A 57671-nucleotide genomic window follows, 5' to 3' on the forward strand; every position below is an offset into this window, starting at 1 on the left:
TGTGGAGATTACATGTTTATATACAAGCTGTTGCTTTCCTTCAACTTCTATTAAAACAGAATAAGTATCTAATCCTCTTATTATTCCTTTTATATGCAATCCTTTTAACAAAATTAACGTGATATCCTTCCTCTTTTGAAACGCCTCTTGTAACAATTTCTCCTGCAAAGATAGCATGTTCTTACTTCTATCCTTTTGAAATGCTTGTAATTCCGTCTCCAACGAGTACGCCCCCTATTCTTCTCATACCGTTACTTTGTATTGTTCTAATTCAGCTAACAGTTGTTTTACACCCTCTGGACTCAAAGTCAACTTTCCACCTGCCAATTTTACATTTCTTGCAGATATTTCTCCCGTGATAGGACACGTACCATGGGATATATATTTTTGTAGAATTATCGCATCCCCTTCTACAAATATTTCTAGTGGGTCTTTTTCGTGAATGTTGAGTGTACGCCTCGTTTCCTTCGGTATCACAACTCGACCAAGCTCATCAATTTTTCGTACAATACCTGTTGATTTCATAGAAATGTCCTCCTTTTGTACACATAAAATATCTCACCTCTTATGTGACCGCTTTCATTTTAAAAAAACTGCATATACTATAAAAAAGTTGATTTCAATCTGTAGAAATAGAGAGGTTTTCCATATCTACATCTGATATTCTCCACTTACAAAAACAAATTGAGGAAAAAAAGAAACAACTGCGACAGTTGGTAAAGGCATACGAATATACAGATCCCATTGTTCTTGCATGTAGCGAGGAATTAGATCAATTCGTGTATCTGTTTATGCGTGATTACTCTCCTCGAACTGTTCAATTAAAAAAATGATTCCAATTCATCAATAGAATTGGAATCTCACTATACATATGTCCTCTATATTTTACCATAACTGGACTTTATATGGACTAAACAAACCAAATTTTGCATAAAACCATGTCATTTTGTATATATTAGGACTAGAAATTCTACCCTACAACATTGATTTTCACTCTAGAATGAAGTCTCCTAACATGATTACATGTGAAATTGCTAGCTAGTTCCTTAACAACAGAAAAATACTACCTAACTTACAATTTTCTCTTTTGATTTGTGTGACACCTTTTGTTTCTTTTTCATTTTCACAATATAGATTCCAACTAAAGAAATTAACATCCCCATTATCTCCACTATTGTAAGCTTCTGAGTAAAGATAAACCATGCATATATTGCCGCTACGATTGGTTGTAATAAAACTAATATTGAAGATAATGCAACATTAACTTTACCCAAACAAAAACTTAGTAGCCCTTGTCCTAAAATTTGCGAAAAAATAGCTAAACCTATTAAGGGCAGCCATTCTGAAGAACTACTTGGGATATAAACTCCTTCTGTAAAAAACATTGCAATAAAAATCGTTACTGCACTTCCAAAAGCGCTCACAAACATAATAATACTAGCACTTACTCTTTCTCGTACTTTATAAACTGTCAATAAAAAGAATGCATAGAAAAAAGCAGTTAAAAAGGCCAACATATCTCCAAATAAATTATCTGTTGTTATTACTGCTTTCCCACTAACTAAAACAATTACCCCAGATATTGTAATAATAGATCCTATAAAAAATGTACGTGTTATTTTTTCTTTAAAAATGAAGAATGAAAACGGAATAATTACTAGTGGCACCAAATTAGCTAATAAATTAGCATTTGCAACACTCGTATAATAAAATGATACGTTCCATAAAATTAAATCACCTGCTAAAAATACACCCGCTAAAAGTATTAATAAAATATCTTTCTTTGAAACTTTATTAAGTTCTTTCCATACAAACGGTAATAAAAGAGGGATAGAAAGTAATACACGATAAAAGCCTGTATTAATTGGTGGTAAGTCACTTAATTTTACAAAAATACCACCTGTAGCTAAAAAACAGATAGCTAAAAATACTAACAGTATATATTTCGTTTCATTATTTCTTATCATTTTTTTCTCCTACTGTAACCCCTACATAAAATTGAACACTTCTTTACCAGGAGACGCCTCAATAAAAAACAGTAAACTAAGTATGTTCCTTAAAACAACTGTTTTAGAACATATCTGATTTATTTGGTACTGTTGGGTCATCTTCTTAAAGTTATTACTATATTTTTTAAAATCAATTAATAATGGTGATGTAAACCATTAGAAAAGATTTTGAAAGAGGAACAAACATAATATTCGCCTTTTGCCAAACCAGGCTACTCAATATAAATAATACCTCTCTTAAAGTTCTCAATATACTAACATAGTACTTGAACTTATCCATAATAAACTTTTCATTATGTATAAAGAATATGTTTTCAAAGTTAGGAAGGAATTACGTTTTTCTATTAATTTTTACAACTTTTCACTTATAACGCCTTACGTATTCGAGATAACCCTTCTTCTAAAGTAATCCTAGGACAGGCAATATTCATTCTAAGAAACCCTTTACCATTTTCGCCAAACATAGAACCTTCATTTAAAGCTAATTTAGCTTTTTGATACATCCATTTTTCTATATTCTCTTTGTTCATCCTTAATCCTCGGAAATCCAACCAAACTAAATATGTTCCTTCAGGTTTAATTACCTTCACTTCATTTATGTGTTGCTTAAAATAATCCAGTAAAAAATTTAAATTCCCCTCTAAATAGATTAATAATTGATTGAGCCATTCTTCACCATGGGTATATGCAGCCTCTACTGCCGTTATACCAAAGAAACTTTCCGAATGTAACGAAAGCATCTTTAACCTTTTTTCATACAATTCCTTTATATGAGGATTTTGAATGATTAGGTTACATGTTTTTAACCCCGCAAGATTAAAGGTCTTACTAGTAGAAATACATGTTATACTAGTACTTTTCAATTTTTCAGAAATAGATGAAAACGGTACGTGTTTATTGCCTTTATATATTAAATCACAGTGAATTTCATCTGAAATCACAATTATATTATGTTTAGCACACAGTGCCCCTAGTCTCTCCAATTCTTGTTCATCCCATACTCTCCCAACAGGATTATGAGGATTACATAACAACATTAATTTTACACTTGAATCTATTTTATCTTCTAAATCTTTTAGATCCATAGTATATCGGCCATCTTCTAGAATAAGATTATTCGTTACTAATTTTCTGTTTTGTTGAATAACTACATCATAGAATGGATGATAGACAGGAGATTGAATCATCACTTTATCTCCTGGCCTAGTTAAGCAAGAGACCAAAATACTTAATGCTGTTACTACCCCTGGAGAATGTGTGATCCACTCTTTTTTTATTGTCGAGCCATGCCTTCTCTTCAGCCAATCAATTATCGAACTATAATAGGAATCAGGTATGATTGTATATCCATATACTCCATGAGTAGCTCTATTTATAAGTGCATCTACTACTGCTGGGGATGACATAAAATCCATATCAGCCACCCACATTGGTAAAATATCTTCTGTTCCAAAAAGACTTTTGGACTGATCCCATTTATAAGATGCTGAATAAAGTCTATCGATTTGTTGATCAAAATCTAATTTCATAAACGTCCCCTTATTTTTTAATTTTCATACATTTAAAATGTGGGCATCTTATTATCTTGTAAACTAGCGTAAGACCAGGAAGTCACCGTCGTTCCATAAGAAACTTTTTTAGGTTGTTCAGGTAGGTAAAGATTAGTCATCCCCTTTTCTTTACGATATTCCTCATTATAAACTGTTTTATAATAGCGATCCCCTCTATCCGGAAAGATTGTTAGAATATTCGTTTCTTCTGAACATCTACTACTTAAAAATCGTGAAACTGCATATGATGCCGCTGAGCTATTACCTGCAAATAACTTTTCACACTTAGCTAATTCTAAATTAGCTGCATAACATTCTTCATCGTTTAACCAATGAACTTCATCAATTATTGAGAAATCTACATTTTTTGGAATTACACTATTTCCATGTCCTCCTTGCAATCGCCCTGGAATATCTGGTTGATTAAAAATAACACTTCCTACCGCATCAACTGCAACAACACGTAAGTCTGGATTCGCTTTTCTTAAAGCTCGTGCCGTGCCACAAAGTGATCCCCCACTACCTACAGAAGCTACTAAAATATCGATATGTCCTAACTCTTCAAGAGCCTCATTCGCTAATGCCCCATAGGCGTTGGGGTTATCAAAATTTTCATACTGACGAGGACAAAATGCTTCTTTATTCTCCTTAAGAATTTCATCTAGTCTATCAAGACGAGCGCTTTGCCATCCTAATTGCGTCATTTCTGTAACGATTTCTAATTTACAACCGAGGGATTTTAATTTTGCAAGAGTCATTTGATCCGTACGTTTGTCCGTTACAATATGAACCGGATGCCCTAAATAAGTTCCAACCATTGCAAGTCCCAATGCCATGGTCCCCGAAGAACTTTCAATAATTGGAGCACCATCTTTTAAAACTCCATTCTTTTTGGCCTCTAAAATGACTTGCTTTGCGGCACGATCCTTCATCCCAAAGGGATTTAGCATTTCTAATTTCGCATATACTTTCCCTCTAGCTGACGAATCTAATTGAAGTTGTACTAACGGCGTGTTTCCAATCGCATCTACTATGTTTTCTCTTAGCATCATTACTACCTCTTTCTATTTTATAATTTCTATCTAAACTACGTGTTAATAATAAGATCCCTAATACGAATTCAATAATCTTCTTTCTTTTCTAGGATTACTTCTAAAATTCCTGATAATAAGATGCACCCTCCATCTACAATGGGAATACAGTATAAGGATTGGCCAACAGCTACAAGCATTTCTCACCGCTAAACAAGGAATGTTGATAAACTCTTTCCTTTTCGCATCTCTCAAAGTACCCCCTTAATGTTTTGCAGTAATTACTGCTGCTGCGTAAAGGGAAACGGATAGTAATCCTTCGGAATTATTTAAATGAATCTCCCCCTCCAATTTCTAAATATATACGCTCCAAACTTTTCCCTCTCGAGTTTCTTCTTACAGAAATTTCTCCAATATCTCCAGTCTGTCTAACATGTGTACCACCGCAGGGAATATGCATATCGCCACAAACCCAATTGATTGCTTCTGGTTCCTCATTTAATGGGATATTTTTAATGGGGATATTTTCTTTAACAATTAAATTTGCGAACTCTTCTACTTTATCTAACCCTTCACGATCCAGACGTTTATCAGGACTATAAAAATCAAATCGAGCTCTATCTTCTGCAATATGACAACCTTTCACATACATCTCCCCAAAAACTTGAAATGTATAATAATAAACTAAATGCGCAGCAGCATGCATTCTCATCAACATGTGGCGTCTTTCCCAATTGATTTTTGCCTTAACTTCCATTCCTTCACGTAGTCCCTTTACCGGCTCTTTTAAAATATGTGCTACTTCTGAACCAACCTTAACGATTGGAAAATTAGAGTGATAAAACAGATTTCCCCCCGTCTTTTGTGTATCAATTACTTCATTTCCTTCAATCCATCCTTGATCTCCAAGCTGGCCTCCACCTTCTGGATAAAAAACAGTTTGATCCAAAAAGATTTTATTATCTTCTATTTTTGTTATAATGGCGGTACATTCTTGAAGATATGGATCTTGGAGATATAATTTTCGAACCATTTTACACACCCCATTTATATTTATGTATGCTGCTTACCTTACTTTCTTTAGATAGTAATTTCTCTAATTGTTGCTTCTGGAAACATCATTGATATACGATTTTTTGCATTCTCAATTTTCATATCATCATTCACATCAAACAATAAAGAAAGAATGGAACCACTATGGGCTACCGATATTCCATGTGCCCCTAATTCAGGAAAGATACTCATAATATCATTGAATTCTTTTTTTAAATGTCTACGTTGATTAACTTTGGCACTTATTGTAGTAGCACGCCCCAATAATTCAATATTTCGACTTTTAATCGCACAAGTCGCTAAACGGTAAGCTTCCAAGACTTGTTTCATCTCCTTCGTTGTATACGGTACCCGTTTAAAACTAACTGTATCTACCGCTTCTCCATTGTCAACGATAACTAATCGCATTGGCATTAAAGGTCCAATATCCTCAAGTAACCTACCCTTAAAAAAGTCATATACTACAGATGATTGGTACATTACACCATCAGATGGTTCAATAGATGTACAAATGTTTGATATTTCCCAAGGTCCGATAGGATAGTTACATAGATTTGAAATAGCCCGACAAACCGCTATAATGTCCGCTGTACTACTAGCCATCCCTTTTCCTTCTATTAATTCCGACTCAATTTTAATTGTAATTCCTAGTTCTGTATCGACTATACCCAATTTTCTTAATGAGCCTACTAATATTTCAGCAGCTTTTGCAGCTTTATTTTTATAGCCAGGGATTATACTTATTTTCCCTCCCCCTACAAATTTCGCTTCAGCACTCGCATATAGAGGTATAGGAAATGTGATCATAAAATTTTGATCATTAATGCAACCTTGAACGAGCTCGCCACACGTACCACAAGAGATTCCAACACCTGTTGCAGACGTAACTCTTTTCATTATCAAATCATTTTCTCTACTTACAATCATGTATATCTCCTCCTTCCATATTTAGTATAGTAAAATTGGTTGGATACAAAAACATCCAATTGGTTGTTTTTATATCCAGCCAATTCGTTATAATTAAAATAGTTAAAAAATAGGGAGGCATTTTTATGGAATGGAAGTTAGATAATGATTGCAAAATCCCGATTTATCAGCAAGTTATTGACTTTATTGAAAGACGTATTACATACGGAGAGCTCCCTCCAGGTAGCTTCCTCCCTTCAGAACGAAAATTAGCTGCGCATTTACATGTAAACCGAAGTACTGTAACGATTGCTTATAACGAACTTCGCGCTATGGGGATTGTAGAAAGTACAACCGGTAAAGGTACACGTGTTAGTACACATATGTGGGGCGTTTCTCCTACATTAACGCCGAACTGGAAAAGTTTCGTGGAAGGGGGGACTTTTTCGCCAAATTTACCGTTACTTCGCCATATTCGGGCACAAGTACAGCAAAATGAAAATATTATTGATTTCGCAAGCGGAGAGCTCGGCTGTAATCTCTTTCCTCATGAACAGCTACAAGCCATTCTACGTGAACAGCCGTTAACACAATCATTAAGTTATGATCACCCGCAAGGCTATCTTCCGCTAAGGCAAACGGCAGTAAAATATATGAAGGACTATCTAAAAATTAAAGCGACCGAACAATCCATTATGATTACTTCAGGTGCACAACAAGCACTTCACCTTATCGTGCAATGTTTATTAAATCCAGGTGATGCTGTCGCTTTCGAAAGCCCTTCCCATTGTTATTCATTACCATTATTCCAATCAGCAGGTATTCGTATTTTCCCATTGCCTGTCGATGAGCACGGTATTAACCCGAATGACGTGCAAGAATTATATAGAAAGCACCGTATTAAAATGATCTTTTTAAATCCAAATTTTCAAAATCCTACTGGAACAATGTTACATCCAAACCGTAGAAAAAAACTGTTATCACTTTGTGCAGACTTACGAATTGCGATCGTTGAAGATGATCCATCCAGTTTGCTTACTTTAGAAAAGAAACAACCTTGCCCTACTTTAAAATCCATTGATGAAAACGGAACAGTAATTTATATACATTCCCTATCAAAAATGATTGCGCCAGGCCTACGTATTGGCTGGCTTGTCGCTCCACAGTCTGTAGTAGAACGATTAGCAGATGCACGAAATCAAATGGAGTTAGGAATGAGCATATTCCCTCAGTGGCTTATACAAAATTTTTTTGAAACAATACCATTTCAGTCTCATATAGAACCTCTACGAAAACAACTAAAAGAAAAAAGAGACATTATCGTACGCGCACTGAACGAACAACTACAAGATAAAATCTCTTTCTCAAACCCTAACGGCGGTATGTACATATGGGGGAAATTAAACAAACCTATTAATGAAAAACAACTTATTATGCAAAGCTTAAAAAACGAAATTGCCTTTATGCCAGGAAGTATCTTCGGTGCAAAAGATGGTTTCATTCGTTTATCTTATGGGAAAGTGAATAATTATCAAATTAAGGAAGGAATTTCTCGTTTGCGTGAGGCGATTACTATTTGCGAGGAGTAATTTGGAAAATTCCACTCACTTCGTACAATATTTAAAGCATCGCTATAATCCTCTTAAAAATGAGCATATAAAATAAACTCTAACGGGTTTCATTTTTTTACTTTTGCAGCTTTCTTTTGGTTTCTATATTCACTATACTCATAGATAACACACATAATATCAAAGATAGTTTTCTTCCCATATCAATGAGATTTCCGGCCATTTTATCTTTAAATAGGGATAGATGATCTTGAATTATCCCAATTGCGGTTCTATTGCAAAGTTCAAAAAAGTATACGTCTGCTTATAAAATATGATTATAGTTTAAATAGCTATGTATAATTGCTGTAATTCCTTGTACGTCGAAAAAGAGAAGTTTGGAGTGAAACTTCTCTTTTTCTTGTAAAGCTTGAATAACACATTTCAGAGGCTTTGTATCACTAAACATTAGCGGAAAATAAGAAACAAATGTTAAAAAATCCCTTAAGATTTTTTAACATTTATTTTTGGGTATTTCGGTATCTTTACTTATCCTCATAAAAAAAGAATAAGCTTAATTCATAAAAAATTTAAATACAATGCTCAAAAGTGTATTTTGTTGTACATCTAAAAATAACGAGTTGTAGATGTAATTACTATTCAAGTGTATTTTTTTAATCAAACGTTTGTTTAAATCCCTTTGGTCATAGGCAGAGTCTGTATCTAGTAATAGTATTCCAGATTTAGATAAATTATCTTATAGCCATTAATTCTCCTATTTATACATATAATATTCTTTATATCGTTCGAACTTCGAATTTTTTGTTTGTGGTGGTATTCTGGGTAACTTTACTGATTTAGGTGGTGTTACTTGCTTTGGCATTTGTAATACACCACGTTGCTTGAGCTCTCTATACAAGTTACTCACATTACACCCAACTATTTTTGCAATAGTTGGGTATTCTGTTCCTTGATTAAATAATTGTACTGCTTGTTGGCATTTTTCATCCCATTTTTCTTCTGGCGTTTGTACTTTTTGGTTTCGTTTTTTAGCTGTATTTTTTTCTAGTTTGATACACTCTCTTTCTATTTTACACTGATCGGCACAATACTGTTCTGCGTCTACTTGAAGCTCACAATGTTTCTCCTGTAAACGTACCATTTGTACTTTTTTCGCAATTACTCTCATGTTGCATTCACCTCATTTCGTTTGATACATTCCACAAGTGTTCGCGTCCTACTCTAGTATCTGCAATGCCCGCTAGTTTCTTAGATAATTCTTAAAAGAAGGCCCACTCCCATTACTTATCCCTTCTATGAAAGCTTTTATCCTACTATTTACAAGCCTCGTTGATTTAGCTGTTTACGCAAACTACTTACATGACAACCTAATTGGTGTGCAATTTTTTTATATGTGTATCCTTTGCTTCTTAACTCGAGCGCTTGCTGGCAAATATCATCCCACTTCCGTTTTACTTTTCTTTTCGGTTCCTTTTCATCAAAAATTAATCCAGTTCCTAATTGATGTATTTCTTTTCCGATCCTACAATCATCAATACAATATGTGCGCACACTATTATGATACTGACACCCCATACAATGCTGATCTTGCATATCTAAAATGCGAATTCTCGTTTCTCTTTTATTCATAATTCCAATCTCCTCGGTATATATAGTTGTCTTTATTATACCGTTAATGATAGCGTTTTCTAAAATTGGTAGATTTGAATTAGTCTATCTTTTTTTGAACCTACACCCAAATAACCCTGCAGTTCCCCTCATCAAAATGAGTCGATTAGTCCGAATTTTAGGAATTAATAATTATACAAATACTCTTAATTAGGTAAAATTATAAATGAAAAAGAGTATGGCTTCCTTCTTAATGATGACTGCAACAAAACCTCTTTAAATCTTTATTAGGGGGAAGTTTTAATGAAAAACTCATATTGGCTATAGTTTTACATAATTGTAAACCATAGTAAATTGATATTTTCAGTTCTGAATATTCTTAATATTAATCCCGTCTATATTCATCAACAAACAAAACATTGATTTCACCTGCAAAAATAGAGTAATAGCAAGCTCATTAACTTCGCCATACCCTGTAATAAAACGGATATGGCTAATTCTTCAATGTCTGTTCCATTCTAAAAATCATCGAATATCTAAATTTTTCCATTTAAAACACCAAAAGAGGCATCCGAAATCGTCAGCCTTTCTCAATCCCTGAAAAGAGAGCTCCCTCCTGTTTGACCAAGACAATTTTTATTCATTTTTCAAGGTAATACAAAGCTTGAATCCACAAAAATACAAAGTGAATACAATTCTGTTTCCTACGATTACTTACTCAATTACTGTTTCAATAGTAGGCATTACAGCAATTGGCGGAATGGAAAAAGTCCAACCTACTGAATATATATTTAGTTTTTCACCTGGTAGGTAATGATTCCTAAAAGAAATAAGGACTCTTAAAATTTTATTTTGAGAAGCCCATTCCCACCAATCATTTTGATATGAGAGAGATTCTTCTTTTATGGTTGTATTCGCAACAACTAGATAATTATCATCCACTGAAATAACATACCCAGCAAAGGGTATTTATTCTTGTTTTTGGACAGTAGAATATGTTGTGTGACTTGCAAGAACCTCATTAAAATCTGTGAAAGCTGGTGTAATACCGAAAGTTAATCCACATCCTAATGCTACTATAGTTGCTACGGTCACTAGTTTTTTGGTAAACGTACTAAATTATTCCCTTTATAATATATTTGTTCATTCGAACATTTACATATTTCTATTGTAGTAGTGCAGAAACCTTTTTATATTCAAATATTTAACATTTTTGTCACAAATAAAGGAAATATATATTATTAAATCTCTATAAGGAATATGAAGTATGCTACAACCTTCTTTTTTGGTTTCTATAATCGCTACTTTCGAAAGTTTATATTGAAATAGCTATTTAACAATAGGTATCGTTATAAAAGCTAAAAGGGTCCTGTGCGCGATTCCTTTTTTGGGAGGCTATCTAAAAATTTTCCGGGCCAAAATTGAGGATATTGTAAAAAAGACACGTTTTAGGTGCCTTCATCCGACTTGAACCATGCTCATTTCATATAAATTTACCCGTATTATCCCCTTGTTATATATGTAAAAGCACCCTATAAAACAGAATCATCTATATACAACAGATTGTTAGGACAAAAAATACAAGAAAATTGAGATTTGTATTAGAGTGACGCCATATCCTCTAAAATAATTGATGAAAGAGCGTAGGAGAATTGAACAACATTTTAGTAAACTCAAAAATAAAGGGATAGAACAGCTACGTTGATATGAACAAAATCACTACAGAAGTCGTGGATTTTGCAAGATATTCTTTAATAATCGGATAAAAGAAGGAAACAAAAATAAAGAGAAGTCTATGTTTTTATAGATTTCTCTTTTTTGTATGTAATTTATCATAAAAAAACGAAGGGAATTATCTCCTGAAATTACACTTTTGACATATTTTAATGCCTTCTAACATAAAGTGAAAACCAGTAATACATTTATTATTTTTTATCGCTTACTTATATATGCCTTTCCTTGAAACTAAAATTGTTGCTTTCCATAATCATATTCTTCATGAAGGCGTCTTCTGGTAAAGAAAGACAACCAATTATTAATAAAAAAGGAGATGTTTTTTTGGCACATACACCTTTAGCAAGTATATTACAAAAAGCTTATGCAGCTGCACATAACATTATGGGGAAACAAACATGTAATGAACAAACTATGATGACAAACAATAATATTTCGAATAAAGATCTTGTTTATCAAAAAAACGAAAAAAAGCCTACACAAAAAATTGTCATCGTGGGAGCAGGTTTGGCTGGGCTAACCTGTGCTTATCGCCTAAAACAGCAAGGAATATCTTCTACTATTTATGAGGCAACGAATCGGATTGGAGGACGTTGTTGGACTAGACGAAATTATTTCGAAGAAGGACAAATTGTTGAGCGCGGTGGAGAATTAATAGATACTGGCCATATAGAAATCCAAAAACTTGCTAAAGAATTGGGTTTAGAATTAGATGATTTAATAGCAGCAGAGTCAATAGGTACAAAACCATTTTATTTTTTTGACGGCCTCCCTTATACAGTAAAGGACGCAACAAAGGATTTTCTAACAATCTATCATAAATTACAAAAAGATCTTAAAGAGGTAGGGGAATCAACACTTTATAATAATTTTACAAAACGTGGTTTTGAACTGGATCATATGTCCATTGTTGATTATATTAACGTAACTGTTCCAGGCGGCATTCATTCAAAATTGGGGCAGCTATTATGTGTAGCCTATACAATTGAATATGGGGCAGATGTCCATAAGCAAAGTTCATTGAATCTACTTTATTTATTAGGAACTGCTTCAAATGGTCCGATACAAATCTTTGGGAAATCAGATGAGAGATTTCGTATAAAGGGAGGGAATGATCAACTCCCAATGCTACTAGCTAAAAAATTAAACGGGCAAATAAAATTTAAGTCTGAGTTAATAAAGATTGAACAAACTAGACAAAACAATATAAAACTCACTTTTCAGAATGATGAAAAGGAGTGGGAGGTTTTAGCGGATAAAGTTGTTCTTACTGTTCCTTTTAGCATAATGAGAACAATAGACTATACAAAAGCAAAATTTTGTTCATTAAAAAAAATTGCTATTGAAGAACTTGGAATGGGCATAAACACAAAACTTCATGCGCAATTCCTTAATCGGTTCTGGCGAAAAATTGGAAATAACGGCGAAACTTTTGCTGATACTGGATATCAGAATACATTTGAAGTTTCGCGTGCTCAAAAAGGTAAATTAGGTATTCTTGTTAACTTTACTGGTGGAAAAACAGCCGCTGAACAGTGTGCCTCAACAGACGCGGAGCTAGAGAAAATCACCAAAGAATTTTTAAAAAAATTAGAACCTGTATTGCCTGATAGTAAAAAAAATTGGAATGGTTTATCTACAATCGATAATTGGCTTAGTAATCCTTGGACGAAAGGTTCTTATTCATTTTGGAAAGTTGGTCAGTATACAAAGTTTGCTGGAATAGAAAGGGAACGGGAAGGGAATATCTTTTTTGCTGGTGAACATACTTCAATAGATTATCAGGGCTATTTAAATGGAGCCGTTGAAACTGGAGAAAGGGCCTCTCAAGAGTTAATTGAAGATCTAAGTGAGAAAAAGTAATAGAAGTTTACTATATATCCCCTGTCCATTAGCTTAAGAGACTATAATACCTCCAGGTTTTGATGCATAGATATTGAAATATAAAAATAGAACGACAGATTCCTAGAAACATTCTAATAATTAAAAATGCAGTCAATTAGAAGTGTTCTCTATTTATAGGGTTCTGGTGCAAAAATAGTGGGATATGAAAGAAGAGTAAAAGATTCCTAGCGAAAATGAACGTTATGCTGTTAAACCAAAAAGTTCATTGATAAAATATATCTGCTTTTGGACAAACTTCTCCCCTTGGAGAGTTTGTCCTTTTTTGACTATATAAATCGCTTCTATTCCAAAAGTTATTTGTTCGTTTCAAATGTTTTCGAATACGCTCATTCAATTCAGGTCCATACTGATAAACCCATCACATAATCGTTGTATGTACCAAGGATAATTCTCCTTCTTCCATCGTTTCCATTTGAATATATTTACTTTTTTCATACTAATCACATACTTTTTTAAGTAGTAGTAACAGTATGGCTAAGTTTGAAAGAACATTTTCAAATCGTTTAGCTTTGTTGCACCAGTACCAAATAAGTTAAGAAAATAAATTTTATCAATATGAGTTTTTTCTTTTACATATTAAAATGAACGTAACCTTTCAATGTATATTGCCTCCTTCAGAAATCGTGAAGGGATTTTTTGTTAAATAACTGAATTTTACAAAACATAAAATTAAACATTATGTATATTTTTGTTAAATAATATTAATTAAACAATACTCCACTTTTATTACAAGTTATTAAACTATTCTTGGAGAGGAATTTACTATGCTAAAAAAATCATCAAATAATGAACAATCTAATGTTATTACTGCTAGTAAAACTTATGATGTATTTTTATTTCCAAATATTATTGATAATCGATTCCATTTAATTACAGAAAACTTTTACAATATGAGTTGTAATTATCTAGATTTATATGTTGATACAGAAAATAATTTATTACACATTTATGATGATATTGGTTTGAGTACAAGAGAAATAAATGCAATCAATAGAATTAATAAATACTTAATAGACCAAATATACACCTCTCTACACCTATCTAATTCCGAAGATACCAAAGTCCTTATCTATTTCCCCGAAAGCAACACGAAAGGTATAGGCATTGTCACATACGGTTATCATGCAGAAGTAGGTGAATACGGTTTCGGACATCCTTTTGATGAAACGAGTACATATGAACCATTTATGAGCATGACTAAACAACGAAGATACTAAAAATAATCCTCAAGAGATAAGACGCTAAATTTGGAGCTAAACGACCATATAAGTATTAACCAAAAGGGGAGGAACTCAAATGAAATATATATGTTATAAATACGCAGATGGAAACACTGGTTATTATATTAATGAACCAGGTGTAGGTTGGAAATATGCACATGGAAATGCTGGTGGTCATCACCTTCCAGGTAGGGGCGGTCATTAACAAGTAACACCTACAGATATATCTGTAGGTGTTACTTGTTAATTTATTTATGATTGTAAAATTGCCTGTATTTCTTCTATATCTAAACTTGTAAACTTTGCAATATCTTCTATTGGCATTCCATTTTTGTGCATACCACGAATAAGCTGTATTTTCCCTTTTTCAATTCCTTTTTCAATTCCTTTTTGTTCTGCATAAGCAAACTTTGCGGCTTCATCCATCAAAGCTTTCTCCCTTGCTTCATATGCTTGTCGGAAAGAAGAATCTTGACTCATACGTTCCCATTTATTCATGGCTTTTTGTAAAATTGGGTCTTGGTTCATCGCAATATCCTCCAGTGTTTGGGTTAATTGTTCATCTTCATTCGCTGGAAGTAGTAATAACCAGCGAACAAACGAATCTTCCCAGGGATTTACTTGTTCATTCCGCCACTGTTGCATGAGCTTTGGAATCTCCACAATATGAACTTCAATATCATCACTTAACTTCTTTTGTTGTTGCTGATTCCATAAGATTCCTGTTGTATGAAATGCTTCATATTCTGGAAACATCACAAAGTTTAATAAATTAATCGTAATGGTTTTGTGAAGTGAACTATATGGCATTCCCTTTTGTAGTTGGGATGTATATAGTCTTCCCCAGTAATACAAACTTCTCTTAATCATGTCATGATTGTTATTCAGCTGTATTTCTACATTTACCTTTGTTCCTGTATCTAATGTAGCGGAAATATCTAAAATCGATAATTTATCCTCTTCGTGTTCGCGGTGCAAGTGTGGGTCTTCTAATTGCAATGAAACAATGGGTGATTCTAAAGAATCCTGTAACATCGCATTTAAAAAAGCAATCAGAATATCTTCATTTCCACTTGTACCAAATAATTGTTTAAAAGCAAAATCAATGCGTAAATTCACTAATTGTTGGTTGGACATGGGTTTTCCTCTCCCCATCTCATATGATGTTTTTCTTTCATTGTACATAAAAGAGTGATACACATGCAAATAAGCCCTTATATAAACATACATCAGAGAATAATAAGATTGCTGTCCATTTCATTCAAAATTCTATCCAATGAACCTATTAATGCACCATTTTTCTTCATTTCTTATCCAAACAAATAGATTTGTGCTCCATTTTTAAAAATTATTGTCCAGCATCAAACAATAGTCCCATAAAATAATAAAAAGCCTTGTTATATAAACAAGACTTTCCCTTTTTATTTTTGTTCAATTGTATATCGACTATCCTCGGAAACACATAAACTTGCCGCATTCACTTTTATACTACATTTTCCTAATCGCCGCTTTACTTCCGATTGTAATTTCTCATTTGCTTCCTCTAAAGAACTTGCTGGAATAATTGTAGATTGTGAGCCTGTTACCTTGCCACTATACATCACTGAAAATTTCAATTCATATTGATGTATCAAGATTTCTTCACTCCTTTTTTCATAGATTTCCTCACAGATCATTCTTATTTGTCGCTTGCTCCTGTAGTTTTTGAAGATAGGTACGCATTTGCGGTACATACCAGCTTTTTCTTAATCGGATGATCGCAATTCCCACAATTAAAATCAAAAAAGCTTGTAGGAAATTATCTTGTGTTTCCCATAACGTGCACAAATACAGAAGACTTCCCGAACAAAAATAATACATGGCCAATAATAGGTTTATATTTGCGATTATCATTTGTTTCTTTACAATGGCGGCTATTCCTGCAAAAACAAGCGTACAAACTCCTATACTTAGCAAAATATATGCAATAACCTTAAAAAAATCATCCCAACACATCCAATTGAAAACCCTGTAAAAAAAGTTGCACCTATGATTTTTAATCCCCATTGCCATGTGTTTTCCTGTAAAAAATGGTGCGAAACATAGAGACATACCCCTGTACAAATAATGATCCAGATTCCATATTCATCATATTTTCTCTGTTCTAACTTTTGTTCCTGGAACGGATATACCTGGATAAATAAAAAGGCTATCAGCAAAACTGACAGCCCAATTCCCAATACGATCATTTTTTATCGCCCCATTTCCACTCGATTACACCTCTTTATAGCGCTTCTGTAACAATTGCTGTACACGTGCCGCATACATTTTAAAATAGGGAATGTTTTGCGCGGCAACCTTTCCAAAGTCCATTTGCATTAATGTTTCTTCTAACAGTTTGAACTCAAATTCTAGGAATTTATCATGTTGTTTCTGAATTGAATGCGGAATATTATGCAAGGCATCCGCAATTTCTCGCACATATGTCACACTGGATTTATCTTGGTTTGAATAGGAAAATACATTTCGAATCAATACAAACGTTTCTTGCAATATTTCATACCCGATATGATGCAACACATTTTGATTCACCAATTCCCCTCATTCCTTTCCCTATGGTCCTTCAATTCCTGTATTGATTTGGAACTCATAATTTTCTACAAACCATTTCTCACCTTCTAATAGTAAATTTAATTTCATGGTGTGTTTTTCTTGTTGTTCTGTTCCATCAACCGTTACAAGATAATTATATTTAACTGTTACATCCGCTTTATTATCAGCGGTTTTGATGTAGTACATATCTGTTATCTTTGCCTTCGTTTGAATGTGCATAGAACCATCATCTTCTATATGGTTATGTGCATCCTCTGGCGCATTTAATAATTTGTTTCTTGCTTCTCCTGTTATCATTTCTTTGATCTTTTCAAATCCTGGCTTTTCTTTTTGCTTGTTATCATTCTGTATTAACAACTCTACGAACTGTTTTGCTACTTCTTGCCCTTTATCTTGGGTATTTTCTGTTAAAACTGTTACACGCTTTTCCAATGCTCGATTCTCTGTTTTTAGCTCTTTTACTTGTTCCGTCCATTTCTTTTGTGTCTGCTCAACTTTATGCTGTAAGTTGCGATTTTGATTCCATAACCATACACTAATACCTACTAGTACAACTATGATTAAACCAACGATTCCCTGTTTCATCCCTAATCCTCCCTTTCTTTCCGCTTATTTCGGCAAATACGGCGCTGGGTCGACTTGACCAAACGTCAAAGATGTTTTGATCTCAAAGTGAAGATGTGGCCCTGTTACCTGCCCTGTTCTACCGCAAACTCCTACCTGTTGACCGACTCCAATGTTTTGCCCTTCCTGTACAGTAATAGACGACATATGACCGTATAAACTCCAATATCCATTCCCATGATTAATTACAACTACGTTTCCGTTTGGATAGGGAGCGGTCGCCTTGGCTAATTGCTTAGCTAGGTTTACCGTCACCCCTCCTCCAGAACCGTACTTACAAGTCTCCCTGTATACGGCTCACTATCATTCTTTTAATGAAGAGTTCCCTTGTGTAATCTTTTGTGACAGTCATTTCCTTGACCTGGTCCACAAAGTGCTATCGTCCGTCTGTTTCTTGATATCATTCTCTCTTCCCATTTCTCGAGCTGTTTCTTGCGTTTGATATCTTTTAATTTTCGGATGTGGTGAATCTCGAGTTTTACACCAGTAGCACCACAATATTCACATTTCTCTGCTTGTAATCTTTCAATCAAACTAGTTCTTCCTGAATATTTCAGCGTATTAGGGATTGTATCTATTTGTTTTGAATCGGATAATTTTGTAACTTTTTTGAACGATTTAATCAAACGTTTTTCTTTCATACCTGATTTCGTTTGGTATTCAACAGTGAATTCGCCGCTTTTGCTGTACTTTGCGATGATTTTCTTCATGGATTTTCTATATTTACTTGCAAATGTTTTGTACATACTGTATTCCACAAAATAAGCCATTTTGTTTAATACACTCACGTTATTTGCTATTTTGTAGTATTCATAGAAGCCTCTCAGTTCACTGTCATATACGCTAATAATCTCCAAATCATCTATTGAAATAAGCTCTGTTCTACATTGCGATATCCATTGCTTACCATCCATCTTTACCATTTTCTTTTCTACAAGTTTTTGCACCCATTTTTCGTATGGAACGTACAACAGGATATTCCCTTGGAATCTTTGGTAAAACCCCCGACTAGTTTTTCTTTTGTAGGTGGTTTGCGTTGTGATGTCATATCCAAGGAATCTGGCTTTTTTCTTATTGGCGTTAGTAATGTATGTCTTTGATTCTGATAACTCTATCCGCAGATTTATGTCGAGAAATTCTTTGATTTCCCTTTTAATCTCTTCAGCATCGTTTTTACTTCCTATAACTCCGATGATAAAGTCATCTGCGTAACGAACATATTTCATTCTCTTGAAGGTGTTATCCATAGGATTTAGAGCTGGAACACTTTCTCGCTCTTTATATATTTTAGCTTTTTCTCGTAGGTGGGCTTCTCTTTCTTCATCAGTCATTTCTATCCATTCATTCTCTGATTTTTTCAACTGACTTAGTCTCTTTTCGAAACTTCTGTATTCTTTTAACCGCTGTCTAGTCTTTCCTTGATTAAACGTTTCTATAAATTGCTCCATGAATACATCAAGTTCGTGTAAATAGATATTAGAAAGAATAGGACTGATAATCCCACCTTGCGGTGTTCCACTATATGTGCGATGATACTGCCAGTTTTCTAGGTAACCCGCTTTAAGAAATTTCCATATAAGCTGAATAAATTTTTCGTCTTCGATTCGCTTGCGAAGTAGTTTTATTAGAATGTGATGGTCAATGTTATCAAAGAATCCTTTGATGTCACCCTCTATGAACCATTTAGCACCAGTGAAATTCTTTTTTAGTTGAATTAGCGCAGTGTGACAGCTTTTGTTTGGTCTAAAGCCATGAGATGTCTCTTTAAAAACAGGCTCATAAATCGCTTCTAACATTCTTCTTACAACCTCTTGTACTAACTTGTCATCGACAGATGGTAAACCTAATGGTCTTTTTTTATCGCTATTTTTCTTCTCAATGTAGATTCTTTTAGATGGATTTGGTTTATAGCTTTGATTTTTCAATTGTTCAATTAATTGTTCTATCCGTTGTAAACTCATTCCGTCTATTGTTTTCTGATCCGATCCTTTTGTCATGTTTCCCGGATTTTTACTTAGCTTCCCATACGCTTCTAGGAAAAATTGTTGATTATATAGATTCCTATATAGCCTTTGAAATATATATTGTTGATTACTTTGAGATTTCTTCATTAAATTGTCTATTACGACCTCTGGAATTTGCATGAAGCATTCCGCTCCTTTCCGATTTATAATAAGACTGAATGACTTGGTCCCTTCGCCATGTACAAGGCTTTCCCTTGCTCAGACTACTACGGACTCTCCGTTGCCTTATCAGATATTCGAACATCTACATGCTATAGCTCTTTAAGCATTCTGACTTAGGCAATCCCCATTTAGACATATAAGAACATAGGCTTGAATTGATGTCGGATGCGACTTTCACCATTTCATGTTAATTACAAGTGGATAGTCATTAAGGTTAAAGTGGTCTATTGGTTATGGTGATAGACCACATATGACTACTAGACGTTTTATAGTTACCTTCCGTCCACCGCTTCGCTAGGCGTCCTCTGGTTATCGTTCACGCAATCCAGCATTCATCCTCATTCAATTCTTTTCATCTAGCGTTTCAGTTGTGCTTGGGTAACTTAGCAACTTAACGCGTTGCAAACATGCTGTACTCCCCCTTGAGTTTCCTCTTAGGATAAGTTTGCTGATGATAAGGAGTTACATTAACCTCTATTTCCTTACGGGCTTCCTATTTCCCGCATTCTTATATGCCCTTATGGGCGCACATATCCGCCAAACCCCGAACCGGAAGCGCCAAATTTCGCCCACTCTACAACGCCACCTTTCGACGCGGCAATTGGGGTGACACCGTCTTGGCAAGAATAATCAATGCCTTTGTGAATAGTGCCCCACCGTGGCCCAAATGGGCTTGTAATTGTTGTTTGGGCGATAGGACGAATAAACCCTTGTGAGCTTGCTGATCCCGTATCTACAACGCCGCCTGGCTTTCCCGCTTCACAATTGAAAGTAAGTCCGCCCATTTGCGCCACAAATTTTGTTACTAATACAGGCCATAAACCATTTGTGCCATGCGGATCATTTGCGGCTCCTGGCGGTGCATATTTCGCTCCTATTGCTTCTATTGTTGTAATCCCCATACCGATATAGTTTTTATATAAGTTTCGTGCCATAGCGTTAATTCCTTCATCCAAAGTGGCGAACTTCATGAATCCTTTCATTTGTGAACTACCAGGGTCCATGAGACCCCCAGGGTTGTTATAGTTCTTCACTGCATTAGAAGTACCGTTACCCGTTTCCAATCTTGCAATGGCCGCTAGTAAAACGGGATCGATTTGGTTTTGTGTTCCTGCATTTAAAAAGGCTTGTGCTTTCCCCGTAAAAACGCCGCCCAGGTGGGGTTGTAGTTCTTCTGGTGCCACTGTTTTTCCACCTGGACGACAAACCGTCATGCCATTACTTGGGATGGTTGCTGGCGCTTCCTCTTCTTTTTTGCCAATGCCTTGCCCCAAAACGATAAATAAAAGAAATCCAATACAGACGAACAATCCTATTGTGAAAGTAGAACTCCCAAAAAGAAATGTCAGTAACCAGGATTTCTTTTTCTTCTTCTTTTTTTGTTCTTGTGCAATCTCTTCTTGTATCGTTTTGTCTACGACTTCTTTTATTTCTGGTCTCATATCATCCCTCCCCCCTTACAACATGTATCAAGATTGATTAGAATATTTTCGAACAATTAGCCCATATGTAAGGGCCAAAAGAATAGGTATAATCGCAAAAACATGGAATAGTAACGTTAAAACAGTAGATTGCTGGTTTTGTATAAAGTCTAATAATCCAAAATGACCGATTCCTACAAACCAAATGAAGAAGGCTAGTTTGACCCTGTCATCAATAGGGCAACGTAACTCATTATGGATAATTTGAAGAGTTAGAAGAATGAGCGTATACCAGATAAGTAATCCTAAACCAATCCATCCCAATAAATCTGTCGGCCATTCTCTCTGTATGAAAAGAATGATTATGTTCATCCATCCTAAACACCCAATACAAAGAAAAATACTGATACTCACCATTTTCATACATGTTAATCCCCAGTGTTTCATATCTATATCGCTCCTTTTTTCGTAAAAAAATAGTAAAGTCCTAAAAGTCTAGGACTCTACTCATCTTTTTTCGATGGGTCCAAATCATCTAAGTCGTCTAAGTTTTGTGGATCACTAGGCGGAATCCAGTTTTCACTTCCAGCGGCTACAGCTTCATACTGTATATCAATTGTTTCCGCTTCTTCTTGAATCGGTTCATTTTTGCTTACTTCTTTCTCATTTACTGGTGTCAAATCAGAAGAAATAGGTTCCGTTGGGATAAATGAGTCAGAAGAATTTGTATCTTGTACAGTTGACTCGACATCTATATCAGAATTTTTTGCAACAATTTCTCCCGCTTCAGTCACTTCTGCAGGAATAGCATCTGGAATATCTGCGCTTGTTGTTTCTGGTGTATGAGGTACAATAACACCTTCTTCATTTAAATCTGCACGAATTGTATCTGGTATTAAAGGTTCATTTGCATTCGTTTCAATTGGCGTTGAGATTTCTTGTTGAGGAATATTTGTTGATGTTTCCTGTTCTGATTGTATTTCTTCTCTTAAAATATCCATCGGAATTTCTTCTGTTGGAATGTCTTGTTGTGGGATATCGGATGGGATTTCTTCATATGCTTCATGATCTGGTGACACTTCCTCTAATGGAAGTTCTTGTGTTGGTACTTCTGTTTGGATTTCTTCATATGTCTCCATATCGCTTGAAACTTTTTCTAGTGGTATTTCTTGTTCTGGTACCTCTGTTTGGATTTCTTCATATGCTTCTATATCAGTTGGAACCTCTTCTAATGGCACCTCTTGTTCTGGTACTTCTGGTTGAATTTCTTCATATCCCTCTATATCAGCTGGCATTTCTTCTCCTGTTGGAATTTCCTCATCCTCTAAAGATACAAGTTCTGGTTGAACGTCCATTTCTGATTCTTCTACCTCTGTTCCTTCTTGTTGTTCCTCCACTTCTTGTTCTAATGCTTCTTTATCTAAGCTGATAAGGTCCTGTTGCATTGGTGCCTCTTCTTCACCTGGTATTGTTTGTTCTTTCCCTTCCTCTTCCTGCTGTGGTAAATCCCCCTCTTTATCACGATCCTGTAAAGAAATAAGCTTTCCTTTCTTTTTATTCTCTTCTTTTTCTTGTTCCGTTTGATTATTGGGCAACTCATTCGGTATATTTGCTTGTATTAATGGATTGGCTTTTGTCTTTTCGTCGTCTGTCCCTGCATTTTCTAACTGGCCGCCTGCCGCCAATTCAGCCGCACTGTTAAAATGCGCCCCCATTTTGTCTCCAATATAAGAAATTGTATTTCCAGCATATTCTTTCCCTTTATCTACGACATTTTCAGTCATAAGAGTTATGTCTGTGACCGTTTTATATACACCTTTCACTCGTTTAAAGGCCGCCGCAATATTATCTCTAAACAGATAGCACAGAACGAAAACAAGAATTTGAAAAATCATTGTAGACACATATCCTGCAACGCCCGCTTCTGGTAACACATATAGTAATTCTGCCACCGTAAAGATGATAACAAGCATAACAGACATAAAGATTTTTAATGCCAATGGTCGAATCCATTGTGAAGCCCAGCTTTCAATTACTCTGCGGTGTCCTGGCAATAAAGCCACCGCCATAACGATTGGTGAGATAATACTCATGACAAGGAACCATAATTGAAATGCTACAATTAATAAGCAAAATGCAATGACTGGAACACCTGCAAATGTATTTACTACATAATACATGACTGTAAATACAAGACGTTCTCCTACAGACGTAACAATCATCATTTGATTTCCTCTTTTTATTTCCTCTTGTACCTTGCTCTCCCTGTCTTTTCCTGGTGCTGTCGCTAATAATTCATCTACGCGTTTAGTACCTAATTTTTCTTTTGAATCTTCCCCATACTGTAAAAATAAATATGGTCGTTCAACTAGCAAATCCCAAATCTGCTTTTTCACCGAAAAGATTGCGTCCGCTTTAGAACGTCCTGGATCACCCGCAACTGTTCCCGTTGCTTTCGCTAACACCGTTACACTAATTTCAGAACTAATCGTATTCGCACTCTTCAAAATTGTACTTGCGTTCCCAATGTACGTAACAATAAAAGCAATGACAAATACCGTTTTTACTAACTCACTTAAACCTTTTGAAGGTTGGCGCTTAATAAAGAAGATATACCCCGCATAACAAGCCGATAACACACAAGCAATACCGATAATCGCTGGGAATAGTCCAGAAGATAAAAAGCCGCCTTTTCCAATACCAGCAATATTTTGCATCGCCGCTCCTAATTTATCCGCTACGGTATCCACAATGTCCAAGTTCAACGCTTGATCGACTAAAAAGATTGTTAATTGACCCAAAATTACATTTAACTGAAAGGCCATATTCGCAAACCATTGACAAGTTGTATACAACATCCTTTGTAAGTCTTTCCCTACACTATCATCACCAAATAAGTATCCACCAACTTTTTGAAACACGTTCTTATCTTCTTCCTTTGGTTGATATGTGTCGATTTCGTAATACTTATCTTTGTAAATACCATCTGTGTACCCACTAAATAGATTTTCGGAAATTCTTGCTCCCTTTTGTTCCTGTTTTTCTTCTTTTTTTGTATCTTCCGCTAGGGCCATATGAGGCCCTAACGGTAGTAAAAAGAATACAAGAATCATACAAATAGAGAAAAGTTTTTTCATTCCTTTTGCCCCCATTTATGAACATGAACTGGTTCCATACTTCCTACAGTTGAATTTAAATTGTTCCAGTTCCATTCGTAATTTTTCCATTTTCCGTCCTTTTCGTCTTTTACCATTCTAAGATATAATCCCATTTGGGCTTGTTCTACAGGATCATAATATTTAACTCTGTAATAATACTCATTTTTGTCTTCTTTCAAATCATATCTAAACAAGTCATATCTTTCTTTCATTTCTTGGCTAATATTTGGATTCCTTACTCCTTCTTCCATAAATTTATATTTTTTATATTGAAGATTGTTTAATTTTTTTGTATCCATCTCAATATAAGCCTTTACATATTGCATCGCGGCTTTATCCGCTTCTTTCATATCTCGTTCTTTTTGACTCTCTTGTTGATTTGCATTGCTTTTCGTTTCATTTGAGCAACCCGTAACCCCCGTTACCATCAACATTCCTGCTACACATAATCCCGATAACATACGTAATTTTTTCATCGTTCCACCCTCCATATACAGATAATTTAGAATACTCTTATCTGTATTGTAATACGAATTACGCCAATTGTTGTGCGCGTTCTTCGTCTGTTTTCGTAGAGGAATCAAATGCAGTCTTTAATTCTTGGAAAACAGGATCAATTTCTACAACCGCGGTTCGCCCAAAAATGTAGGGTAAGTACCCAGCGCCTTGCCATGTTTCCATGGTAGGTTTCCATGAACTCCCCTCCGAACCGTACGTACCCCTCTCAGGGTATACGGCTCTCCACTTGTTAATCTAGTTTACCAGCATGTAAATCGTGATGACATTTCTTACACAACACCATTGTTTTTCTCTTCCTAGCGATCATTTTTACTTCCCATTTACTCTTTCCTTTTAAATCTTTTAACTTTCGCACATGATGTACTTCGACAGAGTTACCTTCCTCTTTGCACCACTCACATTGATTGGCAAGAAGTCTTTGGGTTAATTCTGTCCGACATGTGTACATTGTTTTATTGGGAAGTGTATCAATTTGCTGTTGCTTCATCGGTCTCAATTCTCTAGAAAATCCTTCATTATAGAGCGCCCTATATTTCGTACCTTCTTTTGTCTCGTAAGAGACCATAAATATTTTGTTGCGGCTATATTTTTTGATTATTTTTCGCATCGTTTTTTTATATTTAGCTGCAAACGTTTTGTAAAGACTATATTTCATAAAATACATAAACTTATATAATACGCTCACATTATTTGCTAGTTTGTAATAATTATAGAGACCTCTTATTTCCGCATTATAGATACTTATTATTTCTATATCGCTGAGTTGTAGAAGGTATGGTCTGTGTACCGGTTTCCAAACTCCATTTTTATCAATTTTCAAAACACCGAGTTCCTTTATTTTCCCTACCCAAACTTCTTTTGGTACATACAGTTTACATTTATGACTGTGATGCCTTTTCTTAATTCCTAAATTATTTTTCGTAATGGACTCATCTTTACACATCGTAAGTTTATATCCTAAAAATGTCGCAAATTTACTAGTATGAGTAATGAGTGTTTTTTCATTCGATAGCTCAAGCTTGAGTTCTTTTTGAAGAAAACTTGATAATTCCAACTTGATTTCTTCTGCATCTGCTTTCGAACCACTCACACCTAAGATAAAATCATCCGCATACCGACAGTATGTGAGACGTTTAAAACCTTCATCAAGAGGATCTGCACAAGGTATTTGCCTCATTTGTCTTTGAAGTTCTTTGATTGCATGTAAGAGCTCCATTCGTTCTGGGGATTTTACGGGATACAGTTCCATCCTTTTTCGAAGTCTATATATCCTACTGTCTAGGATTTTGTACTCCCGATTTGTCTTTCGTCGTGTTCCCTTGTTAAAATTTCGGATATATTGTTCTACGTATCGGTCTAGTTCATGTAGATATATGTTGGATAAAATCGGACTTATAATGCCTCCCTGGGGAGTACCACTATACGTCTTATAAAAGTGCCATTCTTCCATGTAACCTGCACGTAGGAACTTCCAAATAAGACGGATAAATTTTTCATCTTGTATCCTTTTTCTCAGAAGTGTGACAAGGGTATGATGATGAATATTGTCAAAGAAAGAACAGATATCCCCTTCGATGAACCATCTTGTGCCACCAAATGTACTCTTAATTTGCTGAAGAGCCGTATGGCAGCTTCTCTTAGGTCTGAAACCATGCGATAGGTTTGAAAAAATCCCTTCGTAAATTGCTTCTAATATCATCCTTACGATTTCTTGTATGAGTTTATCTTCAAAAGATGGTATCCCTAAGGGTCTCATCTTTCCATTTGCTTTAGGAATATAAACTCTTCTTACTGGTTTGGGTTGGTATTTTTCTGATTTTAAGAGTTCAATCAGTTTTTCTATTTTTTCCATACTCATGCCATCTATAGTGGAATCATCGATTCCTTTCGTCATATTCCCTTCTTTTGAAGCTAAACGTGCATAAGCAAGTAGGAAAAATTCTTTGTTATAAAGGTTTCGATATAATCTTTCGTACTTAAAATTGATAGTATTGGACTTTTGGACTAGACTGTTTAATACAAACTCTGGATTTCTCATAGAGCCTCTCGCTCCTTCCTGGATTCTATTAAACGAAACAAGCTAATCCCCTTCGCCGTGTACTAGGCTTTCCCTAGCTCTGACTACTACGGGATTTCCGTTACCATATTGGATATTTAGACACGAAACTGTCATAGCCTATTACGGCACTCCAACTTAGGCAATCCCCATTTAGTGCTTATAGAGACAGACTTGTTATGATGTCGGATGTGACGTTCGCCTGTTTTCTTCCTTATTGGAAGTGCTCAGTTCGGAGGTACTTCAAATTAAGACCAAGACATTATCTTAATTCCCTAACATTTGTATCTCTGTACAGATGTTGAACTGCATAACGTATATAGTTACCTTTTCGTTATGGGTCTCTTTATCCCAGCCAGGCTGTCATTCAAGCAGTATAGCCTTCATCCTTATTCATAACCTTTCATCTTGCCATTCAGTAGTGACACGGTAACTAGTCAACTTACGGCTTTTCCAGCATGCTATGCTCCCCTTTAGGTTTCCCTTCCGGATAAGCTGGCTGATGATGGGTATGTTTCCTTTGTACCTTTTACCCACTGTTTGGTCATTACAGATTCTCTACAAGCCCGTATGGGCGCACGTCCTGGAATAAGGCTTCGCCGCGTCGTAACTGGCGTAACATTAAGATATTTTCTTCTGTAACCGGTAAGTTATAGTAACGCAACATTTCTTCCGCTTCCTTATCGTATTTCAGCGCAAAACAGAACTTCATACCCACATTGGCAACCTCTTTGTTTTCAGATTGATAATCGGATGCGTTTTGTGTTCCTAGATACAAGCCAATATTGTGATAACGTCCCTCTCGAATGATTTTGTCAGAGGAAGCCGCACCCTCTTTATTTTTCAGAATACTTGACGCTTCATCCTGTAGGTATACTTTGAAAATACTACGGTCGGAATGCATTAAGGATTTACCAAATGCCGCTAATGCAATTAAGATACTACGAGATAATTTATCTGTAACACTTTCATTCTTTTCATCTGATTTCGGAATGCGTAAATGTTGAATTTGTAATACCTGTAATGGGCGTTCTAGGCTTAATACACGGTAATCTTGACCTGGTCTACCAAACAATAAATCTCCTAGCTGGATGCCTTCTAAGGTTGCTAAACGATTTGTAAGAGCGTTTAATCGTTCTAATTCGGTTGGTAATAAGTTAGGCTCTTTCTTCATTTCTTCTAGCTCTTTACGAACCAAAGTTAAACATGCATCTTCTTTTTCCGCCACTCGTTCAATCGCTTTATATAAATAGTCATATCTGATATCTTCTAAACCTACATCCGATAGGAACGTCAAAATTTCAAGTGCTAAACTCTTCGCATCTTCTATCGTCGCACTGATACGGAATGGGTCTAAACAACCCGCATCTTCTTTATTCTTCCCAAGCGTCCATACCTGCAAGGTATCCTCGCTGAATCCTGGCAATAATTCTGGCCACCTTGTGCGGTCCCCTTTGGGATCGATGATAAATGCCCTTCCGCCACTCATCACAATCCAGAAAGCGAGTAAGTTCATTAAGAAGGATTTTCCTTTCCCTGTTTGCCCCGCAAACATAACCGATAAACTTTCAAACGCTGTCACTATATTATCTAATGCTTTCGCCGCTAGTTCGGGACGAATAAAAACAGGACGATTTAATTTCTTTGTCTTTCCAATGTAAAACCCTTGATTATCACCAATTTGTGTTGTGACCCCGAACATTCCTTGTGCAAGCACCCCTGGCTCCACAAACAATTTGAAATCCGTATTATAACGCTTAGAACCTGGTAAGAATTCGTAGAAGTATGCTAATTGTTCTCCATATGGATTGACCAATTCAATTTTCATTTTGCGATATTCTGTAATCAGCGTATTGACACGTGATTTTAATGTTTTCTCATCTTCTGCATATACACAAAACAGTACACTTAGTTCATATCCAGGTGCTCCCGTTGTTTCAAATCGATCTTTTACAATTTTGACGCCTCTTGCTTTACGATCAATTGTTAAATCTGTTGTGCGGCCGCCTACCATTGCTTGTTGGCGTTGATCGTTTAATTCCAGTTCACTATTTGAAAGCTTTTGGGTAACCATCTGATTTTCTAAGTGATACGCTCGGATACTCATTTCAACAGGGAATTTTAAAGAATGAGATTGAATGCGATATATCCACTCTCCACCAGGAAAAGCTGATATTTCGGGCATACTTTTCGCCGCAAGAAAAGCAACATGGGAAGTTTCGATTTCCCCTTCTTCATTTTGTCTTTCGAGTATCAAAGAGCGCCCTGGGCTTTCATCGATTACCGTATCCGTTAAGTGCACCATTTCTTGTAAATCTGGCCGACGTACTTTTATCGCCTTTCCTTCTTCATTTTGCAACGTAACTGTAGAACCTACTTTCCAGTTTTGATCCCGATTCAGTGCTTTCATGCCACGTTTAAAGTTATGATGGAATAAAAAGCGCGTTGTAGACGGTTTCGCACGTCTTGTATTATGAAATGCCCCTCTAACCTGGCTAAATAACACGTCTTCTACTTCTAAATAATTTTCGATTTCTTCTTCTAAAATATCCGTCACATTCATACCCGATATGTTTTGGGCTGTCTCTGCAAATCCTTCTCTTACCTTCTTCATAAACTTCCATGTTTCTACAACAGGGTTACGAACTTGTCTTTCTTTCTGTTCCATATTCAGTTGTACTAAAACGAAAAAGCGATATTCCATGTTCTCTTTCGCAATGGCCGCATTTCGTAAGTATTCTTTTACTTTTTTAAAAAGAAAGCGTCCAGTTGGAGCCATTGGCCCTTTTAAAGTGGAAATATGTTCATCCAGAATTTCATCTGAATTTGTAGTACGAGGAATCACAAGCAAGTGGATATCATATTCTTGATGGGTAAAAAGAGCGAGTTGATTGCGATAATATACTTTTTTTGTACTTTCATCTTGATGATCGTATTCAAATCCGTCTACTTCATACACTGCGGATACTTTTCCGTCTGTACTAAACGCTAAATTCTTTTCAACGTGCTTTAGTGGTGGTCTGTTCATCGTTTTCAACATATTCAACTTCCTCCTTTTGGGGTAAAAATGTTACATCATAAGCGTGTATGTCGTTCTCTTCTTCACTGAATGAATGTACGATTGATAAATCTTTTACGTCATGTTGTACACATACATGACCATAAAACACATGTTTTTTAAGTTTGGGTACATTCACCAAGCGACTACTTTGATGCTTCCGTAAACGAAATGTGATCCAGGACCGAACAAAAGAGAAAAGTGATTTTCCATCCGTTTTATATTTATCTGCGCCCCATACGAGGAAAAGAGGAATTACACCATAATACATGAGCCAAACTTGATCGATCATATCCCCAAATATCCATTTAAAGGGAGGAAGGAAGCGGAAGGCTACAAGCCCCGCTTCTACCGCCGCAAAATAACCAAGTGCCCTCCATGTAACCGCACGCGGAAGACGATACCCCATAATTTCGTACTGTCTTCGCATATAGTTCATATAGCTTCCGAAACAATAGACAATGATAGATTTTGATTCTTTTTCCTTCATGTAGCCCTCTTCCTTTCCATCCCTTACTTAGACACCAAACAATCCGCCTAACCACGTTCCGATTGTTTTTAATGCATCTGGTTTGTTAATGAAGAATACAACAATCCCGCCGCCAACAATTAACGTAATCGCTTTTCCCCATGCGCGCTTTGCCGCTACGATCAAGATGACAATGATAAACGCACAATATAACGCGTATGTTCCTTGTGTCTTCATCATTTCGAAAAATCCTTCTAACCCGATTCCTAACACAAAATGATTTATATTGAACATATACATGCCCCTCTCCTATTTTGTTTTTAAATCTGTTACGATCCATTGCTTTCCATCTTGTTTTACAAACAACGTATAACCTGTTTTCATTTTCGATTCAGAATGCGGATCAATCATAGATACCTCTGTTTGTACCTCATATGTGCCTTTTGTTTTTCCTGGATAAATCTTAGAGGAAAGTACATTTTCAAATTTCATGGCTCCTTCTAACCCTTTAATATCCGTATTAGCTAACACATACGCGAGTTCTTTTTGTGTTGCGGTCGTATAGGATTTAAAAAAGGTTGGTAAAAATTCTCGAATGTCTTCTTTTACAGTGATTTCATGTATTTCCTCTCGCTCTTTTCTTTCTTTTTCTTCTGGTACTTCTGCTTTTTCATTTACTTTGACGATTTGAGGGAATCCACTAATCACAAAAGCCTTTCCATCTGACTGAACAGGAACCGACACTTGCTGGACCACCTCCTTATCCTCTGGCCCGCTATTATCTGCTTTCATGCGGCTTAATTTGTATTTCACTTTAAAAATTACGTTTGCTTCTTTATCTGTAACCTCATCTACTTTTAATACAGTTGCGTATAGAAAATTGGAATCCCATTGCATACTTACAAAATCTAAACCAACTTGCGGATCAAATGTTTTCGGTATATAGGGATGTAAGCGCTCGGAACGCTTCTTCTTGCCCTCATCCCCTCTTTGCCACGTAAAGTATTCCTTTGCGAATCCCCGCGCAAATTCAATCGCTTCTGGACGCGAGGCAAGGTTTTGTTTTTGTGTGACTTCCTTTGGAGTGGTACTGGCCTTTGCTTGTGTATCTCCCTTTCCTTTTACTACGGTTGTGACGGATACAATGAGCATCCAACAAAACAGGAGCCAAAAGGCCCATTTTCCAATTAAGCGGCCATTATAGGATGGAATCTTTGTCGCTTTCCTTGCCTTCCCTTGTTTACTTTCAAATGTTTTTGCAAACCACTGTTTCATCTTTTGAAACATATGCATCCCCCTTTCAATTTCGGTACTGGCGTAAAGATCGTTCATAACAATCACGAGCAAATGAAGCCATGCCAACCGCGGTTGATTCATCTTTTATTTCGTTTCTTGCATAATTGATAAAGTTATTAAGTTTCGTTTGACTGCCTGTAATATATTGGAATCTAGCATGAACCACATACCGTTTGTCTTCATCCCTCCCCACTTCAAAGGACGCTCCATCTGTAGCCCGAAATTCTCTAACAAAATCCAAACCTTCGAATTCGTCCATCATGCACTCTCCCTTTCTCTTAAAGCTGTAAGGAACTTTTGCGCCTTTTCTTTGAACATCCATCCTTTGTCTATCCTTGCTTGCTCGAACATGTCATAACAGCTGATTTCACGCTCAATTTCTACCATTGCTTTTTCTTTTGTAAGCTCTACTCCATCACACTTCCATTCCAATTCATCTGTATTTAATCCGATTTCTATTTCAATAATTTTTCCATTTTCCATCAGATAAAACTTCTGCATATATACATCTGTTTGAGATAAGCAAATCCCTTGTAATTCCTCACAACCCATTCCGTCATAGATTTCCACTAGAAATTGAGCTTCCACTTCTCCCAAACTCCCTCTTTCATAGGTGTTTTTATGTGTAAACATTGTCTATCTCCCCTTCATCTTTTTTACTCTTTATCTATCCAAAGGTGATGATCCGCCATTTCATTCGGAAAAACTACTTTTATGAAAAGAATCATCCATGCTAAGAAACAGAAAATGAACATCTCCCATTTTTTTGTGTAAATTGCATACCCTATTAACAAAAACATGACGATACTGATAACAACACCTACTAAAATAGGATTTCCATATGAAGATATTAGACTAGGATATGGCACCTTTTAGCCCCCCTTATGATCGACCATCTTCCATATTCCCACTACGACCAGGAAGAAAAGCAAGACACCTTCCCATCCTTGCGTATAGTAAATTTCCACCACTTTACTTTTCACCGCTTCCCAGGCTTCTCTCGATCCTGGTACTCTTTCAAATAACCAATCTGAAAAGACAACTAACAGAAAAATACTAGCGCTTATCGATAAAATAAACCGAAACACATTTTTACAGCCTCACTTTCTTTTCCGGATTCTGAATATTGCGATAAATATTGCCGAATGGGTCCTGCAATATATCTTGAAACAGTGTGATAAACACTGGTATTTCTGGACTACTTACCCCTTTTAAATAGCGAATCAATTCTTTTTCCCTGCTTTCACTACCCGCAACAAACACCAGGCGCCATATCGGAACTTCATAGGCTATACCAGCATGCGCCCTATATTCTTTTCTCTTTTCTTCTCGTGTCATAAAATCGTTATAGCGAATAATCTTTTTTTCTAATACTTCTTTTGATCCATAAGAACGTTCCATTTCCATATATACACCAATGTTTTTATCAATCGCCTCCTTTAATCCAATTACTGCAACCCCATCTGGGCGTATGACGCGATTTCTTCCTTTGGTATATTGAAACGTTGCTCGCGGTTCATTGATCCATTCCTTTAATTCCAACCTCTCTTCCTGCTTTGATGCTAGCGTCATAGCGCACTCAACTTTTGCTAACATTAAACTGTGATACACAAAAGATGCCGCGCGCTGTGACCAGCTTGCTTTCCAATGAACTTCCCCTCGAAATCCGCGAACCATATCAACTCCTTTTGGTGTTAACGTATAAATACGTTGTGGCTTCGCAAATTTTCGTTTCTGGTTTCGTGGTGAGGTAACAGGTAAATACTCGTAACGGATATAACCCGCTTGCTCTAGCTTATATAAACGATTTGTTACAGATTTTTTTGTATAATCCACATAGACCTTTTGATGAATGTACTCAATATCCAAGTAGATGTGTGTATGCAAACTCATGAGTAGTTGTTCATCTGAAATTTGAAATAAAATGTTTCCCATGCCTCTTACTCCTTTTCCCAACTATCGAAAATGCTCAATTCTTCTTGTGGTGTATCCTCTTGTATTTCTAAATTTTCTGTTTCGATTGATTCTGTTTGTTCTTTTTCGATTGTTGTAATAGGCTCTTTTACTGGCTTATCTTCTTTCTTTACTTCTATTGTTGTCGTAGCTTGTTTTCGGAATGGGATAATTTGCGCTTGATGTGCGGGTTCGACTGGCTCTGTTTCAGAAACATGTTCTTTCACTTCTTCACGGGAAGATAGTTTCTCTTCTAACTCATCGAATCCCGATGTCACAACAGGTTCTTCTTTGGTTAAATTGACTTTTTCGGCTTGTTGATACTTGCCTTTTCCATATAGAAACTCATCAATTTCCTTGTCGATTTCTAATCCTGCTTTCCCATTTTGTTGCTCTAAAGAATGAATCTTTGCTCTGGTCCATTCATTTGATGCATGAATTTCTTTTTCGTTTTTATAATTCGCTGCTTTTCCATTTGGTAGGTATCGGTCTAATGGTGGAACACGTATGGTACACCACACATTTTTTGCCTCACCTCTGATATAATCTTGTGTTTGAATCGCTACAACTAAGTTAGGAAGGTTTTGCAAATACTCTGTACGGAATTGCTTTTGCATGATGCCCTCTAACGTTTTCGCGGAATTATGGCCTTGCCTACATACAAAGTAATTTCCGCCCGCTTCTGTTAACATGTCTGTTAACTCTCTGTCTAGCTGTCCCGAAACTTGCTGGGTAATTACCCATAATCCAAATCCATGCTTTCGATCTTTTGCAATGATTTTTGGAAGAACGGGTACTGGCACGTCATGAGCTTCATCTATCACGCCTAAATGTAGTTTTGAACCATGCGGCCGCTGCTGAGCGATACGGTGATATTGATTACAAATGTAACCGACTGTCAGTAATGTATCTTCTTTCCCCATCCCCGCTAAATCATAAAAGATAAGGTGGCCTTCATCCATCCACTTCCGAATTTCTAAAGAAAAGCCTGTTTGCCCGTACATACGCTTTAAATACAGCGTATTACGGAAGATATCTAATCGGTTTAAAATCGCTTGTGTGCTGTCTTCTAACGCGCTTCCCACTTCATATTTCCAAAAGTGAGAGTAATATTTTTGTTCTGGCCCTTGTAAATTGGCGATTACATTTGCTCGAAACAGTTCGTCAGATATGAAGAGTGGGATACTTAAAATCGTATGAATTTGACTCTTATCACAAAGTAACGTCCCAATAATTGCCCTTAGTAATCGTTCTGTTTGTTGTGCTTGCCCTTGAATCATTAACTTAATCATTTCCATAATAGATTCAACCACTGTTTGGATATCTTCATTTGGAAAACGATGAAACAAATTCAAAGCTGGCGGATGATCTGTGTTTCGAAAACGGATAAAGTGTACCTTACTCCAATCCACTTCTTTCCCATCCTTTTCCGCTTTCAATAGTCGATTCATTGCTACGTATGCCAAATCTTCTGTCGGATCAAATAGAGACAATCCACCCGCTTCATTCGGATTTTCTAGCCATTTATCAATGACACTTTGCATCAATCTCATGGCAATGGTGCTTTTACCAGACCCAACTTTTCCCGTAATATAACCATGATTCTTGAAAAAGTCTTCTCGAATTTTTACTAATCGATCCTTGATATAGGGATGCATCACATGGCCAATTGAAATGCCTTCGGCCAATAAATCATTTGGTATCATGTTTTCCCCTTTATCTAGATACAAGATATTGCGCTCTGTCTTGCTGTTTTTATCCCCTGTTACGTTAGGTAGATGGAACAAGTTTAATAGCTCTGATCCCGTCCAGATCATTTTCCCGTATACGGGATGTGGTACAGCTGGCATGCTGCGTCGGAGCCTTCTGTATCTCAGCTCATTCACATCGGCCATAATACTTGCTACCATATGTCCTAAGTTTTTGATAACAGGTACACCAGGATAATAGTCACTTGCGAATGAAACAGATACTTGAAACGCCACTTCATTTTTGGCAAATCGTTTATTTAATGCGCGGATTTCTTCTTTTTCAAAGGCGTCTAGCCCATGCTTTTTCTTCTTCCGAATGGCCTTTTCTGCTTTTCGAATCCCTTTTGTCAGCTGATACCCGTTATCTGGTGTAAAAGCAATATCAATCCATGTCTTTTCTTCCATTGCACTTCCTAACATCGGTAATACATCACGTGTATAGCGTGCGAGTGATAATGTGGCATCTAACCGTTTTCTCTTTAATACCATCCGTCCTCCTACCGCTTTTCTTGTTGGAAATGGCATTTCTTCCTTTGAGACGGTATAAATTTCACTGTGGGTATAAGCACTTTGTATCGCTTGCACAACCTGTTTGATTTTATCTTCTGGACCACCCACATAAAAGCGAGCACGCTCATTTTCTCCCTCTGGACGATACATCATCATGCGGTACCAATCACGCCCTTTTAACAGACGTTCTAAAGGTTTTCGACCCGAACCATGTACATGCCGAATCATTTGTCCTAGCTTATCTGGTGTGACTTCATCATCTATGTGAGGGATGAATAATACGTATCGATACCGTTTCTTTTCCAAGAATAAATAGATGCCATGTAAGGCAATTCGTATAACAATTCCTAACAGGATCAATAAAGCAATCCCACGAAACACACCGACTACAGTTGGCACCAGCTTCATCAATTCTGTGAGGATTTTTTCTTTAGAAAACCAGACAAATGCAACAGCTCCTATACCTAAAAGCATTTTCCAGTTCTTTTCTATGAAGTTTTCAATTTCTTTGTCGAGCTTGCTGTGCGCCACTTCTCCACTTCCTTTCTATCCTTGAAATGGCCTTATGCAAGGGCTACTAGTTTTTCACAATGCTTTTGTGTTCGTTCTTCTGCGGCTAGTTGAATCAAGACTTGAGGTTGCATGATTTCATTTTGAGGTTGATTAATTTGATCTAAGAGTGTTTTATAATTGAAGAGTTCTTGCTTTACTTGTTCGATATCTAATTCACCATCTACCGTTACTTGTTCTTTCCAAAACATTTCCCAACATTCATGACGATTGCCATACATTTCGTTCCCCTCCCTTTTACAAGCATTTTCAAATTTTTTAAGCCTTTTATCTTCTATCATTTACTATCTCTGCCACTATATCTTTGAATCCCTCATAACCAAATATCAAAAATAATCCTAGTACAGTTCCTAATATTGTCCCTTTAATAAGCACACTGAAAAATCTATTTGACCCCTGCATAGAAATTAACAATTGACATATCCCTATACAAAATACGATTGTAAACAAATGAATTGTTGAAAACACGTATTCACATCCTTATACAAATTCAGGTTTAAATACCTTCTTCTCACAATCTACATATGCTACAATGTCACCAGCTTCATCAAATCATCTGCTTTTCCATCTTTCCATTCAAAGTATTATTGTTGTGAAACCACTGATTTACCAGTTAGAACGACTCTTTATCTTCATAACTTCAGTAATTCCGATGTTTTCATAAATAGCTCATGTATAGATTTTGTTTTTTCTTCAGCAATCGGATAAAGTGCATTTAAAATATCTTTACAGATTCCTTTGATACCTTCTAATTCTTTTTGACTCTCTAATCTATCACTTTTCCCGTTCATAAATTTTGTAGCGATTAAATCAATTCTCATTTCTAATTGTTCTAATACCTTATCTGCAACGGTCTTTTCATTTTGCATCATCATATTTCCCACTCTCGTTTTAAAGTTATTTTGTGGAGAATGCTCTTAGAAAGAGCACTCTTCACTCCTTTAAGATTTTTTATTTATAAAATTTATGAGCTTTATGATATGGGTCTAACGTGACTAAGAGAGAAGAGAAAATCATGCTCTTTCCCATTCTTCCCGTCCATTCTTCCGTACGCTTATTTGTTGGAATTGTATTTGTTGTATGTGGAACTCGACCAATATAAAACCCGCGTTTACTTCGCATATGCTTAATTGGTTTCATGAAAAACCCTCCTGTATTGTTTCATCATTCTATATTGTTAAATAGAAATATTGTATAGTTTTAAGCGATGAGTGGGTCTAATTCTAAATACACATCAAATCTGTGCAATAACTCTTCTGGGATTGCTTGAAAACTTACAAAAACTCTTACATTCAGTTCCTCTAGTTCTTCTAAAAGGTTTGTGAATCCCTCTGGATTGTTGGAATACAATCTTAATCCTTCATCTATGATAACCACATCCGATAGTTTGCATGTTTCTATTTCGGTTTGGCTTAGAAAAGAATCTTTTGATGTAAAGGTGATAATGTGAGCACCCATTTTTTCGTATTCTTTATACTCCCCCTCCCCATCTAAGACAGTCGCTTGTTGATGATCTGCCATGACAAGGGTAAGAAATTGCTTCATCAAACCTGTTTTTCCTTTTCCCGTTCCACCTCGTACCAGGATATTTCTATTTTCTTCTCCAAATACAAATTGAGGATTCATTTTATTCCCTTCATTTCCTATGACAATGGAATTTGACTTACTCATGTCATACCATTTTGGTTTTATAAATGCTGGGATTTGTGCACTTCTTCCAATAAATATTCCACACATAGCAATCTCACCTTTCCATTCGTATCAGTTTTTTATGAAGCTATTAAATCTAATTCCTCTAAATCTGTAGAAAGAATCTTAATTTCTTGTTGGTGCTCCTTGAACAGAACATGTTGGATATTTTTCCGCAACTGAAACCCATCTTCTGGTAATGCTAGCAAATACGACTTTTTGTATTTGATCCCATCCATCTGATAATGTACATCAAGTATGCACATTTGATCCCGCCCTCCCTTATCAGTTGAGAGTGTTTTAAACTTCTTGATTCTTACGTTTTCTAACTACGTAAACAGCTAGGATGCTACCAAGAACGACAAATGTAACACCAATCCATTTCCAATATGGATTTTCAGCTTTGCCGCCTGTAGTTGGTAAATGACTTTCTACTTTCTTAGGTTGTTCTTTCATCGGTTGTGGTTGTTTTACAATGTGTTGTGGTTTCTCTGGTGTTGGTACAGGTTTTTCAATGACCTGTGGTGTTTGTGGCTTCTCTGGTTGTGGTTTTGGTTGTTCTGGCTGTGGTTGTTCCGGTTGCTCTGGTTGTGGCGTTTCTGGTGTTGGTGGAACTTCTTTTTTCTGATCTGCTACAACATGTTTGATGATCTCATCATCTGTTTTAATTTCAAAAGAGAATGTTTCTTCATTAATTAAATATCCTTCTGGTGCGAATGTCTCTTTATACGTGTATTTACCAGCTGGTAATTTCTCAAACTTTGCAATGCCTTGTTCGTTTGTTTTTCCTTTCACGACTTCCTGGCCTTGCTCGTTATAGATTGTAAACTCTGCACCTGGTAACTTGTTGTTTCCATCGGCTACGTCTACTTTTGTAATTTCTAAGCTACCTTCAATCTTTTTGTTTTTTACGGTGTGTTTAATAATTTCACCATCCGTTTTAATTTCAAAAGAGAATGTTTCTTCATGTGACACATAGCCTTGTGGTGCAAGTGTTTCTTTGTATGTGTACTTTCCTGCTGGAAGTTTATCGAACTTCGCAATGCCTTCTTCGTTTGTTTTCCCTTTCACAACTTCCTGACCTTGCTCATTGTAGATCGTAAACTCTGCACCTGGTAGCTTGTTGTTTCCATCGGCTACGTCTACTTTTGTAATTTCAATTGAGCCTTTAATCTTTGTATTTTTCGCAACTAACTCAATTGTTTTTCCGTTTTCAGTAATGCTAAACGGAATCGGGTCTTTTACCAGCACATAGCCCGCTGGTGATGTTTTTTCAATGAATTGGTACTTTCCAAATGGGATATTATCAATTTTGATTAACCCGTTTTTGTCTGTCTTATGCTCACTGATTTTCTTGCCTTTTTCATCAGCTAGGATAAAAACTGCACCTTCTAATTTTGTTTTCCCATCTTCATCTACTTTTACAAGCTGTACATTTCCTTTTACTTGATCATTTTTCACTTCGAATGTAAGTGTTTGATTATGCTCTTTTACTTCAAATGGGTACTTTGTTTGATTTAATAAGTAACCTTCTAATCCTTTCGTTTCATGGAAGTAATACTTTCCAAATGGAAGAGAATTTACTTTCGCAATCCCTTCTTGATTTGTAGTTACTTTTGTGACTGCCTTTCCTTCTGGCGTAAATACTGTAAATTCAACGCCTGGGAGAATCTTGCTTGTGTCACTTACCTTTTTGATTTCAATACTGCCTTTGATTTGTACATTTTTCATTTCAATAACAGCAACTTCACCTGTTTTCACTTCAAAAGGCTTTGGCGTAGCATCTAACACATATCCAACAGGTGCTTTCACTTCTTTTACAGTGTATGTGCCAAGTTCTAAGTTGCCCATTTCAGCGATACCGTTTTTGTCAGCTGTAATCGTTCCCATAACTTGTTGATTGCTGTTTGCGATTTCAAATACTGCGCCTGGTAGTGGCTTTTGGTTTTCATCCACTTTCATCACTTTTAAGGCGCCATTTGCTTTCCAGAATACTTGTAAGTCTGTGCTTACTTGTTCTGTACTGCGCTCTAATAATACAGTTGCATCTTGAATCGTACTTGTTCCTTTATATACGATTGCATGAACATTCGTTAGATTTGAAACGACTTTTAGAGATAGTTCACTACTCTTAGAGGATTTTGGTACTTGAACACGGAACTTTTCTCCTAGTTGGAATGTTTCTTTCACTTCACCTTGTTCTGTGACAATACGTGTGCCTTGTGGTGCATTGTTCATTTGTACTTGAAATGTACCTTTTTTTGCATTTGTTTGTACGTTATATGTTGTTGTTTCAAAATATTCACCTTTTAATTGTGCTTCTTGTTTATCTGTTGGAATGACATTCATCCAGACATCTTGTGTATCCTGGCTTTGATTTGCCGCATGAATAATGTTCTTTGCTGCTTTTTCAACAGCCACATTCTTGAACTGTAATTCATCAACGGAAATCTGGCCAAGTGCATTCCAAAGAGCTAATTGCGTTGCGTAGTGGGCTTCTTGCCAATTAGAAACACCTAAACTTTCTGGTGTTTTCTGTGGGTATCCATTCATTAAGACACGATAGGATACATCATCTGTTTTGCCTGCTTCTGGTAAATCCTCTCCATTTGGGGATTTTAAACCGTATACCAGACAATACGCGATTTGACCACTGGCGTTCTTTAGTAGCTCTGTACGAACATCTTTCCCATACTGCGGACTATAGGCCCAATCCATCTGATACCTTTCACGATTGATTACCTCCGCACTTGCTTGATTCAGTGGAATCAAGCAGCTCATCACAAATAAAAGCACACTCGTAAAGAGTAGTAGTGTTTGATACGATCGTTTCAAAACCATTTTTCACAGCTCCTTTAGGATTATTCAGTTTTCAAAGGACAGAATATTTAGAATTTTATCTTTCTAAATATAGAACAATATGCTTTAGTCATAATTATTTCGTCTTTTAGCCGAATTTCATTTACAATACACTTAGTAGGAATATAAACAAGATAGATGTAATCAATAACATGAGGTTAATTCAATCTGTGATGGGTATTGCACGATAATATGTTGGTCTGAAAAGTTTCTCGATCGGAACTTCAAGGAAATCAGCCATTTTTTTGGCTTTATTGGCTTTGAGACTCCTTCTCCCAATTTCAACATCATATAATGTGCCGATCGGAATTTTAGCGCCTTTAGAAACTTCCTTAATACTTAAACCCTTGGATTCCCTGTATTCTCGTACAATGGTTTTATTTTCTGACGCTAGCATTTTTTCACCCTCCCTTCCCTTAATTACATTGTATTCGGCTTTAAGCCGAAAGTCAACATTAAACGTGTTATTTTATTATTTTTTAACATCAAACAAGTTAAAAGGAGTTGGAACCATGTTTGGACAAAGATTGAGAGAATTACGAAATAAGAAAAACATTAGTGCTACTGCGCTTGGAAAAGCACTTGGAATTGCACAAACAACTATATCGAATTGGGAAAACTCTGGATATGAACCCAATTATGAAATGTTAGTAAAAATTTCACGCTATTTTGGTGTATCTGTAGATTATTTAGTAGGAAACGATAATGACGTCAATAAAAATGAAATAAGTCGTTTAGCAAAAGAGTTATATGAGGACTTGGACGATCTTCCAGAAGATGAACGCAACGATATTGAAAAAGGGCTATTAGAATATCTAGAATTTCTAGGTTATAAATTAAAAAAAACAAAGAAATAAATTCTTTGCTTTTTTAATTAGCTTTTTGTCTAATATTAGATTTAAAGTTTCTATTTTCTTTAATATAAGTCTGTAATTTACTATGCAATTCAACATAATTACCTGTTTGTGACAATACTTTCACCAAAAAGTCATAATCAACTTGCTTACATAAATTCTTCTTTTTCATAAATTAATTACCCCTTTTACGAATTTTTTATGTACAAGTGGAACGGAACTTTATGCCACGCTAACAAGTGTTCCACTCCTTAAACGACAAATGACACTACTTTTGTAGTGTCATTTTTAACATCAATCACCCAGCTCCCCCACCAGGATCTACCATATATCGGAAAATTTTAGTGACACTTCCTTGCATCGGAAGTGCTGTTAAAGCCGCTATCGTGGCAAATAAATATAATCGTTTTGCCCATCCCTTCATATTTAACCACCTCTGAATTTATTTTAACACATTTTTTGGAAGTTCCGCATAGAACAAATCATTATTTCGTTCAAAAGCCAATAAAGCTTCTCTCATTAAGTTCATATCTTCTCTTGCTAGAGCTTGAACAAAAAGTTGAAGTGGTGTAAGAAAACCATTTTGTTTTTTAGTTTCTTCCATAAGAGAATCTGCTTTTTGTTTCATATTTTGTTTTATGTATAAATATCCCCTTTCTGTCGGATTTATAGGGTTTATATGATCTAAATTCTTTTCAAAATGAATGTTTAGAAAATCAAGTGTTGTTTGTAACATTTGTTGTTTTTTACGCATTTTTTGGTTACTTGGTGAAGTCACCAAACTTAACCCTTTGTCTAAATAATACTTAGACAATTCGTAGTCCGTTAATATATATGTCTCACCCATAATACAATAGGCTGTAGCCTTTGGAAGTAAAGATACTCTTCCATCTCTGGAAATCATATTATCACATAATTCTCTTGCTCTCTCCAATTCATTATTCCTATGAAAACATGTGGCCAATAATTCCATAGTTCTTAATTCATATGAAGATTTTAAAAATGGATTTTTCACTTTTTCAATTTCAGCCTTTAACTCATCAATATTTGCACTTACTAAATTGTAATTTCTTGAATCAAAGAAAGCGTAAATCAGAGCAAACTCCATAGGAATTTTACTTATATCCTCTGCATTTTTTTGCTTTCCCATTTCTCCCTTTACCAATTTCAAAAATTCGCGCGGGTTAAATTCATCTGCGTTTCGTAAATAAAGTAATTCATAAGCACTCGCAAATTTACGATTCAACAAATTATTTGATTGTTTTTCTTGATCAATTAAATGATTTAATAATCCTAATTCGCCACACATGTCTATATATTCAAACGCTACTCTTAAATTAACTTTCCGTTTAGCTTGGTTACAATAGTTAAACACTTCTGTCTTTCGAAAAGAATAATCATGGGGATATAACATGTTTAGTATTTCTGCATAAACAGAAAAGTCAAATTCTCTTTTACCTGAAATAGATTGATTCACTTTAGAATGGCTAATACCTAACAAATCAGCAAGCTGTCTATTTGTAATACCTCTATTAGTTAAATCCTTTTGAATTTTTTCTAAAATCATACCCCTTGTCACACCCTCTCTCATCTTTTAATATACAAATATATAAAAGGATTTATATTAAAAGAATTTTCTGTAAATATATTCTAACAGAAATTAGAAAAAGTTTCGTTCCAGTATGAAATTTTGTATATTTCTACATTGTTTTCTAAATATTCAGAAAATTTTATTCGTATTTGCTGGTAACTTCTAACTTATTACTAGTTGATATTTAAAAAAAGTATGTGTAAAATAGTTCTTAAAGATATGGATTTTAAACAAGCTAATTTTAACAAAAGCCTATTCATTAGTTTTAAACATTAATTATAAAAAAATAAAACCCCACCGCAACGTTTTTAATTGGATCAGGTCGCCAAACTCAAACCAATTAAAAACTCCAAGAGATAGGGGCTTTAATTCACACTATAGGTATATGTGTTTTTCTTTAGTATCAAACTTGATACTAAAATTATACCATAACGTATATCTATTGTGAATATAAAACCTCTGTTTTTCCTGTTTATTTGTGGTGGAAAAATAGGAGGTTTTTTTATGCTACTAAATAATTTTTTGCTAAGTACAGCAAAACGAGAATTAAGTCCACACCTGGTTCATGTTCCGCGAGGTGCTATCAATAAAACAGTACAAAAAGTAATTAAAAATATTGATATTATTCTGTTCGAACATGAAGGTAAAACCACTAAAGATTTCTTCATACAAACACCACGCCGCTATCAGGCATTGGAAGTTGTTTTATCTTACCTAGTACAAGAAGGATACTCTCAAATGAAACAAGAACAAATCAGTCAAAAATCGGGTATTTCTATACCAATCATCAACTTTATTCTGAAATGGTTAGAGGACCTTGAAGTATGCCATCAAATCAAAACAAGACGTCATGGTAAGATTGCACCATCTATTTACATATTAAGCCTCAATACCAATTATTTGAAAATTATTGAATATTTTAAGCAAAAATGGGCTTTTTCAATTGATATTTTTTCTACATTTACAAAGTTTCTATCTAAAAAACTAAGTAAAAAACAGGAGAAAGCTACAGAACAAACTGAAAAACCAACTGTGCCTACATGCCAGGGAATAGATATATTAGATTCTGTTGCTCCTATAAATGAAGAAGTAGAAGAAAAAAAGCCAAAGAATGCCCCTACTTTGGGTGAAAAGTTAGAACTAAGATTCCACGAAATGGATGGATTTATGAGTGAAGATCAAAAGAGACTTTATATATACATCTTAAGTAAAGACACAAATATTACTGAAAAAGATGCTTATACAATCGCATTGCGTATGCCGCCAGACGTAGATTGGGAAGCAAGAAAGACTTTTGAGGATTGTGTACAGATTTTTGAGGTAAACAAATCACAAGTAAGCACGCCTGCACATTTCATGAAAGTCTACACACAACAGCTAACTGCACATAGAAAGCGTAGAGATCAACAAGCAAAAGAAAATATACGAAATATGACGTTTGGTAAACCAAAAAAGAGTCTCATACCACCAATGGATTTATTCAAAAAAATGGTTGATCCGAACGCCTAAATCTCTTTTTTCAAAAAAATAATTGTTTTATAGCCTTGTTCAAAAAATTCACCACTAACAAGGCTTTTTGTCATGCCATTCTTTATTTTAATAGTTTAAACATATTATCAATCTATTATACTTTTATAAATTAAGCGTATTTCTCACAACAAATCCACTATGGATTTATACTTGAATTGAACCTGCTCTTAAATCAGTAATTAAATAAGAAGAATTCCCTAATCCCTTGTGAGAGTAAGGCGTATTGAGCAAAAATAAATCCTAATATATTTAATGGTTTTAATTTTTTTTAAAACAAGATTTAGTAATAAAAAGTATCCTATACTAGGAGTGTCTTTTTTTTATAAACTTCTACATATCATCCTAAAATTGATCTATATACGAAAATACAAATCTTCTCTTCTCTTAATATGCAAATCTGCAATATTTTAGCTGCTCAACATATTTCCGAACAAACATACTATTTATGACTAGCTTTATTCGTTTATTTTCCTACATATCATGATAGTCATTTAGCCATTATCAGTTCTAATTCTATCTAAATATACAGTAAAAATATTAATGCCTATATTATGCCAAAGTGATGCAAATGTGATGTCTATGTTATGTATACATGATGAAAATCGGCATCAGTTCGGCATGAGTGAAAATTGAGGCTAATGTACATAAACGCTAGCTTTATTTTACATACGTAAAGAAAAAGAAAAACGAAGCTCTCCTGGTAAGGGGATCTTGATTCAGCTATGAATCAGATTCCGTTGCCAGGCAGATTTTCAAAAAACTACGTAGGCGGGGCGGCGGCCATTCCCATTCCTCGCATATCGTCCTCCTTCAACATCGGCCCATCATTCGCCTTCCACTCATTCCAATACATCTATATATCCACCTATTCCACAACGCCACGCCACGCCCTGTCCAGCCAGGCCCATATGTCTCCGCATAGCCCTGCAATGTCCTGGCCCTGGAATCCCACCAAGCCCCAAAGAAAACAACTCGACCTAGAATCCCCTATTGCTTGTTTGTATGGTTCTCGTATATAATTGCGGTACACAATTTTTAGGATAAAGGAGTATATAAACATGACTTGGGAACTTTCTGTTGATGTTTTCCTTTCTGATTTGTTAAAACATGGCCGTAAATCTTCCACCGTTAAACAATACCGCTACGATCTCACACTTTTCACATCATGGATTCAGAAACACGTCAAATTACCTCCAGAATCGTTTTTTCGTTCTTTTGATACAAATATATTAGAAAGATACTTAAAAGCTCTTAAAAAGGAACGTGGGGCGTCAATTTCTAATACCAAGCGTGTACGAGGTATTCTGATTAACTTTTTACAATTTCATGGCGCGGCCCAGGATTTAAAAAGTTATGTCTCTCTTCCTGGACTAACTTCTAAACACTTTGCATCGGATCAAGAAATAAAAAAACTATTCCGCGTCATGCGTAGTTATAACGGATTAACCGACTACCAAGCAACAGGAAGAAAATTTATTCTAGAACGTAATCTTTTATTAATTCATTTCATGTTAGATTATGGGCTATCTATCCAGGACATTCTTACGCTTTCTATGCATGACATACACTTTGGGACGAATACCATTACCCCAGGAGGGATGCACGCCTACAAACGATCTATTACCCTTTCAAAAGAGCACGTAAAACTTGCCTTATCCTATTACAATAAGATTCCTAATTTGGTTAGGCCGCGCCAACAAATGGGCGATCCCTTCTTTGTGGCGTTTGATTTCGGCCCGCAAACGTTCCGCTGGGATTATGAAAAAGATCAACCCGCCGCTTTAACTCGAATCGCTGTACAACGCATGTTACAGAAAGAAGCGAAACGCGCTGAAATTCATATAACGCCTACTATGCTACGGAACCGTTTTATATTAAATGCCCTACAGAATGGCATGAAACCCATTGAAATCAAAGCATTTTTAGGATTAAAAAGCGTTGAGGCCCTGCATAGATACGTTCAATTTTGGAATAAACGCCAATAAAATACCATAAAAAGTGTAAAACCTCTCAAAAGATTTCGCACCAAAAACATATAAAAATTACAACTTATAAGATTGAATTAAAAAAGTATTCCATCTGCAAAAAGCCGGAGATTTTGCTGGTGTAGACTCCATCGGGACTCACACCATGCGTAAAACCTCCGGCTATTGGTTCTATAAAGGTTAACATTGCCTATCCCCCGAAGGATGGGCAATGTTAATCTAAATTTATACTATTTTTCCTTCTTATTCTCAAGAAACATAGCATCAAATTCATTTTCAGGAACAAGAACTACTTTACCGTTCTCAGCAGATAATCCCACATATCCCTCAGATATTTGATCAATTTCAATGTACAAATCTTTTAATTTTACAATCAAACTATCAATATCATATCGACCTCTTCCATAATTAAAAACATAGGTTGTAACTTCGTCATCATCTTCATAGCTTGAACCAAAAAATTCAACAACTTCTTTAACAGCAGACTCATAAAAATCATTCGACATAGTTTCAAATTCATCTACTAAATTACCACTGTATTTCCTGATTTTTTCATTTATTGTCTCATTCTTTACTTTATGCAGTTTACACAAATCTCTAGATAACTTATCTAAACCACCGATAGTCCTAATGCCAGCAAGTAATAACTTCATATGTTCATCTGTTTTTAATTGATCTATAAGCTCCAAACGTTTTTGAAGTTCCATAATCTCACTCCTATGTATATTCTTTTAATCAATTATATAACAAAAACATGAATAAAATTTCCAAAAACATTCTAAAAACAGTGGGTACAGGTTGTCCCTTTAAACTAGGGGGCTGTGTAGTAAAAGAACAAGAACGGCAATAAGACTTAATCGAGTTATCAAAAATCAAGGTTTTTGATAATGATAAAAACTGTGTTAAATAAAGCTTGGATACGTTAATACCACGTTATCAAAACTATTATCATAATCAAATATTACTAGGAGAAGATGATTAAAAAAGCATCCAGTATTGAATGCACGAAAAACAAAAGCAGCCCTGCTCCAATCAAAACCAGGGCCTTTCTATGCTATTCAAAACACTAAAAACAATTTAATTATGTAAGAATCAATCAAAGTCAATACAAATGAATACAAGTAAATACGAATCAATACGAAAAACACTTGTATTTTAATGATTTTTATAGATTTTCACTAATAATTTTGTATTGACTTGTGTTTAATTGTATTAATTTGCGCGTAATTGTATTGACTTTTTAAAAGAGTTTAGCATATAATGGAATTAAGTTAATCGATAAAAAATAATCTTTAGGAGGTTTTTATATATGGTAATTCTTAAAGCTGGTGCGGACGCGGGAAACAGTGGTTTAAAGTTAAATGTATTAGGTCTTGATCCTTTATTCATACCAAGTATTTATTCACATCACATTGGAGAAGCAACAAACATTTTGAGTGATGAGGATATTTCTGTTGAAGATTTAGAAAACAACATTGATGTTACAATTTCATCACCTACCTTAAAAGCAAACAATCTGCGTTACATTATTGGTCAAAAAGTGATTGATGAAAACATTAAAGGTATTGAAATGGAAAAGAAATCGGATAAATCGAAAGATGATCTTGTGCTACTTGTTACATTAGCTGGTTTAGCAATTACAGCAATGAAAAAACAACCAAGTAAAAATAAAATTGATGTTACTTATGATCTTTCTGTTGCATTACCTGTCGCAACAATTACGCCTCAAACAGCACAAGAATTTGTAGAGCGTTATATGAATCATCATACGGTGAAATTCCATCACCCAAGTGGACGTGAAGTAGTAGTTAATATCCAAATTGAATTTTGCAAGTGTTTACCAGAAGGTGCGGCGGGTTCATGGGGAATCGTTTATGATGAAAAAGGTAAAACCATCAAAAGAAAAGTAGAAACTACAGAAGACAAAACTACAGAAATAGACTTTGTTGACAAAACAATATTATCTTTCGATATTGGCGCTGGTACGACAGAAGAAGTTGTTTCTCATGGTGTTAGTTTTAAACATAAAATGAGTCGTGGTTTACCATATGGAGTGAAAGAAACTTTACTTGATATCATCAAGGTTTGGAACTTAAACAATAAACAAAAGACAATAGACAGTATTGCTGAATTTAATGCAATTTATCTTGATTCTGAACATCCTCGTCATATTCGTTTAAAAGAGGCATCACGCGGCGCATTATTAGGTTTAGCAAATCGAATTGCAACTGATATTATTAATAAAATTGATGATATGAAAGATGATCCGTATGTATTCATTTATGGTGGCGGTGCCGCAATCGTAAAAGAAAGCCTACAGCAAATTTTAGAGCAAAAAGGACGTTTAACAAATGTCATTTTCCTAAAAGACCCACTTTTCGTAAATGCACGCGGATTACTTGTGTACACATGCTCTCCAAGATTTGAAGAATTAAAAGAAAAAGCGCTTGCTCCTGTCGGTGAAAAATAATGGCTCGTAAAATATACAAAGCTGGTGATAGAGCAAATGTCTATATTAAGAAAGACATTTCACCAGACATGATCGATTTTATTAACAAACAAAGTGATCTTACAATGTTCTTTTTGTATGCGGCACAACAACTTCATAAACAAATTGGTAATGTAGATGTAGCGGAAATTTTACCACGTAAATATACATTTGCACTGGATAACGAAATACAACCTTTACCAATCAAACATGATGAAGGTTCAAAAACTGTTCATACACCTGTTTCGAATCAAGCTCATATCGAAACAAGTCAAGAAATAACGAATCCTGGGGAATCCAATGATGAAGAAGAAAATACATCGTGGAATAAACTGAATGATTTAGAAGATGATCCATATGCATAATGCAAAGAAAGAGTTGTTCTTTTATAAGAGCAACTCTTTTTTTATTAGGATTATCTTTGTATTGATTTGAAAGCTATGAAGATTATTAAAGAAAATACTTACAAAGACTTGATTAAACAAAGATTACACTTCAAAATTGGAATTGAACGACCTTTGAGCGAGGGAGGATAAACATATGAATGATACAACATCACAAGAACGCGCTTACTGGACACATGAAGTATCTGAAAAACTACAAATATCTGATAGCACTTTAAAGCGCTGGGCGAATGAACTAGAAGTGAGCGGGTATAAATTCGCAAAAGGTGCAAATGACAGTCGTGCATTTACCGCTCAAGATATACAAGCATTAGAAAAGTATAGGTATTTGACCAAAAAACAAAAAGTAAAAAAAGAAGAGGCCGCAACAGCTGTTGTAGAAGAGTTTAAAGAAAAAACGAGCGATCGGGCGCCCCCCGCTCATCAAGAAAATGAGCTAACTTTAACTAGCTCACAAGTCGCTCAAACTTTAGAAACTTTCATGAGACAACTTCAAGAGCAAGAGAAAACGAATCAACAAATTCTCCAAGAATTACAGTCTGCTAACGAGTTAAATAAAACTCTGTTATTGCAATATGAACAATTGAAACGAGATTTTGATGAAATGCGTGAATCACAAAAACTTATAGCGTCCACCCAAGAGCAAAAACAAGGATTCTGGTCTAGGCTCTTTTCAAAAAATAAAGACGCATGATGAAAAACTACATCATGCGTCTTTATTTTTGTTCCACTACACAAATTATTTTTCTTCAAAACTAAATTCTAATTTGCTGTTTGCAATTTAAATCTTTTTTTATATTTTCTTGCATGTAAATGTCAAAATGTTTTTGGAAGCCGCCTTGCAAAGATTTGTTGTATGATGCCTAAGTCAAATCTTTGCATTATATGTATACCAGATTCCAAGCATAAAATTAATAAAATCGTTCGTCTGATTGCTCTATGAATTTATGAAATTCTAATCGGAAATTTAAGTTTTTAAAATAATGGGTAGAATATTTTCTGAAATATATGTCCAAACTTGTAAATAAATTAACAAGTTTAGGAGATGTGTTATATGTTTTTTAAAGATAATAAGACTCTTTTTAAAAAATGGCTAGATCGTCATGGGATTGAGCAAAAAGAGATACTGAAAGCTACAAAAATATCTAGCGCAACTTTAACAAAGGCTTGTCGCGACAAAACGTATATCCCAACACCCCTTGTAATGAAAAAGCTCTTGAAAGCTATTAGAAAAATAGACCCCTACGCACAACCACATGACTTTTGGAAAATGTAAATAGGCACAAGAACTATTCCCCTTGTGCCTTTGCTTTATCCGTACTGTTTTTGTAGATCGCTCCAGGATCGGCCATACATGCGAGAATGCCTTTTTGTTAGAAAGCTATTATCATATTTTGGTTTAACCGGTGGCGCCATTTTACAAATGAACGATGGTTGCATTTCTCCACCAGCTCTTACACTGATAATTGCGTGATGTGCTGGTATTTTATATGCTTGTTCTAGTGAAATTGTATCCTCAAATCGATGCTTAGATAATTCAAATGTCTTTGTATGATCGTTCATAAATAAGAATTGCTGTACGCCGCCACCTTGTAAATTCTCTTGTAATGACGGTTTCAATTTGTTCCAATGGTGAAATGCATAGATGCTTCCTAGTCTCTCTTTTCTGCCCTCTGTACCCACTCTACCCATCAATTTAGTTAATCCTTCACTTTCATATTGCTCGGGTTCATTAAAAATGATAAACGCCCCATTTTCTTGCTCTTTTTTAGTCATTAATAACCTGGTCATGAAGGTTTTTAGTGTGATCCAGTGAACCAGGGTTTTTACTGCATATTCCCCCAATCCCCTAGCATTTGGAACCCTTAAAATAATAACTTTTCCTTCTTGCATCCATTTACCAAAATCAAGTTCTTTCAATGGGTCTTGTGCAAAGATATCATACAATCTTTCATTCCCAAAAAAGCGGTTTAATCTTGTTATGATGGGATCACACTTATTCCCTAATTGTTCATTATCTCCCCACTGTATCAGCTCATTCGCAAGACGCAAATTCCCTTCATTTACTAATTCTTGAATACGATTTACCCGAAAGTCCTCATCTTCTATAATACGTTTAATATTAAATAGACTTCCTTTACTTGCTTTGGCCGCATCCGTTAAATATTTTTCACTTCGGCTTAATCCTTCAATTTGCATGAAATCAATCATTTCATCCGCAAATCTTGAAGCACCGTTCCGCCCTAGCTTTGTAATTACTTCTGTTAAATCTAGAGGTGGGATATAATCACTGTCGTTAAAATCCAGATCAATAATGTTTTCTGGTGGTAATGCATCACGAATCCCGTCTGCCATACCTCGCCCACCTTCTTCTACAATTGCATCTGGTATGATAAAACTAATCTTATGTTTTGTATTTCCCTCAATAACAAAATTCTTAATTGCTGTATCTTTACCAGCACCCTGTCCTCCTATAAAGACGTAACCTCTATAAAAATTATCTGGATTATCTATTGGCATATAGATTGGTATTTTTTGATCTTTCAATTCCGAATGTCCTAAGAATATTCCTTTCTCATCCCGCATAATCGCTGGTATCTCAATTTCAACTTTCTTTTTTACACTCAATGCATCTGCATATTTTCGTTGCAACTCTTTTACAGGCATTTGCAAAGCTAATTTGCTCATTTCATCGGTACTCATCAAATTTACATTCGGATCAAACTTTGTCTTGCTTGATAGTTCGAATGTATTTAATTCCTGTAATATTTCTGTTTGGCGTTTTCTCATTCTTATTTTTACGCCATGTAGTTCATTCGTTTCTGATAAATCCATCATAGAAAGCGCTAAGGTTTCCCCCATTGTCTCCCTGGTTAACCGATCATGGGAATGTGAGGCCACCCGTATACGCGTTTTAAAAACAGGCTGATTTCCTTTGTCATAACTCACACGATTTGTTCCAACTTCATCAGCGGTTGTATGTGCCTTTTTAATGATGTGCTCTTTGCTAAATTTTTTATCTGATTTAAAAAAAGCGTTCGAGAACGCCTGGAATGTATCAGTTAATAAATCATTTATTTCATTAATAACAGCCGCAACACCAATTTTAGCCCCTGTTACAAGTCGTTTGCCGCTCATATTAACCCGTTGGGGTGGTTTCCCCTTCTTTAACTTTTCAATGGCCCAGGAAGCGTTTTTCACCCATTTCTGACGGTTTTCCGCTTCATTACAAATACTCAATCGGCAAATGTCTCCATCATAACTTAGTTCATCAATAACACTTAAAATATTACCAATAGGCGTTTTTGTATCGTTGCTATTTGTATTTACGGAAAAGATGTCATGTTTCAAATATCGCATTTCTTGTACGATTGTATTTTCATTAGAAATTTGCAAATCTGATATTTCCGCTTCCTTAATTGTCACACTCATTTTGTTCTCTAGTTTTCTTTTAAGCTTTAATGCTTGATATTCGCTAGTTGCTACATAAAATTCAATTTTCTTCTGGCCCTTTTCCTGTTTGAAAACAACATCAAACCAGAAATAGTCCTTTTCACGATAATGAAATGTAATCCCTTTTCTTTCTATACGACTTCCTATACTTTCGTACATTTCATACATCTTATGGATCGCCCGCCATAAACGCTTTGTATTATTAGATACATCCGCATGAGGAATAATCCGATATACAACCATTTTATTTTTTTCTACTTGTAAAAATTGTTTTAAAGAATATATCTCTTTTCTTTTAAACCAAGATTTTTTTATTTTCTTAGGTTCATATAATACTGGCAAATATTCATTTTGTGCCAAAACAGGAAGGTTTGTATTTTCTTTATCGCATATAATAAAGCCTTCTCCCTGTATCATTTTTAGGCCCCTCCTAATATACATATTGCTAAGATAAGTCCGCCTGCAAAATAGGCAAGCGGCTTTATCATTCCGCCTTTGTTTGTCATTGAACCTATCATGATAAATCCAGCTGTCACCAATGCACCATATCCCATAATATCGGGCAAATTTAGAATAAACCAGTGACCTAATTCGCTTACTATATCAATCATAAATTCACCAATTGGCTTAAAAATCCATTCCATTTCCTTCCCTACAATAGCATCACTAAAATTATTTAATTGATCTAGAAAAGAACCCTCTTTTGCCTTTTCTCCAATATACCCAGCTGTATTAGCCGCAATCATTTGTCCACCTTCTAAAATGAATTTCATAAAACTCACTCCTTCATTTTCTTTGGTCTTCCGTGAGTTTTCCTTTCTTTCCAGGTTTCTTTAGGTTCTAATTTAGGTGTATTTAACGCTTTATATAAATCCCATCCCTCCCATACTCGACGATAAATAAATTGAGCATCTTTTCTTCCTTCTAATTCGCAAATTTGGGTTATTGTTAACACTTCCCCTTTATATTCGTACTTTTTAACTTTTCTATTGTTGTTATTTTGAATCTTTCTGGTTGCCCAGATACAATTTTCTGGCGTGTAATCTCCATTAACATCTACTCTTTCTAATGTTGTATTTTCCTCTCCATATTTTTCAACGTGTTTTAGATAATTTTCATACATATCCTTAACGAAATTTGAAGAATCATTTTTCCATTCATCACAAACGCTGATCCCTCTCCCTCCATAGTTTGGATATGATTTGCATTTTTTGTTATAACAGAGCATCTTCATATGCATGTATATGTTATAAAATCTTGTTCCAGTTAAGCCGTGTTTCTTTCTAATTTCCCCCACCACGAACACCTCTTTTTTCAATTTGTATTCGTGATTAAAATAGCACTGGAGATTAAATAGCGTCAAATAGTCTTCAAAAAATTCCGAATATCAACGCTATGTCTTGCTAAGACATAACCACAACATGCACCAATTAAAATTTCTATTGCCTTTGTACGATGACCCAACGCCCAGGCCGCACCCGAAAAGATAATAACTAAAACTACGCCCGCATCAAATCCGTTCATAATTGCACTATGAACATTGCCAAATGTCCCGTTAACTCCCGCGGCAAATGTTACCTTTGGAAGTATTAATACCAATGAACTCCCTGTAGCGGTAAAAACCTTTTTAAGTACGTTCTTACAATTTGTTTCTTTATGTGCTTTCTTTTTATAACTTTGGTCCATAAACGAGCGAAAAGAAATCGTTTCTGTCTTAGTCATGATGCAACACCCCTCGTATAATTTTAAAAGAACTACACATACTACTTATAAATGAAAAGTAGGAGGTCTAACGATATGCATGTTGCAATTGCTGTCGCTGTAGGCGCGATTATTGGATCACTTGTTAATGTTTTTGTTGGGTAAAAATACAGGCAGTGAGCTTTTTGAAGGCTCCTGTCTTTTTGTTTGCGCCTTAATTTGTTCAATACGTGCCGCGGCACTTAATTTCTTCTTTCCTGTTACAATCTGTTCGTCTTGTCGAATTGATGAAGGTGCTTGTTTTCTATCCTCTTCGCATGTTATTTTTTTATGTTTATCGGGTATATCGTTCCAGATCAATTTCTTTACATAACCCGAAAAATTTTTACGCTTTACATGTTGTAACATGATTCTATCTTTTTCATTCTTCTTATTGAATGCTACAGGTTTACTAAACTTTGATCTTTCCATTCTGTTCACCCTCCCCGATGTGACCGATAATATCGGTATTACTAAATCGTATTCCTTGCTGTTTGTACGTTATTCACCTTTTTATACAAAAAATCTCTCTTCTTTTTTATTTAATCGATATAAGCGGTAATATCACTCTTCCCATAAAAAAATGGCCCGTTTAGACCACATTTTCAATTATTAGCTATCAGCGTGCTTTACGCTATTAGCTATATGCAAACAATATGAAACTTGTGCAAGTACAAAACAAAAAAGAACCTCCACTCAAATTGAAGGTGACAACAACCTCAAAACAGCGGAATTAATTTTAGGAATTTCTATTCAAACATCGCTACGCTTTCTCTATGTGAAAATACTCTCGACTCTCTATGGAGAACAGCCGAGATACGAGTAAAACGAAGTCATAGTAGCACTTTTACCAAAAATTGCATAAAAAGTTCAATAATGTAGAAGATAAATCAATATTGAAGGCAAAATAAGTGACGCACCCTACCTTTAGTGAATTGTTTCTGGATCAATGGATTGAACTGATATATTTGCATGAACAGTGCTCTCCAGCGAAAAACAAAGATTAATTTTGAGAAATTTGGATTGAGGATATTGAAAATATAGGAGGCTGTTGAACATGCTTGAAAGAAAGAATCAAGCTGACAAGCTAAAAGATCAAGTAATTGTAATAACACGTATCGAAGACTTTGATAATATCCAGAATGCAGGCAAGGTCAAACTGTGGCTCCCTACGGGCGATGATAGCGATCGCGATCAGGCCCAGAGGATCGAAGCAAGAATAGAAAGGAATGCAGTAGCATGTGGTTGCACCGAGGGATCGATCGCCGGAGCGGTCTATATCTTCGCCATCACACTTCTCGCCTTGGCGGGATTGATCCGCCTATCGACAGCGTGGGCATGGGCCGCTGCCGTGGGCGGGCTATTTGTGGTACTTCTCGCTGGGAAGATGTTCGGCCTTACGCTGGCAAAGATCCGCCTGTCGCTCGCGCTTAGGGAGGCGAAGCAACTAATTGACGACATACCAAAGGAGGGATCGCACTATGGCTTCCGGCCATGAGAACTGCCTGAAAGGGTGGACTGAAAGGCAAGAATATTGCACAGACTGGCGTGACGACGGCTACAGCAAATGTGAAAGCTGGGGAAAGAACTGCAAAATTAAATGGATTCCCCTAATCGGGCCCGCGCTCTGCAAAGTATTTGAGTGGGTGTGTACAGCCGCTGTCTGGATTGTCAATTGGGTATGTCACGCGATCAACGTTATTACCACCTTTCATTGTCTCGTCTGGGAAACGGTACTTCCACCACTGTCCTTCTTAGTTGGCATTTTTGTGAAAGCCGTCTTCTCTATACCGTTTTTCGGGGCGTTGCTGAGAGAAGCAATCAATGTGGTCACTTCCATTGCTTTCGGTATCATTGGGATCGTCTTTGAGGGGCTAGTCTGTGGGATTTTCGGGCTCTGCTTCCCCAAGACGCTACGGCTCTGTATCATCATCACTCATGATGGAAGAGCACCGGTTAAAACCCCTGCAGATGTTAAGCCGTTCGTCGATCGGATGAAGCAAATTTATAAGGATGAAGCAAATGTCATCGTCCACGAGCATTACAGCGACGGAAATTCGCCGAATGTCGATCCCGAATGTGGTGGAAGCGGTTGGCTGCAGGATTTATGGCTGACAGGAACTCAGTATGAGAATTCCGCATCCGTGAACTGTATCTCACACAGCTTCTCTAGCGTAATCGGGTGGCGCAGTCCCATATACGCGTTCGTTGTGAAGGATATTAAGGGTAATGGTGTCAATGGATGCTCGCTGGGCCCGCTGACCAACTACGTGGTGTTTAAGCTTGCTAATGATGTGACTCTTGCTCATGAAGTCGGACACGCATGCGGCC

The 57671-nt window shown here is 35.7% G+C and carries 61 protein-coding genes and 5 pseudogenes (1 of these 66 running past the window's edge); 14 read left to right on the forward strand and 52 right to left on the reverse strand.

Translation table 11 applies throughout. From position 1 onward, the window contains the following. The coding region (gene hfq / locus MHH27_RS30545) for an RNA chaperone Hfq (RefSeq protein WP_340945583.1) at positions 1–222 on the reverse strand (222 nt) is incomplete at its 3' end. Positions 223–243: 21 nt separating this feature from the next. After that, positions 244–525: an AbrB/MazE/SpoVT family DNA-binding domain-containing protein gene (locus MHH27_RS30550; RefSeq protein ID WP_050845720.1), complete on the reverse strand. Its 282-nt coding sequence runs from the start codon at positions 523–525 to the stop codon at positions 244–246. Between the two features lie 188 nt (positions 526–713). Between MHH27_RS30550 and MHH27_RS30555 the strand changes: the two genes are divergently transcribed. Then, positions 714–833, forward strand: a complete 120-nt coding sequence (locus MHH27_RS30555) for an aspartyl-phosphate phosphatase Spo0E family protein (protein WP_340945586.1) — start codon at positions 714–716, stop codon at positions 831–833. A 234-nt stretch (positions 834–1067) separates the two neighbouring features. Here MHH27_RS30555 and MHH27_RS30560 read toward each other — a convergent pair whose 3' ends face one another. From MHH27_RS30560 to MHH27_RS30580, 5 genes are all read right to left on the reverse strand, one after another. Further along, positions 1068–1967: a DMT family transporter gene (locus tag MHH27_RS30560; RefSeq protein WP_340945588.1), complete on the reverse strand. Its 900-nt coding sequence runs from the start codon at positions 1965–1967 to the stop codon at positions 1068–1070. 407 nt (positions 1968–2374) lie between these two features. Continuing rightward, a complete protein-coding gene (locus MHH27_RS30565) occupies positions 2375–3538 on the reverse strand; it encodes a MalY/PatB family protein (protein ID WP_340945590.1) in 1164 nt (387 codons plus the stop codon). Between the two features lie 32 nt (positions 3539–3570). Then, the gene (locus MHH27_RS30570) at positions 3571–4608 is read right to left on the reverse strand and encodes a cysteine synthase family protein (RefSeq protein ID WP_340945594.1); all 1038 of its coding nucleotides are present in this window, start codon (positions 4606–4608) and stop codon (positions 3571–3573) included. A gap of 307 nt (positions 4609–4915) precedes the next feature. Continuing rightward, on the reverse strand, positions 4916–5623 hold the full coding sequence (locus MHH27_RS30575) for an alanyl-tRNA editing protein (protein WP_340945596.1): 708 nt from the start codon (positions 5621–5623) through the stop codon (positions 4916–4918). A gap of 47 nt (positions 5624–5670) precedes the next feature. After that, positions 5671–6570 carry a GHMP family kinase ATP-binding protein gene (locus tag MHH27_RS30580; RefSeq protein WP_340945599.1) on the reverse strand — a complete coding sequence of 300 codons (900 nt, stop codon included), beginning with the start codon at positions 6568–6570 and terminating at the stop codon, positions 5671–5673. 125 nt (positions 6571–6695) lie between these two features. On the opposite strand from MHH27_RS30580, the gene pdxR reads away from it, so the two are divergent. Then, complete coding sequence (pdxR, locus tag MHH27_RS30585; protein ID WP_340945601.1) at positions 6696–8138, forward strand: MocR-like pyridoxine biosynthesis transcription factor PdxR; 1443 nt, start codon at positions 6696–6698, stop codon at positions 8136–8138. Positions 8139–8871: 733 nt separating this feature from the next. Here the strand turns inward: pdxR and MHH27_RS30590 are convergent. The 3 genes and pseudogenes from MHH27_RS30590 to MHH27_RS30600 form a co-directional block, all read right to left on the reverse strand. Beyond that, the gene (locus MHH27_RS30590) at positions 8872–9285 is read right to left on the reverse strand and encodes a hypothetical protein (protein ID WP_340945604.1); all 414 of its coding nucleotides are present in this window, start codon (positions 9283–9285) and stop codon (positions 8872–8874) included. A 149-nt stretch (positions 9286–9434) separates the two neighbouring features. After that, positions 9435–9746: a hypothetical protein gene (locus MHH27_RS30595; RefSeq protein WP_322218247.1), complete on the reverse strand. Its 312-nt coding sequence runs from the start codon at positions 9744–9746 to the stop codon at positions 9435–9437. Positions 9747–10439: 693 nt separating this feature from the next. After that, a pseudogene (locus MHH27_RS30600) lies at positions 10440–10820 on the reverse strand (DUF3221 domain-containing protein). A gap of 963 nt (positions 10821–11783) precedes the next feature. On the opposite strand from MHH27_RS30600, the gene MHH27_RS30605 reads away from it, so the two are divergent. Next, on the forward strand, positions 11784–13322 hold the full coding sequence (locus MHH27_RS30605; RefSeq protein WP_340945613.1) for a flavin monoamine oxidase family protein: 1539 nt from the start codon (positions 11784–11786) through the stop codon (positions 13320–13322). A 222-nt stretch (positions 13323–13544) separates the two neighbouring features. Here the strand turns inward: MHH27_RS30605 and MHH27_RS32150 are convergent. Together MHH27_RS32150 and MHH27_RS30610 are read right to left on the reverse strand one after the other, a co-directional pair. After that, positions 13545–13652: pseudogene (locus MHH27_RS32150) on the reverse strand (IS6 family transposase); the annotation flags it as partial. After that, positions 13651–13776, reverse strand: a pseudogene (locus MHH27_RS30610) (IS6 family transposase); the annotation flags it as partial. The pseudogenes MHH27_RS30610 and MHH27_RS32150, both read right to left, overlap by 2 nt. Before the next feature lie 352 nt (positions 13777–14128). Here MHH27_RS30610 and MHH27_RS30615 point away from each other — a divergent pair. Together MHH27_RS30615 and MHH27_RS30620 are read left to right on the forward strand one after the other, a co-directional pair. Continuing rightward, entirely contained in the window at positions 14129–14581 is a 453-nt protein-coding gene (locus MHH27_RS30615) for a hypothetical protein (protein WP_322218256.1), read from the forward strand. A 79-nt stretch (positions 14582–14660) separates the two neighbouring features. After that, entirely contained in the window at positions 14661–14789 is a 129-nt protein-coding gene (locus MHH27_RS30620; protein WP_257151400.1) for a hypothetical protein, read from the forward strand. A 47-nt stretch (positions 14790–14836) separates the two neighbouring features. Here the strand turns inward: MHH27_RS30620 and MHH27_RS30625 are convergent, their stop codons facing one another. The 31 genes and pseudogenes from MHH27_RS30625 to MHH27_RS30775 form a co-directional block, all read right to left on the reverse strand. Next, entirely contained in the window at positions 14837–15721 is an 885-nt protein-coding gene (locus MHH27_RS30625; protein WP_322218929.1) for an Rpn family recombination-promoting nuclease/putative transposase, read from the reverse strand. 284 nt (positions 15722–16005) lie between these two features. Then, on the reverse strand, positions 16006–16218 hold the full coding sequence (locus MHH27_RS30630; RefSeq protein WP_098639419.1) for a hypothetical protein: 213 nt from the start codon (positions 16216–16218) through the stop codon (positions 16006–16008). A 31-nt stretch (positions 16219–16249) separates the two neighbouring features. Beyond that, complete coding sequence (locus MHH27_RS30635) at positions 16250–16579, reverse strand: hypothetical protein (protein ID WP_340945624.1); 330 nt, start codon at positions 16577–16579, stop codon at positions 16250–16252. Continuing rightward, positions 16534–16812 (reverse strand): hypothetical protein, encoded by a 279-nt coding sequence (locus MHH27_RS30640; protein WP_340945626.1) that lies wholly within the window; start codon positions 16810–16812, stop codon positions 16534–16536. Before MHH27_RS30640 ends, MHH27_RS30635 begins: the two co-directional genes overlap by 46 nt. Before the next feature lie 25 nt (positions 16813–16837). Continuing rightward, on the reverse strand, positions 16838–17155 hold the full coding sequence (locus MHH27_RS30645) for a hypothetical protein (RefSeq protein WP_340945627.1): 318 nt from the start codon (positions 17153–17155) through the stop codon (positions 16838–16840). 21 nt (positions 17156–17176) lie between these two features. Further along, positions 17177–17761 (reverse strand): hypothetical protein, encoded by a 585-nt coding sequence (locus MHH27_RS30650; RefSeq protein WP_340945630.1) that lies wholly within the window; start codon positions 17759–17761, stop codon positions 17177–17179. A gap of 24 nt (positions 17762–17785) precedes the next feature. Then, positions 17786–18001, reverse strand: a pseudogene (locus MHH27_RS30655) (M23 family metallopeptidase); the annotation flags it as partial. A 110-nt stretch (positions 18002–18111) separates the two neighbouring features. Then, the gene (locus tag MHH27_RS30660) at positions 18112–19944 is read right to left on the reverse strand and encodes a reverse transcriptase/maturase family protein (protein ID WP_340945633.1); all 1833 of its coding nucleotides are present in this window, start codon (positions 19942–19944) and stop codon (positions 18112–18114) included. Between the two features lie 572 nt (positions 19945–20516). Continuing rightward, positions 20517–21428, reverse strand: a pseudogene (locus tag MHH27_RS30665) (glucosaminidase domain-containing protein); the annotation flags it as partial. 27 nt (positions 21429–21455) lie between these two features. Beyond that, positions 21456–21854, reverse strand: coding sequence for a hypothetical protein (locus MHH27_RS30670; RefSeq protein WP_095022357.1), 399 nt, complete (start codon positions 21852–21854; stop codon positions 21456–21458). A 56-nt stretch (positions 21855–21910) separates the two neighbouring features. Then, positions 21911–24544 (reverse strand): CD3337/EF1877 family mobilome membrane protein, encoded by a 2634-nt coding sequence (locus MHH27_RS30675; protein ID WP_340945637.1) that lies wholly within the window; start codon positions 24542–24544, stop codon positions 21911–21913. Then, positions 24541–25041 (reverse strand): hypothetical protein, encoded by a 501-nt coding sequence (locus tag MHH27_RS30680; protein ID WP_340945640.1) that lies wholly within the window; start codon positions 25039–25041, stop codon positions 24541–24543. Before MHH27_RS30680 ends, MHH27_RS30675 begins: the two co-directional genes overlap by 4 nt. Before the next feature lie 58 nt (positions 25042–25099). Then, complete coding sequence (locus tag MHH27_RS30685; protein WP_244305900.1) at positions 25100–25246, reverse strand: hypothetical protein; 147 nt, start codon at positions 25244–25246, stop codon at positions 25100–25102. A gap of 67 nt (positions 25247–25313) precedes the next feature. Beyond that, positions 25314–27122, reverse strand: coding sequence for a reverse transcriptase domain-containing protein (locus MHH27_RS30690; RefSeq protein WP_340945643.1), 1809 nt, complete (start codon positions 27120–27122; stop codon positions 25314–25316). 565 nt (positions 27123–27687) lie between these two features. Next, positions 27688–30180 (reverse strand): ATP-binding protein, encoded by a 2493-nt coding sequence (locus MHH27_RS30695; protein WP_445688869.1) that lies wholly within the window; start codon positions 30178–30180, stop codon positions 27688–27690. Then, entirely contained in the window at positions 30140–30688 is a 549-nt protein-coding gene (locus tag MHH27_RS30700; RefSeq protein ID WP_130068887.1) for a TcpE family conjugal transfer membrane protein, read from the reverse strand. The genes MHH27_RS30695 and MHH27_RS30700 overlap by 41 nt, the downstream gene beginning before the upstream one ends. A 27-nt stretch (positions 30689–30715) precedes the next feature. Then, entirely contained in the window at positions 30716–30967 is a 252-nt protein-coding gene (locus tag MHH27_RS30705; RefSeq protein WP_000281809.1) for a TcpD family membrane protein, read from the reverse strand. Positions 30968–30976: 9 nt separating this feature from the next. Next, a complete protein-coding gene (locus MHH27_RS30710) occupies positions 30977–31954 on the reverse strand; it encodes a conjugal transfer protein (protein ID WP_088068619.1) in 978 nt (325 codons plus the stop codon). A gap of 13 nt (positions 31955–31967) precedes the next feature. Next, entirely contained in the window at positions 31968–32225 is a 258-nt protein-coding gene (locus tag MHH27_RS30715; RefSeq protein ID WP_340945654.1) for a hypothetical protein, read from the reverse strand. Next, positions 32222–32596, reverse strand: coding sequence for a hypothetical protein (locus tag MHH27_RS30720; protein ID WP_098207843.1), 375 nt, complete (start codon positions 32594–32596; stop codon positions 32222–32224). Before MHH27_RS30720 ends, MHH27_RS30715 begins: the two co-directional genes overlap by 4 nt. A gap of 23 nt (positions 32597–32619) precedes the next feature. Continuing rightward, entirely contained in the window at positions 32620–32832 is a 213-nt protein-coding gene (locus MHH27_RS30725) for a hypothetical protein (protein ID WP_340945655.1), read from the reverse strand. Between the two features lie 3 nt (positions 32833–32835). Further along, positions 32836–33051 carry a hypothetical protein gene (locus tag MHH27_RS30730; protein WP_000488222.1) on the reverse strand — a complete coding sequence of 72 codons (216 nt, stop codon included), beginning with the start codon at positions 33049–33051 and terminating at the stop codon, positions 32836–32838. A gap of 4 nt (positions 33052–33055) precedes the next feature. Next, on the reverse strand, positions 33056–33898 hold the full coding sequence (locus MHH27_RS30735; protein WP_340945657.1) for a replication-relaxation family protein: 843 nt from the start codon (positions 33896–33898) through the stop codon (positions 33056–33058). Between the two features lie 5 nt (positions 33899–33903). Next, positions 33904–36708 carry an ATP-binding protein gene (locus MHH27_RS30740; RefSeq protein ID WP_340945660.1) on the reverse strand — a complete coding sequence of 935 codons (2805 nt, stop codon included), beginning with the start codon at positions 36706–36708 and terminating at the stop codon, positions 33904–33906. Positions 36709–36740: 32 nt separating this feature from the next. Then, a complete protein-coding gene (locus MHH27_RS30745) occupies positions 36741–36968 on the reverse strand; it encodes a hypothetical protein (protein WP_098398204.1) in 228 nt (75 codons plus the stop codon). Between the two features lie 411 nt (positions 36969–37379). Beyond that, positions 37380–37622, reverse strand: a complete 243-nt coding sequence (locus MHH27_RS30750) for a hypothetical protein (RefSeq protein WP_255290125.1) — start codon at positions 37620–37622, stop codon at positions 37380–37382. Between the two features lie 76 nt (positions 37623–37698). Next, a complete protein-coding gene (locus tag MHH27_RS30755) occupies positions 37699–37887 on the reverse strand; it encodes a hypothetical protein (protein WP_098398189.1) in 189 nt (62 codons plus the stop codon). A gap of 60 nt (positions 37888–37947) precedes the next feature. Continuing rightward, complete coding sequence (locus MHH27_RS30760) at positions 37948–38484, reverse strand: type IV secretion system DNA-binding domain-containing protein (protein ID WP_098398190.1); 537 nt, start codon at positions 38482–38484, stop codon at positions 37948–37950. Between the two features lie 32 nt (positions 38485–38516). After that, entirely contained in the window at positions 38517–38702 is a 186-nt protein-coding gene (locus MHH27_RS30765) for a hypothetical protein (protein WP_340945666.1), read from the reverse strand. A 34-nt stretch (positions 38703–38736) separates the two neighbouring features. Next, the gene (locus tag MHH27_RS30770) at positions 38737–41277 is read right to left on the reverse strand and encodes a SpaA isopeptide-forming pilin-related protein (protein WP_340945669.1); all 2541 of its coding nucleotides are present in this window, start codon (positions 41275–41277) and stop codon (positions 38737–38739) included. A 181-nt stretch (positions 41278–41458) separates the two neighbouring features. Continuing rightward, complete coding sequence (locus MHH27_RS30775) at positions 41459–41692, reverse strand: helix-turn-helix domain-containing protein (protein WP_000881124.1); 234 nt, start codon at positions 41690–41692, stop codon at positions 41459–41461. 115 nt (positions 41693–41807) lie between these two features. On the opposite strand from MHH27_RS30775, the gene MHH27_RS30780 reads away from it, so the two are divergent. Continuing rightward, complete coding sequence (locus MHH27_RS30780) at positions 41808–42152, forward strand: helix-turn-helix domain-containing protein (RefSeq protein WP_006917309.1); 345 nt, start codon at positions 41808–41810, stop codon at positions 42150–42152. A 13-nt stretch (positions 42153–42165) separates the two neighbouring features. On the opposite strand, the gene MHH27_RS30785 is transcribed toward MHH27_RS30780, so the two are convergent. The 3 genes from MHH27_RS30785 to MHH27_RS30795 all read right to left on the reverse strand — a co-directional run bounded on the left by MHH27_RS30785 (position 42166) and on the right by MHH27_RS30795 (position 43716). After that, a complete protein-coding gene (locus MHH27_RS30785) occupies positions 42166–42321 on the reverse strand; it encodes a hypothetical protein (protein WP_000728845.1) in 156 nt (51 codons plus the stop codon). Positions 42322–42447: 126 nt separating this feature from the next. Then, positions 42448–42573, reverse strand: coding sequence for a hypothetical protein (locus MHH27_RS30790; RefSeq protein ID WP_340945673.1), 126 nt, complete (start codon positions 42571–42573; stop codon positions 42448–42450). An 18-nt stretch (positions 42574–42591) separates the two neighbouring features. Continuing rightward, entirely contained in the window at positions 42592–43716 is a 1125-nt protein-coding gene (locus tag MHH27_RS30795; protein ID WP_340945676.1) for an AimR family lysis-lysogeny pheromone receptor, read from the reverse strand. A 528-nt stretch (positions 43717–44244) separates the two neighbouring features. On the opposite strand from MHH27_RS30795, the gene MHH27_RS30800 reads away from it, so the two are divergent. Further along, positions 44245–45249, forward strand: a complete 1005-nt coding sequence (locus tag MHH27_RS30800) for a Replicase RepFR55 (RefSeq protein ID WP_340945679.1) — start codon at positions 44245–44247, stop codon at positions 45247–45249. 1079 nt (positions 45250–46328) lie between these two features. Then, positions 46329–47255 carry a tyrosine-type recombinase/integrase gene (locus MHH27_RS30805; protein WP_340945682.1) on the forward strand — a complete coding sequence of 309 codons (927 nt, stop codon included), beginning with the start codon at positions 46329–46331 and terminating at the stop codon, positions 47253–47255. Positions 47256–47485: 230 nt separating this feature from the next. On the opposite strand, the gene MHH27_RS30815 is transcribed toward MHH27_RS30805, so the two are convergent. Then, the gene (locus MHH27_RS30815) at positions 47486–47962 is read right to left on the reverse strand and encodes a hypothetical protein (protein ID WP_130068785.1); all 477 of its coding nucleotides are present in this window, start codon (positions 47960–47962) and stop codon (positions 47486–47488) included. 602 nt (positions 47963–48564) lie between these two features. Here MHH27_RS30815 and MHH27_RS30820 point away from each other — a divergent pair. The 4 genes from MHH27_RS30820 (at position 48565) to MHH27_RS30835 (ending at position 51423) form a co-directional block, all read left to right on the forward strand. Beyond that, complete coding sequence (locus tag MHH27_RS30820) at positions 48565–49725, forward strand: ParM/StbA family protein (protein ID WP_086387843.1); 1161 nt, start codon at positions 48565–48567, stop codon at positions 49723–49725. After that, positions 49725–50108 (forward strand): hypothetical protein, encoded by a 384-nt coding sequence (locus MHH27_RS30825; RefSeq protein WP_098502002.1) that lies wholly within the window; start codon positions 49725–49727, stop codon positions 50106–50108. Before MHH27_RS30820 ends, MHH27_RS30825 begins: the two co-directional genes overlap by 1 nt. Before the next feature lie 175 nt (positions 50109–50283). Continuing rightward, positions 50284–50841 (forward strand): MerR family transcriptional regulator, encoded by a 558-nt coding sequence (locus MHH27_RS30830; protein WP_340945694.1) that lies wholly within the window; start codon positions 50284–50286, stop codon positions 50839–50841. 360 nt (positions 50842–51201) lie between these two features. Next, positions 51202–51423 carry a helix-turn-helix transcriptional regulator gene (locus MHH27_RS30835; protein ID WP_000465161.1) on the forward strand — a complete coding sequence of 74 codons (222 nt, stop codon included), beginning with the start codon at positions 51202–51204 and terminating at the stop codon, positions 51421–51423. Positions 51424–51458: 35 nt separating this feature from the next. Here MHH27_RS30835 and MHH27_RS30840 read toward each other — a convergent pair whose 3' ends face one another. The 5 genes from MHH27_RS30840 to MHH27_RS30860 all read right to left on the reverse strand — a co-directional run bounded on the left by MHH27_RS30840 (position 51459) and on the right by MHH27_RS30860 (position 55772). Continuing rightward, positions 51459–54017, reverse strand: coding sequence for an ATP-binding protein (locus tag MHH27_RS30840; RefSeq protein WP_340945696.1), 2559 nt, complete (start codon positions 54015–54017; stop codon positions 51459–51461). Between the two features lie 2 nt (positions 54018–54019). After that, entirely contained in the window at positions 54020–54373 is a 354-nt protein-coding gene (locus MHH27_RS30845) for a hypothetical protein (protein ID WP_340945784.1), read from the reverse strand. A 5-nt stretch (positions 54374–54378) separates the two neighbouring features. Then, a complete protein-coding gene (locus MHH27_RS30850; RefSeq protein WP_340945698.1) occupies positions 54379–54897 on the reverse strand; it encodes a hypothetical protein in 519 nt (172 codons plus the stop codon). Between the two features lie 62 nt (positions 54898–54959). Then, positions 54960–55322 carry a glycosyltransferase gene (locus tag MHH27_RS30855; protein ID WP_340945701.1) on the reverse strand — a complete coding sequence of 121 codons (363 nt, stop codon included), beginning with the start codon at positions 55320–55322 and terminating at the stop codon, positions 54960–54962. A 117-nt stretch (positions 55323–55439) separates the two neighbouring features. Further along, entirely contained in the window at positions 55440–55772 is a 333-nt protein-coding gene (locus MHH27_RS30860; protein WP_340945702.1) for a hypothetical protein, read from the reverse strand. 625 nt (positions 55773–56397) lie between these two features. Here MHH27_RS30860 and MHH27_RS30865 point away from each other — a divergent pair. Both MHH27_RS30865 and MHH27_RS30870 read left to right on the forward strand, forming a co-directional pair. After that, the gene (locus MHH27_RS30865) at positions 56398–56838 is read left to right on the forward strand and encodes a hypothetical protein (RefSeq protein ID WP_340945703.1); all 441 of its coding nucleotides are present in this window, start codon (positions 56398–56400) and stop codon (positions 56836–56838) included. Then, positions 56822–57671, forward strand: partial view of a hypothetical protein gene (locus MHH27_RS30870; protein ID WP_340945705.1) — the 5' portion only. It continues 122 nt past the right edge of the window; the window shows 850 of its 972 coding nt (coding positions 1–850); it begins with the start codon at positions 56822–56824; its stop codon lies beyond the right edge, outside the window. The genes MHH27_RS30865 and MHH27_RS30870 overlap by 17 nt, the downstream gene beginning before the upstream one ends.

The sequence above is a fragment of the Bacillus sp. FSL L8-0152 genome (assembly GCF_038006365.1).
GTDB classification, from domain to species: domain Bacteria; phylum Bacillota; class Bacilli; order Bacillales; family Bacillaceae_G; genus Bacillus_A; species Bacillus_A cereus.

What these genes read in the sequence shown, in the direction of transcription:
- MHH27_RS30550 (WP_050845720.1), bottom strand. Translation starts at nt 525, where the DNA reads ATGAAATCAACAGGTATTGTACGAAAAATTGATGAGCTTGGTCGAGTT.
- MHH27_RS30560 (WP_340945588.1), bottom strand. Translation starts at nt 1,967, where the DNA reads ATGATAAGAAATAATGAAACGAAATATATACTGTTAGTATTTTTAGCT.
- MHH27_RS30565 (WP_340945590.1), bottom strand. Translation starts at nt 3,538, where the DNA reads ATGAAATTAGATTTTGATCAACAAATCGATAGACTTTATTCAGCATCT.
- MHH27_RS30570 (WP_340945594.1), bottom strand. Translation starts at nt 4,608, where the DNA reads ATGCTAAGAGAAAACATAGTAGATGCGATTGGAAACACGCCGTTAGTA.
- MHH27_RS30575 (WP_340945596.1), bottom strand. Translation starts at nt 5,623, where the DNA reads ATGGTTCGAAAATTATATCTCCAAGATCCATATCTTCAAGAATGTACC.
- MHH27_RS30580 (WP_340945599.1), bottom strand. Translation starts at nt 6,570, where the DNA reads ATGATTGTAAGTAGAGAAAATGATTTGATAATGAAAAGAGTTACGTCT.
- pdxR (WP_340945601.1), top strand. Translation starts at nt 6,696, where the DNA reads ATGGAATGGAAGTTAGATAATGATTGCAAAATCCCGATTTATCAGCAA.
- MHH27_RS30590 (WP_340945604.1), bottom strand. Translation starts at nt 9,285, where the DNA reads ATGAGAGTAATTGCGAAAAAAGTACAAATGGTACGTTTACAGGAGAAA.
- MHH27_RS30595 (WP_322218247.1), bottom strand. Translation starts at nt 9,746, where the DNA reads ATGAATAAAAGAGAAACGAGAATTCGCATTTTAGATATGCAAGATCAG.
- MHH27_RS30615 (WP_322218256.1), top strand. Translation starts at nt 14,129, where the DNA reads ATGCTAAAAAAATCATCAAATAATGAACAATCTAATGTTATTACTGCT.
- MHH27_RS30620 (WP_257151400.1), top strand. Translation starts at nt 14,661, where the DNA reads ATGAAATATATATGTTATAAATACGCAGATGGAAACACTGGTTATTAT.
- MHH27_RS30625 (WP_322218929.1), bottom strand. Translation starts at nt 15,721, where the DNA reads ATGTCCAACCAACAATTAGTGAATTTACGCATTGATTTTGCTTTTAAA.
- MHH27_RS30635 (WP_340945624.1), bottom strand. Translation starts at nt 16,579, where the DNA reads ATGTGTTGGGATGATTTTTTTAAGGTTATTGCATATATTTTGCTAAGT.
- MHH27_RS30640 (WP_340945626.1), bottom strand. Translation starts at nt 16,812, where the DNA reads ATGATCGTATTGGGAATTGGGCTGTCAGTTTTGCTGATAGCCTTTTTA.
- MHH27_RS30650 (WP_340945630.1), bottom strand. Translation starts at nt 17,761, where the DNA reads ATGAAACAGGGAATCGTTGGTTTAATCATAGTTGTACTAGTAGGTATT.
- MHH27_RS30660 (WP_340945633.1), bottom strand. Translation starts at nt 19,944, where the DNA reads ATGCAAATTCCAGAGGTCGTAATAGACAATTTAATGAAGAAATCTCAA.
- MHH27_RS30670 (WP_095022357.1), bottom strand. Translation starts at nt 21,854, where the DNA reads ATGAAACACTGGGGATTAACATGTATGAAAATGGTGAGTATCAGTATT.
- MHH27_RS30675 (WP_340945637.1), bottom strand. Translation starts at nt 24,544, where the DNA reads ATGAAAAAACTTTTCTCTATTTGTATGATTCTTGTATTCTTTTTACTA.
- MHH27_RS30680 (WP_340945640.1), bottom strand. Translation starts at nt 25,041, where the DNA reads ATGAAAAAATTACGTATGTTATCGGGATTATGTGTAGCAGGAATGTTG.
- MHH27_RS30685 (WP_244305900.1), bottom strand. Translation starts at nt 25,246, where the DNA reads ATGGAAACATGGCAAGGCGCTGGGTACTTACCCTACATTTTTGGGCGA.
- MHH27_RS30690 (WP_340945643.1), bottom strand. Translation starts at nt 27,122, where the DNA reads ATGAGAAATCCAGAGTTTGTATTAAACAGTCTAGTCCAAAAGTCCAAT.
- MHH27_RS30695 (WP_445688869.1), bottom strand. Translation starts at nt 30,180, where the DNA reads ATGTTGAAAACGATGAACAGACCACCACTAAAGCACGTTGAAAAGAAT.
- MHH27_RS30700 (WP_130068887.1), bottom strand. Translation starts at nt 30,688, where the DNA reads ATGAAGGAAAAAGAATCAAAATCTATCATTGTCTATTGTTTCGGAAGC.
- MHH27_RS30705 (WP_000281809.1), bottom strand. Translation starts at nt 30,967, where the DNA reads ATGTATATGTTCAATATAAATCATTTTGTGTTAGGAATCGGGTTAGAA.
- MHH27_RS30710 (WP_088068619.1), bottom strand. Translation starts at nt 31,954, where the DNA reads ATGTTTCAAAAGATGAAACAGTGGTTTGCAAAAACATTTGAAAGTAAA.
- MHH27_RS30715 (WP_340945654.1), bottom strand. Translation starts at nt 32,225, where the DNA reads ATGATGGACGAATTCGAAGGTTTGGATTTTGTTAGAGAATTTCGGGCT.
- MHH27_RS30720 (WP_098207843.1), bottom strand. Translation starts at nt 32,596, where the DNA reads ATGTTTACACATAAAAACACCTATGAAAGAGGGAGTTTGGGAGAAGTG.
- MHH27_RS30735 (WP_340945657.1), bottom strand. Translation starts at nt 33,898, where the DNA reads ATGGGAAACATTTTATTTCAAATTTCAGATGAACAACTACTCATGAGT.
- MHH27_RS30745 (WP_098398204.1), bottom strand. Translation starts at nt 36,968, where the DNA reads ATGTATGGCAATCGTCATGAATGTTGGGAAATGTTTTGGAAAGAACAA.
- MHH27_RS30750 (WP_255290125.1), bottom strand. Translation starts at nt 37,622, where the DNA reads ATGATGATGCAAAATGAAAAGACCGTTGCAGATAAGGTATTAGAACAA.
- MHH27_RS30755 (WP_098398189.1), bottom strand. Translation starts at nt 37,887, where the DNA reads ATGAAACCAATTAAGCATATGCGAAGTAAACGCGGGTTTTATATTGGT.
- MHH27_RS30760 (WP_098398190.1), bottom strand. Translation starts at nt 38,484, where the DNA reads ATGTGTGGAATATTTATTGGAAGAAGTGCACAAATCCCAGCATTTATA.
- MHH27_RS30765 (WP_340945666.1), bottom strand. Translation starts at nt 38,702, where the DNA reads ATGTGCATACTTGATGTACATTATCAGATGGATGGGATCAAATACAAA.
- MHH27_RS30770 (WP_340945669.1), bottom strand. Translation starts at nt 41,277, where the DNA reads ATGGTTTTGAAACGATCGTATCAAACACTACTACTCTTTACGAGTGTG.
- MHH27_RS30775 (WP_000881124.1), bottom strand. Translation starts at nt 41,692, where the DNA reads ATGCTAGCGTCAGAAAATAAAACCATTGTACGAGAATACAGGGAATCC.
- MHH27_RS30780 (WP_006917309.1), top strand. Translation starts at nt 41,808, where the DNA reads ATGTTTGGACAAAGATTGAGAGAATTACGAAATAAGAAAAACATTAGT.
- MHH27_RS30785 (WP_000728845.1), bottom strand. Translation starts at nt 42,321, where the DNA reads ATGAAAAAGAAGAATTTATGTAAGCAAGTTGATTATGACTTTTTGGTG.
- MHH27_RS30790 (WP_340945673.1), bottom strand. Translation starts at nt 42,573, where the DNA reads ATGAAGGGATGGGCAAAACGATTATATTTATTTGCCACGATAGCGGCT.
- MHH27_RS30795 (WP_340945676.1), bottom strand. Translation starts at nt 43,716, where the DNA reads ATGATTTTAGAAAAAATTCAAAAGGATTTAACTAATAGAGGTATTACA.
- MHH27_RS30800 (WP_340945679.1), top strand. Translation starts at nt 44,245, where the DNA reads ATGCTACTAAATAATTTTTTGCTAAGTACAGCAAAACGAGAATTAAGT.
- MHH27_RS30805 (WP_340945682.1), top strand. Translation starts at nt 46,329, where the DNA reads ATGACTTGGGAACTTTCTGTTGATGTTTTCCTTTCTGATTTGTTAAAA.
- MHH27_RS30815 (WP_130068785.1), bottom strand. Translation starts at nt 47,962, where the DNA reads ATGGAACTTCAAAAACGTTTGGAGCTTATAGATCAATTAAAAACAGAT.
- MHH27_RS30820 (WP_086387843.1), top strand. Translation starts at nt 48,565, where the DNA reads ATGGTAATTCTTAAAGCTGGTGCGGACGCGGGAAACAGTGGTTTAAAG.
- MHH27_RS30825 (WP_098502002.1), top strand. Translation starts at nt 49,725, where the DNA reads ATGGCTCGTAAAATATACAAAGCTGGTGATAGAGCAAATGTCTATATT.
- MHH27_RS30830 (WP_340945694.1), top strand. Translation starts at nt 50,284, where the DNA reads ATGAATGATACAACATCACAAGAACGCGCTTACTGGACACATGAAGTA.
- MHH27_RS30835 (WP_000465161.1), top strand. Translation starts at nt 51,202, where the DNA reads ATGTTTTTTAAAGATAATAAGACTCTTTTTAAAAAATGGCTAGATCGT.
- MHH27_RS30840 (WP_340945696.1), bottom strand. Translation starts at nt 54,017, where the DNA reads ATGATACAGGGAGAAGGCTTTATTATATGCGATAAAGAAAATACAAAC.
- MHH27_RS30845 (WP_340945784.1), bottom strand. Translation starts at nt 54,373, where the DNA reads ATGAAATTCATTTTAGAAGGTGGACAAATGATTGCGGCTAATACAGCT.
- MHH27_RS30855 (WP_340945701.1), bottom strand. Translation starts at nt 55,322, where the DNA reads ATGACTAAGACAGAAACGATTTCTTTTCGCTCGTTTATGGACCAAAGT.
- MHH27_RS30860 (WP_340945702.1), bottom strand. Translation starts at nt 55,772, where the DNA reads ATGGAAAGATCAAAGTTTAGTAAACCTGTAGCATTCAATAAGAAGAAT.
- MHH27_RS30865 (WP_340945703.1), top strand. Translation starts at nt 56,398, where the DNA reads ATGCTTGAAAGAAAGAATCAAGCTGACAAGCTAAAAGATCAAGTAATT.